Annotated in this window: 35 protein-coding genes and 4 pseudogenes; 18 read left to right on the forward strand and 21 right to left on the reverse strand. The window is 33.7% G+C overall.

What is annotated here, in order from left to right; translation table 11 throughout:
• Window positions 1-157: 157 nt before the first annotated feature.
• From LIS78_RS29960 to LIS78_RS29975, 4 genes are all read right to left on the reverse strand, one after another.
• Complete coding sequence (locus LIS78_RS29960; protein ID WP_155661069.1) at window positions 158-1,036, reverse strand: Rpn family recombination-promoting nuclease/putative transposase; 879 nt, start codon at window positions 1,034-1,036, stop codon at window positions 158-160.
• Window positions 1,037-1,576: 540 nt separating this feature from the next.
• Entirely contained in the window at window positions 1,577-1,888 is a 312-nt protein-coding gene (locus LIS78_RS29965; protein ID WP_155661068.1) for a hypothetical protein, read from the reverse strand.
• Window positions 1,889-2,186: 298 nt separating this feature from the next.
• Window positions 2,187-2,522: a YolD-like family protein gene (locus tag LIS78_RS29970; protein ID WP_155661067.1), complete on the reverse strand. Its 336-nt coding sequence runs from the start codon at window positions 2,520-2,522 to the stop codon at window positions 2,187-2,189.
• Window positions 2,523-2,541: 19 nt separating this feature from the next.
• Window positions 2,542-3,807, reverse strand: coding sequence for a Y-family DNA polymerase (locus LIS78_RS29975; protein ID WP_252285652.1), 1,266 nt, complete (start codon window positions 3,805-3,807; stop codon window positions 2,542-2,544).
• Window positions 3,808-4,239: 432 nt separating this feature from the next.
• Here LIS78_RS29975 and LIS78_RS29980 point away from each other — a divergent pair, with 432 nt between their 5' ends.
• Window positions 4,240-4,554: a hypothetical protein gene (locus LIS78_RS29980; protein ID WP_252285653.1), complete on the forward strand. Its 315-nt coding sequence runs from the start codon at window positions 4,240-4,242 to the stop codon at window positions 4,552-4,554.
• A 34-nt stretch (window positions 4,555-4,588) separates the two neighbouring features.
• Here LIS78_RS29980 and LIS78_RS29985 read toward each other — a convergent pair whose 3' ends face one another.
• Window positions 4,589-5,296, reverse strand: a complete 708-nt coding sequence (locus LIS78_RS29985; RefSeq protein WP_252285654.1) for an IS6 family transposase — start codon at window positions 5,294-5,296, stop codon at window positions 4,589-4,591.
• A gap of 408 nt (window positions 5,297-5,704) precedes the next feature.
• Between LIS78_RS29985 and LIS78_RS29990 the strand changes: the two genes are divergently transcribed.
• Entirely contained in the window at window positions 5,705-6,175 is a 471-nt protein-coding gene (locus tag LIS78_RS29990; RefSeq protein ID WP_047752079.1) for a DinB family protein, read from the forward strand.
• An 80-nt stretch (window positions 6,176-6,255) separates the two neighbouring features.
• Here LIS78_RS29990 and LIS78_RS29995 read toward each other — a convergent pair whose 3' ends face one another.
• The 8 genes and pseudogenes from LIS78_RS29995 to LIS78_RS30030 all read right to left on the reverse strand — a co-directional run bounded on the left by LIS78_RS29995 (window position 6,256) and on the right by LIS78_RS30030 (window position 13,145).
• On the reverse strand, window positions 6,256-7,167 hold the full coding sequence (locus tag LIS78_RS29995) for a DMT family transporter (protein ID WP_055991110.1): 912 nt from the start codon (window positions 7,165-7,167) through the stop codon (window positions 6,256-6,258).
• Window positions 7,157-7,555 carry a MerR family transcriptional regulator gene (locus tag LIS78_RS30000; protein ID WP_055991107.1) on the reverse strand — a complete coding sequence of 133 codons (399 nt, stop codon included), beginning with the start codon at window positions 7,553-7,555 and terminating at the stop codon, window positions 7,157-7,159. Before LIS78_RS30000 ends, LIS78_RS29995 begins: the two co-directional genes overlap by 11 nt.
• A gap of 154 nt (window positions 7,556-7,709) precedes the next feature.
• Complete coding sequence (locus tag LIS78_RS30005) at window positions 7,710-8,300, reverse strand: GNAT family N-acetyltransferase (protein WP_055991104.1); 591 nt, start codon at window positions 8,298-8,300, stop codon at window positions 7,710-7,712.
• Window positions 8,301-8,470: 170 nt separating this feature from the next.
• Window positions 8,471-9,169: an aspartate/glutamate racemase family protein gene (locus LIS78_RS30010; RefSeq protein ID WP_055991101.1), complete on the reverse strand. Its 699-nt coding sequence runs from the start codon at window positions 9,167-9,169 to the stop codon at window positions 8,471-8,473.
• 160 nt (window positions 9,170-9,329) lie between these two features.
• Window positions 9,330-9,848, reverse strand: coding sequence for a GrpB family protein (locus LIS78_RS30015; protein ID WP_055991098.1), 519 nt, complete (start codon window positions 9,846-9,848; stop codon window positions 9,330-9,332).
• 140 nt (window positions 9,849-9,988) lie between these two features.
• A complete protein-coding gene (locus LIS78_RS30020; RefSeq protein WP_252285685.1) occupies window positions 9,989-10,405 on the reverse strand; it encodes a DUF7832 domain-containing protein in 417 nt (138 codons plus the stop codon).
• Window positions 10,406-10,655: 250 nt separating this feature from the next.
• Window positions 10,656-11,133 (reverse strand): annotated as a pseudogene (locus LIS78_RS30025) (MFS transporter); the annotation flags it as partial.
• The gene (locus tag LIS78_RS30030) at window positions 11,097-13,145 is read right to left on the reverse strand and encodes a serine hydrolase domain-containing protein (protein ID WP_055991095.1); all 2,049 of its coding nucleotides are present in this window, start codon (window positions 13,143-13,145) and stop codon (window positions 11,097-11,099) included. The gene LIS78_RS30030 and the pseudogene LIS78_RS30025, both read right to left, overlap by 37 nt.
• 575 nt (window positions 13,146-13,720) lie before the next feature.
• Between LIS78_RS30030 and LIS78_RS30035 the strand changes: the two genes are divergently transcribed.
• The 7 genes and pseudogenes from LIS78_RS30035 to LIS78_RS30065 all read left to right on the forward strand — a co-directional run bounded on the left by LIS78_RS30035 (window position 13,721) and on the right by LIS78_RS30065 (window position 23,629).
• Window positions 13,721-14,878 carry a serine hydrolase domain-containing protein gene (locus tag LIS78_RS30035; protein ID WP_055991092.1) on the forward strand — a complete coding sequence of 386 codons (1,158 nt, stop codon included), beginning with the start codon at window positions 13,721-13,723 and terminating at the stop codon, window positions 14,876-14,878.
• A 244-nt stretch (window positions 14,879-15,122) separates the two neighbouring features.
• The gene (locus LIS78_RS30040; protein ID WP_055991089.1) at window positions 15,123-16,454 is read left to right on the forward strand and encodes an erythromycin esterase family protein; all 1,332 of its coding nucleotides are present in this window, start codon (window positions 15,123-15,125) and stop codon (window positions 16,452-16,454) included.
• 441 nt (window positions 16,455-16,895) lie between these two features.
• The gene (locus LIS78_RS30045; protein ID WP_055991086.1) at window positions 16,896-17,486 is read left to right on the forward strand and encodes a sensor domain-containing protein; all 591 of its coding nucleotides are present in this window, start codon (window positions 16,896-16,898) and stop codon (window positions 17,484-17,486) included.
• Window positions 17,487-17,490: 4 nt separating this feature from the next.
• Window positions 17,491-19,281: a helix-turn-helix transcriptional regulator gene (locus tag LIS78_RS30050; RefSeq protein WP_252285655.1), complete on the forward strand. Its 1,791-nt coding sequence runs from the start codon at window positions 17,491-17,493 to the stop codon at window positions 19,279-19,281.
• Between the two features lie 721 nt (window positions 19,282-20,002).
• A pseudogene (pbp4, locus tag LIS78_RS30055) lies at window positions 20,003-22,015 on the forward strand (penicillin-binding protein PBP4(5)); the annotation flags it as partial.
• A gap of 34 nt (window positions 22,016-22,049) precedes the next feature.
• On the forward strand, window positions 22,050-22,982 hold the full coding sequence (gene bla, locus LIS78_RS30060) for a class A beta-lactamase (RefSeq protein WP_055991077.1): 933 nt from the start codon (window positions 22,050-22,052) through the stop codon (window positions 22,980-22,982).
• A 293-nt stretch (window positions 22,983-23,275) separates the two neighbouring features.
• Window positions 23,276-23,629 carry a hypothetical protein gene (locus tag LIS78_RS30065; protein ID WP_055991075.1) on the forward strand — a complete coding sequence of 118 codons (354 nt, stop codon included), beginning with the start codon at window positions 23,276-23,278 and terminating at the stop codon, window positions 23,627-23,629.
• Window positions 23,630-23,853: 224 nt separating this feature from the next.
• Here the strand turns inward: LIS78_RS30065 and blaI are convergent, their stop codons facing one another.
• Complete coding sequence (blaI, locus tag LIS78_RS30070) at window positions 23,854-24,237, reverse strand: penicillinase repressor BlaI (protein ID WP_055991072.1); 384 nt, start codon at window positions 24,235-24,237, stop codon at window positions 23,854-23,856.
• Window positions 24,238-24,366: 129 nt separating this feature from the next.
• A complete protein-coding gene (locus LIS78_RS30075) occupies window positions 24,367-26,139 on the reverse strand; it encodes a BlaR1 family beta-lactam sensor/signal transducer (RefSeq protein WP_055991069.1) in 1,773 nt (590 codons plus the stop codon).
• A 1,171-nt stretch (window positions 26,140-27,310) separates the two neighbouring features.
• Here LIS78_RS30075 and LIS78_RS30080 point away from each other — a divergent pair.
• Entirely contained in the window at window positions 27,311-28,372 is a 1,062-nt protein-coding gene (locus LIS78_RS30080; RefSeq protein WP_252285656.1) for a type I restriction enzyme HsdR N-terminal domain-containing protein, read from the forward strand.
• A gap of 281 nt (window positions 28,373-28,653) precedes the next feature.
• On the opposite strand, the gene LIS78_RS30085 is transcribed toward LIS78_RS30080, so the two are convergent.
• A complete protein-coding gene (locus LIS78_RS30085) occupies window positions 28,654-30,453 on the reverse strand; it encodes a GmrSD restriction endonuclease domain-containing protein (RefSeq protein WP_252285657.1) in 1,800 nt (599 codons plus the stop codon).
• 562 nt (window positions 30,454-31,015) lie between these two features.
• Between LIS78_RS30085 and LIS78_RS30090 the strand changes: the two genes are divergently transcribed.
• Window positions 31,016-31,288: an AbrB/MazE/SpoVT family DNA-binding domain-containing protein gene (locus LIS78_RS30090; protein ID WP_252285658.1), complete on the forward strand. Its 273-nt coding sequence runs from the start codon at window positions 31,016-31,018 to the stop codon at window positions 31,286-31,288.
• 481 nt (window positions 31,289-31,769) lie between these two features.
• Here the strand turns inward: LIS78_RS30090 and LIS78_RS30095 are convergent, their stop codons facing one another.
• A complete protein-coding gene (locus LIS78_RS30095; protein ID WP_252285686.1) occupies window positions 31,770-36,413 on the reverse strand; it encodes a DEAD/DEAH box helicase in 4,644 nt (1,547 codons plus the stop codon).
• Window positions 36,414-37,148: 735 nt separating this feature from the next.
• On the opposite strand from LIS78_RS30095, the gene LIS78_RS30100 reads away from it, so the two are divergent.
• Both LIS78_RS30100 and LIS78_RS30105 read left to right on the forward strand, forming a co-directional pair.
• Window positions 37,149-37,835: a zinc-ribbon domain-containing protein gene (locus LIS78_RS30100; RefSeq protein ID WP_252285659.1), complete on the forward strand. Its 687-nt coding sequence runs from the start codon at window positions 37,149-37,151 to the stop codon at window positions 37,833-37,835.
• A 31-nt stretch (window positions 37,836-37,866) separates the two neighbouring features.
• A complete protein-coding gene (locus tag LIS78_RS30105) occupies window positions 37,867-38,574 on the forward strand; it encodes an IS6 family transposase (RefSeq protein ID WP_252285654.1) in 708 nt (235 codons plus the stop codon).
• A gap of 61 nt (window positions 38,575-38,635) precedes the next feature.
• Here the strand turns inward: LIS78_RS30105 and LIS78_RS30110 are convergent.
• From LIS78_RS30110 to LIS78_RS30125, 4 genes and pseudogenes are all read right to left on the reverse strand, one after another.
• A pseudogene (locus LIS78_RS30110) lies at window positions 38,636-38,812 on the reverse strand (Na+/H+ antiporter NhaC family protein); the annotation flags it as partial.
• An 87-nt stretch (window positions 38,813-38,899) separates the two neighbouring features.
• Window positions 38,900-40,003, reverse strand: a complete 1,104-nt coding sequence (locus LIS78_RS30115) for a spore germination protein (protein WP_252285660.1) — start codon at window positions 40,001-40,003, stop codon at window positions 38,900-38,902.
• 463 nt (window positions 40,004-40,466) lie between these two features.
• Window positions 40,467-40,733, reverse strand: a pseudogene (locus LIS78_RS30120) (multidrug resistance efflux transporter family protein); the annotation flags it as partial.
• A 62-nt stretch (window positions 40,734-40,795) separates the two neighbouring features.
• Window positions 40,796-41,503, reverse strand: a complete 708-nt coding sequence (locus tag LIS78_RS30125; RefSeq protein WP_252285654.1) for an IS6 family transposase — start codon at window positions 41,501-41,503, stop codon at window positions 40,796-40,798.
• A gap of 206 nt (window positions 41,504-41,709) precedes the next feature.
• Here LIS78_RS30125 and LIS78_RS30130 point away from each other — a divergent pair, with 206 nt between their 5' ends.
• From LIS78_RS30130 to LIS78_RS30150, 5 genes are all read left to right on the forward strand, one after another.
• Complete coding sequence (locus tag LIS78_RS30130; protein WP_252285661.1) at window positions 41,710-42,177, forward strand: hypothetical protein; 468 nt, start codon at window positions 41,710-41,712, stop codon at window positions 42,175-42,177.
• Between the two features lie 266 nt (window positions 42,178-42,443).
• A complete protein-coding gene (locus tag LIS78_RS30135; protein ID WP_053474821.1) occupies window positions 42,444-42,824 on the forward strand; it encodes a GntR family transcriptional regulator in 381 nt (126 codons plus the stop codon).
• Window positions 42,824-43,678 carry an ABC transporter ATP-binding protein gene (locus tag LIS78_RS30140; RefSeq protein ID WP_252285662.1) on the forward strand — a complete coding sequence of 285 codons (855 nt, stop codon included), beginning with the start codon at window positions 42,824-42,826 and terminating at the stop codon, window positions 43,676-43,678. Before LIS78_RS30135 ends, LIS78_RS30140 begins: the two co-directional genes overlap by 1 nt.
• 2 nt (window positions 43,679-43,680) lie before the next feature.
• Window positions 43,681-44,331, forward strand: coding sequence for an ABC-2 transporter permease (locus LIS78_RS30145; RefSeq protein ID WP_252285663.1), 651 nt, complete (start codon window positions 43,681-43,683; stop codon window positions 44,329-44,331).
• A gap of 224 nt (window positions 44,332-44,555) precedes the next feature.
• Complete coding sequence (locus tag LIS78_RS30150; RefSeq protein ID WP_252285664.1) at window positions 44,556-44,909, forward strand: YflT domain-containing protein; 354 nt, start codon at window positions 44,556-44,558, stop codon at window positions 44,907-44,909.
• Window positions 44,910-45,723 lie beyond the last annotated feature (814 nt).

A 45,723-nucleotide genomic window follows, 5' to 3' on the forward strand; every position in this document is an offset into this window, starting at 1 on the left:
AAATTCTTTTAGCTAAATCAAATATCAAATTAATAAATTTTCTTGCGAAACAATAGCTTTGTTATTTTTAAAATGACAACAAATAAGGTTCTAGATTATAATAAAAACTTCAACAAAAAGAGCAGTGTTGTAAAGATACTGCTCTTTTTGTTGAAGTTTATTGATGACGAAGCTTTTCGATTTCTTCTATAGAAAGACCTGTCAACTTACTTATTACGTTGCTAGCTATACCTTCTTGAATCATTCCAATAGCCATAGCTTTTATTGTTTCTTCTCTACCTTCTTGTTTCCCTTTTTTCTCAGCCCTCTTTAATGCCGACTTTTCATCTAAAAGGGCTTTTCTCCTCGCCTCATAAGCCAGTAAAACTTCTGGATCTTGACTCACACGTTCCCATTCATCCATCGCTTTCTTCAATATCTGATCTTCTTGCATCGCAATCTCCTCCAATACCTGAGTGATTTCTTCATCTTCCGATGCTTCAAGTAATAATAACCATCGTACAAGTTGATCTTCCCGTGGATCTACCTCTCTGTTGCGCCATTTAATTAATAGCTTAGGTAGCTCCATAAAATGAATTTCCAGCATATCGGTTAAGAGTACTTTCTTTTCGCGCTCATATAACTGAAAGGTAGAATGATAATCCATGATATGAGATAAATAACGGAAGTTAACAATGTTGATGGTAATCGTTTTACAAAGCTCTCCATAGTCCATGCCTTCTTTCATTTGACTACTATACATTTTGGACCAGTAATAGAGCGTTCGTTTTTCCATGTCATGCTTATTATTAAGTTGAATTTCAATGTTGACACGGCTTCCATCCTCTAATTGCGCATGTACATCTAAAATCGAGCGTTTATCTTCTTGGTTTTCTTTATTAAAATGAGGATCTAATAACTGAACCGTTTGAATCTTCTTCTCGTCTGGAAAGCGAAGCGCTGCATTTAAAAAGGCAGCTAGAATGGATTCATTTCCATGCGTGCCAAATAGTGATTTAAACGCAAAGTCGACACGTAAATCTAATCGTTTCGTCATAATATCCTCCATCATCTCCATGTTTGATATTAGTATACCATGACTGTATGAGTTCTTTCTATTTCACACTTTATAGCGTAATAAAGTGGTCATCAGGTATCTCCCGTTCTTTATTATTAATAGTAATAGTGAAGAAAAATTAAAAATAAAAGTTTTTCAGTAATTCTGTAAAAAAAACTTATCGAAAATAACATAAATCGCTTTTAGATAAAGCTATATAATTGATAAAAACAATAGCAACTGTAAGTAAATGATCGTTTTAGTATTTTATTTACAATATAAAAGACACTTGCTATACGCAAGTGCCTTTTGCTACGTTGATATTTTTAAAAACCTATTATAAAAATAAATGTTCTTAAAGAAGTGACGTGTTCATGTTGGAAAACACGGTCATCTCTTATTATAGATGAAATCTCTTTAGTAAGCTACTAAAGTACAATAGTAAAGATATTTTTTAGATCACCTTAAGTTAAACTATAACAAAATAGATGGCCTTCTAGATAACTCAATGTTAATCATTAGAAGCTTATAGAAAAGATTTTAGGGTTTATTCACCTTAAAAATGCTTTTTCTTTGCTCCTGTTTAACGCGCTTTAAGCGCAACTCTATTTTTTTATCTAACGTTTTATGTGCACTTTTGATGATTATACATATAAACAGTAAGACCACAGTTATGATTACAGATCGTGGTACGTGGAAGCAGAAGCAAAGTATGGCTACAAGTAGGGATATAGCACAAATAAAATTGATTATCCATTTTCTACTTCTATGAGCTTCAAGGTTTCTTTCAAGCAACTGCTTTTGTCCTTCTTCCCTTTTTATACCTTCTAAATTATTGTGTGTAAGATTCATCGTTGTTTCTCCCCAGGAAAACTAGTTTTGTATAATCTACGTATTAGTTTGTTCCCAAGATGGCGCCTTCTTGGAAAAAATAATCCGTAGTTTTTTCCTTTTTATTATAAATTAAACAATATTAAAAGTTATAACTAATTTTTCATAAAATGTCCAATGAGTGAACCTTCTGTTTGCTAAACAAGAGTAATTTTGAATTTTCTTCCTCTCTTTCAAGGCGATGGCATAGTTGGCTAGCACCTGTACAGAAAGCTTGTTACAATGGTTTATACTTACTTCCTTCATGCATTCATTCACCTTATACGAATTGAACATCAATAAGTTCGTTTAACCTCATTTTGTTTTTTAATTCAAATACTTCATCGATAAAAACAAACAAATTCCCCAGGGAATCAACAAATTGGATGAATCCCTTTTCTGTAATACATTGTCCCTTTTTGTAGTATGTAAGATAAACTTGTTTATTTGTATGTAATGCTTCAATCAATATGAAATTAATTTGTTCCATTTGCTCTTCTGTTAAAAGAGGTTGAGGTACTTCTGCTTGCTTGTTTATGACTTCCTGTAATCCTATGTATTGCTCGGGCATACTCGCAAATGGGCGCCATTTTTTCATTTTTCTATCGTGATGCATGATATATTCCTCCTTTATGCTATGATTTATGACCTCCTATAAGGCCGTTTCGATAACGAGCTGTTGAGTGATCCAGATAGCTTGAAGCCCGTAGCACACTATTTTTCCCATAACGCAGCCGAATTTCATCAATCGTTTTGGCAAGGGCATAGGCTCTTTCACGCTGATCGATATCCTCAAATAAGCTCATTTGCTCCTCTTCCTGAATGCTTATGTTTGATAAGGAAATCCCAATGGAGCGAATCGGCATTCCACTATCAAATGTATGTAAAATGCTTAAACAATAAGGAAAGATATCTTGGCTTAAGTTTGAAGCTCTCCCCATTTTCTTTTGTCTGGAGAAGCCTCCGCCTGCTTGTTTGCTGTATCCAATCGATAAATGGATAGTTTGAGCCACCACTTGATGCATGCGTAAACGAAAGCAAACATCGTCCAATAGTTCCAATAGTAATAATTCCACTTCTTTTCGGCTTGTATAATCTCGAAAGAGAATCTGACTTTTCCCAAAGGAACGGGAACTAGGGATGTACACATCAGAAATACGACTAAAATCAATCCCATTCGCATGTTGGTGAAGTTCTTGTCCCATGATGCCAAATTCTTTTTGTAACATTTCTTTAGAAGAAAGAGCGAGTTCTTTTATGGTATAGATACCTAAACGGTTTAAGCGTCTTTCTGTAGCTGACGAGATCCCCCAGAAATCCTTCATTGGATGAATCGACCATAACTTAAAGGGAATATCCTCATATCGCCAATAAGCAACCCCTGTTGGACTATTCTTGGCCTCATGATCTAAGCTTACCTTAGCCAGTAAGAGATTAGGACCGATTCCTGCGGTAGCTGTCAGTCTTGTTTTGCGATAGATCTCATTAAGTATTCGATGAGCTAGCTCCTCAGGTGTTCGAGCAAACAAATGCAAAGAAGCTGTCGCATCAATAAACAACTCATCAATGCTATACGCATGGAAATCTTCAGGAGCCACATACTGTAACACCAAACTAGAAATATAGTTTGAAGCCTTGATATATCTCTCCATGGATGGATTCACGATATGGATATCTTTCCTTTTAGGAATGTCGAAAAGACGGCTGCCGGTTTTGATCCCTTCTTTCTTTAATAAAGGTGTGGCAGCTAACACAACAGACCCCGACCGTTTGATATCTCCTACAACCGCAAGCTTTGTTTTTAACGGATCTAATCCCCGTATGACAGAAGAAACGGAAGCAAAAAAAGCTTTCATGTCTATGCAAATAATGACTCTGTTTGGTAGCTTCCCATAATCCATTGGAATAACTCCTCAATAAAGAACGTTTGTTCTTTATATTATATGCGAACAAACGTTCTTTATTCAATGGAATATCATCCCTTTTCCCGATTATTACTATTACTTAGTCCTAAACAAAAGAGAGTGATAGCAAGCTACTCACTTTTTTTATAATATATGAAAAAAGTCGTATTATTTACCTTATATTAACTGTAAAATAGAGAGTAGTAATCAAGGTTAACGAGGGTTAATGGAGGTTGTGGGCAAGCTTCTCTCCCTCATAATAGGTCATAATCGAGGCATTCTTAGAAAAGAATACATACTTGTCCAGTTAGTTTCACATAGCCAAGATTAAAGTTTTTCTACTAGTTAATTCTTTTTAATGCCTATATTTTCCTATATGTAATATTAGTACATATAGGAAAAAATAATATGAAAGTGAGGAGGGATGGTGTGCAATTTTATAAGATATTAAGACAAAGGAAAATAAATGAAGACACTTTTTGTAACTTACTTGATATACAAAATTATGATTATATTACTGGAAATAATAAGAATTCCTTTGCAATAAAATATAATCCTGACACCTATAATCAGTTGCTTGATAATAATACGATATTTAAAGAATATACAAGCAGAGCTATCCAACAGTTATTTGTTACAAATCAAAAATTCCTCGCTATGTTAAATTTAAGCGATTTTTTCAACATGAAAATGGTATCTTGCTTGTTTGTTGAAGAGGTTCTGGTGCAAAAACTACTTTCCTGAAACATAAAATGTCAGTTTCCTTTAATTTGCTAGCTTATGAAGCTAATTCAAACAGTTTATGGATGAATTCTTTTTGATTTTGGACAGACTGGTTCCGTGAAGCAAGTTGCCCTTTTTTAATGATATGCATAGCTTCTATTCCAGAAATAATGGATGTAGCTGTATGAAAGGATTTCAACCCTAACATAGGTCTAACTCGTTTTTTAATAAAACGATGATCTTGTTCTACTATGTTATTGAGATATTTTACTTGCCTTATTTGGATGCCTACAGGCATCTTCTTTTCTTTTTTCAACTCTTCAATGGCTATAGGATAAGCTGGATTTTTATCGACAGTTATGACACGAGGCTTTGAAACATGAAGAGACCGCAAAGCTTTCTTGAAGAAACACTTTGCAGCCTTGTGATCTCTTGTTTTACTTAGATAAAAATCAATCGTATTTCCTTTAGAATCAACTGCACGATACAGATACATCCATTGACCTTTTACTTTGATATACGTTTCATCGACTCTCCATGAGTCATTTGTTGGCCTAAGATGACGACGTACCCTTTTATCTAATTCCGGTCCATATTGATGAACCCAACGCATAATCGTTGTGTGAGCCATTGATAAGCCACGTTCCTCCATCATCTCCACTACGTTACGAAAACTCAAGTTGTACCGCAGGTACCATCTTACTGTTAACAAAATAATGTCGGGCTGATAATGTTTCCACTTAAATAAATTTTGCTTTTCCATACTAGTCACGTCCTTTTTTAGAATAGTAGTATCAGTATGTCCAAGATTTAGAGATTACTTGCAAGTGTTTTGAGGTTTTTGCACCAGAACCCTTTTTTATGTTTAACAGAGAAACTTAAATCCATACCTTGATCAAGGAGATATTATTATAATAGAAGAAACTTATAAAAAAACCTTTACGTGTTATGTTTAGTAAAGGTTTTTTCTTATAAAGAATTTAAAATTACTTTAATAGTTATATATATTGTAGAAAAAGCCTTCTATTAATAGATTATTAACGACAAGAGTAAATAAGTTATGTTAACTAGGTACGAATATTTTGAAGCGCTAGAGGTGCCTTAATTATATTCTTATCCCTCTATAGGTGGTATAATATGGATGATTGTATCAGTGAAAGGGGAGAAAAAGATGGACAAACTTGTATTCAAGCAATTTGAAATCGGAAGAGAGTACTTCCTCAAAATCATAGAGGCTGTTTCTAAGGGGCAAACTGATGTACAGCCAGATGGTTTTAACAACACAATTCATTGGCATACAGGTCACGTTTTGACAATTACTGAACAAACTATGTTTGGTTTTCCTCATGCAACAACCCATCTTCCAGCAAATTATATGGAATTGTTCGGAAATGGTACGAAACCAGCCGATTGGACGGGGGATGTACCTACTATGGATGAGCTTAAGATCCAACTAAAAGATCAATTGGCTCGTATTCAGCAAATTCCTGCTGAACAGCTAAACAATAACTTGGAAAAGCCATTTTTGGGATGTAAAACCTTTGGAGAGCTGGCGGGTGTTACACTGATGCATGAAGCAACTCATATGGGACAGATTCAGGCAATGAAGCGAATAATTGAACATGTGGGTGTGAAAAATTAAATTTTTAAAAAATGATATAACAAAGTTATCGGAGATAATAAAGCCTATATATTTTTTATATAGGCTTTAGCAGTTCATCGTTATATTGAAGCCGAAACTTTTTGTTTTCTTCTCAAGTTTAAGAAGCCAGAAGCTGTTAAAACACCTAAAATAACTAAACATGTACCTATTACTTGAGGTAATGTAATAAGGGATCCGGTTAAAATAGAAAGAATCATGGTGACGACTGGAACTAAATTAAAAAATAAAGATGTATTACTTGCGCCAATCGTAGCCATTCCCTTATTCCACCACAGATAGCCTAATACACTTGTAAATAGAGCCATAAAGAGAATAGCTCCCCAAGCTGACCATGTAACGTGAGACAAAGGCTGAGGGCTTGGTGAAAAAGCTGTTAAGACTAAAAGACAAAGAGAACCAACAATCATTGTATAAGTAGTTGTCTCCATTGAAGAACTACCCTTTAAATATTTTCTTCCTAATACACCATATAAAGCCCAACATAAGTTCCCTGTTAAGATTAATAAATCCCCTTTAGAAATCGATAGTGTTAGAATAATTTTTAACGAACCTTGCGTAAGGACAAGAATAACGCCTACTAAAGCAAAGGATATACCCAACATTTGCTGTTTTGTAATGGGATTCTTTAAAATAAAATAAGCAAAAAGTGCAGTTACTAGAGGGTTAGTTCCCATGATGAGAGCCCCGTTTAAAGGTGAAGTGTATTGCATTCCTAAAAAGAAAAAAGCATTGAATCCAAAGATTCCTATGATGCCAAGTAAGATATACATTTTCCAATGGTTCTTAATGGCTTTTGACTTTATTTGTTTTTGTAATCCTAATATAAGAACCATAACGAGTGCAGCAATACCAAATCGCCATGCTGCAGCACTTGCAGGGGAGAAGTAGTGAACAGCATACTTAGCCAAATTGAACGTAGCACCTGTAAATATAGCGAAGCCTATCAACATAAAGTATATTCTACTTTTCATCTTTTAAGTCTCCAATCATTGTTTTGTACGCCTCTAATTTCTCTTTTGTCACGTTCATAACAGTTTCAATCTCTTGTTTTTGCTTCTCTAAAAGAAGTAAGTGTTTGTTTAAAATATCCGCCCTCGTTTGAATCTTTTTTAATTGAATGGCTGCAGAATCAATATTTTCCAGGAGACATCCGTCTTTTAAAAATTCCTGGATATCTTCCAAAGACATCCCTGTTTGTTTTAACATTTTCATAAATTTGAGAAGGCGAATTTCACCTTCCGTATATCTTCTTTTTCCACCTTTTCTTAATGGTGAAGTTAATAACCCAATCTTTTCATAATAACGTAACGTATGAGCTGTGAACCCTGTTTTCGTAGCAACTTCAGATATACTATACATTTCCATTTCCTCCTTTCTTTACATGTTACAACTTAGAGTTAGCTCTAAGTCAACGATTAATTTGCAAACAATAAAAAAAGACTCAGATTTTTCTGAGCCTCTTTGTTTAATTAACATAATGTACGTTATAAAAAGATATCCCCCAACAAGAATATTATTTTACTTTATCGTAACGCTTTGTTAAAAGGTCTTCTAGTTTAACTTTCACTACATTCCATTCATTATTTGTAATGCTATATAGAACTGCATCACGAATACGGCCATTATGTAACATTCTCTCGTTGCGCAAAATTCCTTCCTTTACTCCTCCAATACGTTCAATAGCTCGTTGTGCACCTATATTTTGAATATCCGTTTTAATTTGAACACGTACCATATTTAAATGTTCAAAAGAGTGCTTCAATAATAGAAATTTACACTCCGTATTAATACTCGTTTTTTGAACGGATTTATCATAAAAGGTAGAGCCTACTTCAACTGTCTGGCGATCAAGAGATATATCATATAAACGGGTACTTCCAACAATGGTATTACTAACTCTGTCTATCACTACGAAAGGAAGCTCTGTTTCTTTATCAAAGTTCTTTAATGCCTCTATTACTAGATTCTCCATATCTCCTAAACTATCCATTTTTCTAACCATGTATTTCCATAGGTTTGGATTTCGTTGAACAAGGTTGTAAAGGACCTCTATATCTCCCATATTCATTAATCTCAGCTTTGCCCTCTGCCCAATTAACTCCATAAATTTTCATCTTTCCCTTCTAAATAAATACAGTATGCTCCATTTTGACAATAGTATTACTTTAAATCACTGCGTATAAGATATAGAGACCTAGCCCACTAAACATTCTTCTAGGAAGACTTTGTTCTGAAGAATATTGCACTTAGTCTCTTTTCATCTGTTTATACCTTTCAGGACATACCTAACGCCCAATCAACTGCTGTTTGTGCGTGTATTTCTGTTGTATCAAAGATAGGTATCGAGATATCATTCTGATTAATTAATAAGGAAATTTCAGTACAACCTAATATAGCTCCTTCTATTCCATCGTTAATTAAACCATTTAGAATGTTTTGATATGCACTTTTGGAATCTGGGTCAGTCCTTCCTAAACATAATTCTTTGTAAATAATATCATGTACAATTTGACGCTCTTTTTCACGAGGGATATTAACTTTAAGACTATGATTAGCTATAAGTCGCCCTTTATAAAAATCCTCTTCCATCGTAAACTTCGTTCCAAGCAACCCGACTCTATTAATCCCTTGGTCTTTGATTTTCTTAGCTGTGGCATCTGCAATATGTAAAATAGGAATACCAATGTGTTGCTGAATATCACTTGCCATTTTGTGCATAGTGTTTGTACAGATAACTAAAAAGTCGGCTCCACCTTTTTCGATATATTGAGCTCCTTTAATCATTAACTCTGTTGCATCACCCCATCTATCACTATGTTGCAATTTCTTTATTTCTTCAAAGTTTACAGAATACATGACACTTTTAGCAGAGTGATGTCCTCCTAACTTTCTATTTACTGTTTGATTGATAATTCTGTAATACTCGCTTGATGATTCCCAACTCATTCCACCTAATAAGCCTATTGTTTTCAATTTACTTCCCCCTTTTATAGAAAATATTACCACAAATTGAGATTTTATCAGCGTGAACATCATATGTAATTGGAGTTATCGTAATCAATATTCTTAGCTCAAAATAAACACAACCTTAAAAATTCACAGATTCCTAAGGTTTTATTTATATTCATCACTATTACAATTCCTTTGCCCTTTTTAATATGTCATCAACAAACTTCTTTTTTTTATTCGTATATGAAATAACATCATTCGGGTATTTATTTGCTAGTTCTTCTTTTAGTTTTATATACTCTAACTTTGCATCAGGAGCTGATCGTAAATAATCTCTAAAGGAAATTTGATCTAGCCACAGATTCTGGTTATAGATCATTACATGTAAAAAATGAGTGATTTTCTTTTCTTTATACTTTGCAAAAACATGCTTGCCATCTAAACTTACGGGTACTTCTATATACCCAAGTTCCTTCAATTTTTCTTTTAATTTTATAATTACATCCAAAGAGCTAACTCCAATTGCAATATCAATAATTGGTTTAGCAAATAGACCTTCAATAGATGTACTTCCCACATGTTCAATTTCAACAATAAGGTTCTTTAATTGAGAAGATAATAATTCTCTCTCCTTATCAAATAACTTACTCCATTTATCATTATAAGGTTCTAATTTTACTAAGCCACGTTCTACTCCTAACATTACAGTCTCTCCCTTCATTACCCCTATTTTCAACATAGACTCTTTATAGAGAATATTCATTTTTAGTTAACATAAAACGTATTTATCGGAAATAAAAAGCCCTAAGAAGTAAATTTTCTAGGGCTTTAAAATTTATATAACTACTCGCTTTTCCATTCTTTAAAACGTTCATTAAGCTTGTTTTTTACAATGTTATAGTTATCCAATGTATCATTTACTTCATAAACAGAGCTAACATCAGGAAATAAGTCTGCATAGTCCTCAAAATATATTCCTGACTCATAATAATCTTTGGTAAAATCGTTTCCTTCTTTACTTAACATGTCACTTGCTAGTACACCATCCCAATTCATATATATTTCTGTCCCTGATAGTAGACTTTCTTTAAACTTTGTTATTTCATTAGAGGAAACCTCTTCAAACTCCTTGCTATACAAGTTATTATCTATAACCCAACCTAAATACATTCCTGTATGTACAAATCCTTGATCTTCATCCAATCCTTCAGGAAAATCACCTTCATAATGCCATTCTGCTTTATCATAAGCCACCGTCATATATTCTCCTTCTCCTTTATCTTCCTCTGCTAGACTTGGTTCTTCATTCCCCTGAAAAATTAAGATAACAAATATTATTAGTAATATGCTTTTCAGTTTATGCAATCTATTTCTCCAATCTAATAAACTCTTGAAGATATTATATACCGATAAAATTCAAAAGAATATACTTAACATAATGTGCTTTATCGGAAATAAAAAAAGAATTTCCAATTCGATATTATCTACTCTTATATAGTAAACAATAAATTTATTGAAATGAATCTTTAAGTTCGGATGAATTAGAATAGAATTTAGCTTTTGATGATTGAACACTGCTGATAAATAGTACAATAGATACCAAAAACATTATAAATGCCCCTGAAACTACAACAAATCGTATAGATATAAGCTCAGAAGAAATACCAAAGATTGCAGTAACGATAATAATTAAAAAAGCCTCAATAAACCCGTAAATACTTACAACTCTCCCCATCATATCAACAGGTATTATTGTTTTGATAAAACGTGTAAAAACCAGTGTTAGCAAAAGCAGTAGCAAATGACGCAACAAAAACTCCTACAGCTGCTATAAAAAAAGTATTAGAAGATGTAAAAACCATATAACCTACTGTAGTTATTAAGGAGCCCATACCAATAAGCCATGAAGTAGGTGTTTTTTCAATAATTATTGCATTGGATAAAGAACTTGTTAATACTCCTGCTCCAGCAATACTGACTGAGACTCCGGCAGTGCATAATAGTTAAAAGCTAAATCCAGCAAGGCACTTGCTTCTTGACGCAGTAACAGATCTTTCGGACGGAATATAAAGGATCCGTCAGCATTGATGGAAGTATCAGGGTCTAGAATTCCTTGGGAGGCAAGTGCCAAAATCGATTGAATTGCCCAGTCATCCGCAGCATCAAGTAATTTAACTTTAATAACTTTGTCAGGTTGAATCGGTTTCATGTCATGAATTTGCTTTAAGTTTTGAATCATGGTTGCTGCGACCTCTCGTGTAATCGGAGTAGCACGGTCATACACTGGAATTCCTTTTTTAACTTTTTCCCTTGCCTCCTTGGAGTCGTCTGGAAAACCGTTCCATCCATAAGCAAGTAACAACGTATCCTCAAACTCTCCTTGTGTCATGATGTCCATCGGATTGAATAGATTACCTGTTTTAGCACCCATAATATTTAGAGCATGAAGATTATCAATGTGACTTCTATAGTTACTCTTTTGTGGAACGTCATCAAAAGGCGGTTTGTTGTTAATTTTCTGGGCATCTGCTACAAAATCAAGGCTTTTAGGAGAGTTGTAGTGAAAATATGCTATTTCTCCAGCTGAATTCTTTTTGAAAGCAACTTTGCTACCTTCCGAATCTTCAAATAACAACGGATGAATCATTTTGAGAACTTGTTTTCCAGTTCCACCCTCCATGACCAAATTCCCGTTTTCATAAGTAAAATGAGTGCGAAGCGCAGCGAAACGCGTATTTTGGAATAGGCCCAAGTATTTATGAGCTTCTTTTTCCTCTAACGGGAGATAACTTATTTTTCCTTCATTCTTCTTAGCAGGGAAATAGTGATCCATGAGAGTTTCATATATGTCTACACTCATCATTGAATCATTATTGTAAGACATGAAGAATGCTGTTTTTTGTTCTGGCACTAAAATCAGCAGTGATTGATGTCCAGGCATGCTTCCCCCTTTTATTACAACGTGTTGACCGTTAGCAAATTTATTAAAAGGCGTTTCAAATCCAATTGTCGCAACAGGAGTCGTCTTATCATCAAAAACTTGATAATCATGCATCATATCCATGCTTTTTTTACTTACAATTTCTTTGTCTTTAAACTTTCCTTTCTGTAGTTGCATAATCATGTATTTTGACATGTCTTCCGCAGTAGATAAAATGCCTCCTTGTGGTGTATCCCTTAAACCGCTCCCACTTGTTGGAATTGGATCGCCAGTGGGACCATAATGTGTAGCCATTCTTTCGAGAAGATCAGGCGTAAAGCTCATACTTGTAGATTTCATATCTAATGGTTTGAAAATATTCTTTTCCATATATTTTGAGAAAGGGGTGTTAGTAACATTCTCTACTGCAAACCCTGCGAGCGCAAATGAGACGTTGTCATACGTATAAACTTTACCTGGTGGGCGTACCACAGTTGGCATATGTTTAGAGAAAAATTCTTTCATTATTATACCGTCATTAATATATTCAGGTCCGGTTATATTCGTGAGATCGGGAAAATCTACCCCGCTGGTATAAGTGAGCATATCAAAGAGGGTAAGAGGTTTCCCTGTTTGATTAGGTATTTGTAATCCATCGAGATATTTTTGTACGTCTTGATCAAGTTTAAGCTTTCCTTTATCGACTTGCTGCATCACAGCCAAAGCAGTAAAAGTTTTCGTGACTGAACCGATTTGAAAGACCGTATCCTTAGTGACGGGGATTTTCTTTTCTTTATCGGCATATCCATATCCTTTATTGACAACGACCTTTCCATCATGAACGACTACAAAACTAGAACCGTTCACATTGTACTTCTTCATTTTTTCTTCAAATAACGGATCAGCAAAAGATTCTATTTCTTTTTTATTATTAGGTCCTTTCATCATTTGGATATTAGTCGTGGATGCCGATGGTTTTGATTTTCCTGCTTCTAACGATTGTTGGGAACATGCAGAAATCATGGTTGAAGAAGTAAGAAGAATTGCAACGATTCCCAGTTTGTTAATTGTTTGTTTCATTTTTGTACGCTCCTTTATTTGGTTGGAATTTTTTTGTTAGCGCAACAAGTTAGCTGCTCGTTAGCGTATGAACAGAGTGTAGCAAGCAGCGAGTCATAGTCGATAGTGAACTTTTGTCATATTTATAAAGAACAACAAAAAGTGAATGAATAAGACTGTATTGATAGTTATGTCATAAAAATCATGACATTTTGACACTACCGTATGTGACAGAAAAACACTTAGAATCAAGGAGCAGTTTTTAACGCATTAACAATAAATGAGGAAGGGAGATCTACATTGTGTATGTTAAAAATATAAAGAGGCGTGAAAGAGGAAACAGGTATGACCTATTTATGAAAAACAAACCAGTAACAAGAGTGTTTTAAGAAAAGGAAGTAATTTCCATAGTTAACACTTATATGGAAAAAGAGGGATTTACTTAGGACAGAACGGCGATTGTAAAAATAATAATTATGAATATGATTACGAATTTAATTTTGACCTTTTGTCATTGGTGGAGATAATAGCTGAGTGGTTAATACGAAACAGCAAGCAACTAACTATACAAGATAAATAGAGATGAGGAATACCTTATGAAAACACGTAGCAAAATTACATTTGCAAGTCTTGCCCTTTTAATAGCTGGAAGTTCCCTGTTATACACAACGCCAACCTCAATTGTAAAAGCAGAGCCTACTAAAAGTGTATCTAGTTCGTTACAAACAAGTACTCAACGAGATCGTACTGCCGTCAAGCAAGCAATGCGGGATACGCTACAACTTGGATACCCTGGGATACTTGCTAAAATTCATAAGGGTGGAAAAACGTGGAGTTATGCTGCTGGGATAGCAGATCTGGGAACCAAGAAACCGATGAAAACAGATTTTCGATTTCGCATTGGCAGTGTGACGAAGACATTCATTGCAACAGTTCTACTTCAATTAGCTGGAGAGAACCGCTTGAATCTAGACGACTCCATTGAAAAATGGTTACCTGGTGTCATTCAAGGAAACGGATATGATGGTAACCAGATTACTATCCGGCAGATATTGAATCATACAAGTGGTATCGCTGACTATGTAAATTCAAAAGACTTCGATATTATGGATACAAAAAAATCGTATACAGCTGATGAATTCGTAAAGATGGGGATTTCCCTTCCTCCAGACTTTCCCCCAGGAAAGGGATGGTCTTATTCAAACACAGGATACGTAGTACTGGGGATGCTTATTGAAAAAGTAACTGGAAACAGCTATGCGGAGGAGGTTGAAAATAGAATTATTGAACCACTTGATTTGTCAAATACATTCCTACCTGGCAATTCAAGCGTGATTCCAGGCACCAAGCATGCCCGTGGCTATTTCCAACTAGACGGAGCAAGTGAGCTAGAAGACGTTACTTATATTAACCCAGGTAGCTCGGATGGAGATATGATTTCTACTGCTGACGATTTAAACAAATTCTTCTCTTACTTACTCAGTGGTCAATTATTGAAGGAACAGCAACTAAAACAAATGCTTACTACAGTTCCTACAGGAAGAGAAGGAACCGAATATGGTCTTGGAATCTATGAAACTAAGCTTCCAAACGGTGTCTCAATATGGGGACATAGAGGTATCGTTCTAGGGTTTACCACCTTTGCTGGAGGCACACTTGGAGGCAAGCATACATTGGCCGTCAATTTGAACAGTTTTAAAGCTGATAGTCCTGATCCGTTTAAAAATATTTTACTTGCTGAATTTAGCAAGTAGGCAAAAAGGAAAACCGGATAAGTTTTGTCATAGTTTTTATAGTTTAAAATATGCCTTTCTGGTTCAAAAAACAACTTACTCTAAAAAAATTGAATAGAGCAAGTTCATAAGAACCTATTAAGAAATAAGTGAGTATTAGGAAATAGAATAAATTTATTTTAACAGTAATAAGAGAGCTAATGGTTTAAACGGAATTCCTTAGAGCATGTCAAAAATTAATAAAGAAGTATTTCAGGAGGTTTTCATGAAAAAGAAAATGATTATTGCAATTATTACTTCTGCTATAACACTGACTAATTTTGTAGGAAATACTTATGCAGATTCGAAAACAGAAGCTTCTGTTACAGCTCCCTACAATACAAATCAAATAGTGAAATGGTTAGAAGCAAATGCAAAGCCTTTAAAAACAACTAATCCAACCGCATCCCTTAATGATTTAAAACCACTTAAGAATATGGTAGGTTCAGCTTCAATTGTAGGTTTAGGTGAAGCTACGCATGGGGCTCATGAGGTTTTTACAATGAAACACCGTATTGTTAATTATTTAGTATCTGAAAAGGGCTTTGTCAACTTAGTTTTAGAAGAGGGATGGGACAGAGCTTTGGAACTTGATCAATATGTTCTTACCGGTAAGGGAAACCCAAGCCAACATCTATCACCTACATTTAACACGAAAGAAATGTTGGATCTATTTAGTTGGATTCGACAATATAATGCTAATCCAAAACATAAATCTAAAGTGCGTGTCATCGGGATGGATATTCAATCAGTAAATGAGAATGTTTATAATAATATAATAGAATATATAAAGAAAAATAATTCGGATCTTGTGCCTAGAGTAGAAGAGAAGATAAAAGGTCTTATTCCTGTAACAAAGGATATGAATACTTTTGAGAGCCTTACGGAAGAGGAAAAAGAAAAGTATGTTTCAGATGCTAAACAAATTAGTGCTTTATTAGAACAAAATAAAAGTTCTCTAAACGGGAAATCCAAAGAGTTCGCATGGATAAAACAAAATGCTCGTATTATTGAACAGTTTACTACAATGTTAGCATCACCCCCTGATAAACCATCGGATCTTTTTTTAAAACATGATATTGCAATGTATGAAAATGCGAAGTGGACTGAAGAACACTTAGGGAAAACCATAGTTTGGGGACATAACGGACACATTTCGAAAACAAATATGCTTCCTTTTATATACCCTAAAGTAGCTGGGCAGCATTTAGCAGAATATTATGGGAAACGGTATGTATCTATTGGAACATCAGTTTATGGAGGACAATATAATGTCTATAATAGCAATGGTGAATTTGGTCCATTTGGAACATTAAAATTAGATGATCTAAATAGTTATAACTACATTTTGGGACAGGTCAAAAAAGATCAATTTTTTATTGATTTACGTAAGGCGAACGGAGTGGCAAAAACTTGGTTAAACGAACAACATCCAATTTTCGCTGGAATAACTAAAGAAGGCCCTGATATACCAAAAACTGTTGATATACCATTAGGTAAAGCGTTTGATATACTTGTTCAAATTCAAAAAGTGAGTCCATCTCAACTACATCAATAAGAATCTCTTAAAATATAATACTATGTATTATTTAGTAAATAAAATGAGGGACTAAGGAATTTATAAGTATGATGCACGAAATCAAGGAATTGATTATGACACTTCGTTTCTTTCAGGAATCCTTATTATAAGGATTCCTTCTTTATATCAAAAAATCTACAAAGAAAAAAGATAAGATTGGGAACACAATCTCATTTTTAGCACAACGAGTTAGTGGCTCGTTAGCGTATGGATAGAGTGTAGCAAGAGGCGATTCATAGTCGATAGTGAACTTTTTGTCATATTTATAACGGATAACAAAAGTTGAATGGGCTAAGGCTGTATTGATAGTTATGTCATACAAACCATGACACTTTGACACTACCATATGTGACAGAAAAATACTTAGAATCAAAAAGTAGCTTTTAACGCATTAGCAATGAATGTGGAGGAGAAATTTTAATGACGAAAACATCAGCTCAAAAAACTTTGCAAGATTTTTATTTCTTGTTATTTACCTTTGTATCCGGATTCTTTTACTTTTGTTTCTATCTGGTCAGCATTACATTGGCATTAGTAATGACGATTATCTTTTTGGGTATTCCCTTGTTGGGATGGGTGCTACAAACAACACATACGTTTATTCAGTATGAACGTATTCAGACGAAGGTTTATACAGATATATCGATAGATTTATTCGAACCAAGAATAAAAGAGGAGGAAGATAGATGGATTAAAGCAAGAGATACAATCCTTAATAATAGCAACTGGAGGGCTGTTTTTTGGCTCATGCAGAAATTTTTTGTCGGAATAATGAGTCTTATATGCGCTGTTTTACTATATATAATGCCGCTAGTATGTATCGTTACCCCCTTACTTTTTCGATGTTTTAATATATACTTATTGGGCATTGCTGTGAATTCATGGGAGACGGCAATTTTTGTCATGATTGTTGGTTTCATTCTCATTTGGATACATAATCTTATTGGAAACTGCTTAGTTCGAATTATTGGAATGTACACGCGTTCCATGTTTAAAGCTATAAAGGAGTGATAACTTGTTTAAGACTTTGAAACTATGGTTTTGGTATGATTGGGCCTTACTTTGTATACGTTTTATCATTTGGCTATCATTGATATTTGCGACTATCCAACAACAAGATCATTTGACAGTACCACTTTGGATCATAATTCTTTGGGAAGTCGTTTCATTTTCAGTACCTTGGATTTGTTTAATGTTCAGTTATCGCTATTATTTGTTGACTGAAATAATATTATTTGGCGGAGTGTGTTTCTATTTAACTTTATTATTTCCGTCAGCGTATCTTGCTTTTTTAATGCCAACTTTTATGATTGCGGCAAATAGCGCTCATAAATCTTACCGCTGGTCGGGTCCTATCACAATTATTTTGTTTCCGTTGCTCATTGCGGTATTTTCCAAAGTAACAGATTTATGGGTAATCATCCCACACCTCAGTTTAGCTTTTGCTATGGGCTCTTTCTTTCGTTTACTGGCTATTAATTATCGTCAAAGTGAAACCATTCGGAACCAGAAACATGTATTGGAACAATACGTATCCCAGGTTGAACGGATTACTTTACTGGAGGAACGTAATAGGCTCTCAAAAGACTTACACGATACAATGGGGCATTCCTATACTTCAATTATTATGGGTATGGAAACATTACGTACGGAATTAAAGACTAAAGGAGGAGAGCAACAGCTCGATTCATTATTACAATTGGCCCGTAACAGTATGGAAGAAGTAAGACTGTATTTGCATCAAATGGATTTATCACAAGAGTCGCTTCCCTTACCTATCACATTACAACAATTGACAGAGGAATTTAAGAAACATACAAAGGTAAATGTACGTACTCGAATAATAGGGAAAGAGTATATGGTCTCCAAACAATTAAAAATGACACTATATCGGAGCTTGCAGGAATCACTAACAAATGCTGTTCGCCATGGGCATTCCACAGAAATTACTGTGTCACTCCACTTTGAACCACAACAGATAAGATTGGATGTACAGGATAATGGATGCGGGGCGGAAGAGTGGAAGGATGGTTTTGGATTAACTGCAATGAAAGAGCGCGTGAGTCAGTCGCAAGGAAGAGTTATTGTTTATTCCAAAAAAGGGGAAGGTACATTAATTTCATGTGTATTACCGAAACAAGTACAACTGTCTAGTGAACAAATCCGCCTGTGTATTGTCGATGATCAGTCATTTATTCGAGAAAGTCTGCATACAATTTTGGATGGGCAGGAGGATTTACAAGTAGTGGGAATGGCTGAAGATGGAGAACGGGCTATGGAATTGTGTGAAAGACTAAAGCCAGATGTAGTATTAATGGATTTAGAGATGCCTAATTTGGATGGAATTCATGCGACTAAAATAATTAAGGAACAATGGCCGGACATTCGTGTACTCATTCTGTCAACCTTTCAGAATACAAAAAGGGCTAAAGAAATCATACGAAATGGTGCGGATGGATATTTGTTGAAATCCATAGATTCACGTGAACTAGCTGACTCAATTCGTCTAGTCTATCGAGGAGGTACGATGATTAATCATGACTTGTTCCATAGAATGTGGGAAGAAAATGAAGAAATAGGATCATTTGAATCAAAATCAGATGGAAAAGAGTATGGATTAACGAAACGAGAATTAGAGATTTTGGAACTATTATCACAAGGAAGCCGTTATAAAACAATAGCTTCGAAACTTTACTTGTCAAACGGAACGGTAAGAAATTACGCCTCCAATCTCTATGAGAAGCTAGGAGTTAAAAATCGAGAAGAAGCCGTGCAAAAAGCAAAAGAAACAGGATTACTTTTGTAAGAGGGAGCGTAGTCAACTGCTAGGATACGTAAATAATTCTATATTTAAGAGCTATATTTTAAAAAGTGTAATTTGAATGTCTCTATTTGGGATCCACCTAATAAATATGGCTTTTTTTAGAGAAAAATGTTACTATCTATACAGGAATATAATTCCATAATGATATCCCAAAAGCTATCTCACTCCATCACTAAACTACTATTAGTAAAAAGGAGGTAGCTTTTTTGTTTTGTTAACGATAATAATTACTTTTACATCTTGTAATAGATTTAAATATCTTGTCCGTAAAAGTATACCTTTGTAGTAACATGAAAGTCGCAGTAAAAGAAAGAACTGTCAATTAATAATTCATACTCCGTCATTTAGAAGTGTAATATTTTGTAGAAAAAATGTAATTTTGTCTACACTAGGTGTAAAAGTAAAACCATAAATATATTATTTATACTTTAGTATATATATCTTATTTTAAGTAACTGTAAAATAATGATTATTATGGATGATGCCCTTTCCGGAGGTTAAACAAGTAACAGGCTAAGGCAAGCGAGCTGTCAATTTTCTTTCTAAAAGAAGATTGACACACATTGATTACATGTGTAGTATTGTATTACACGTGTAATCAATGTGTCGAGAAAGGAGAAGTTGACTATATTTATTAAAAAGAATTTTAATAGAGATTAAACTTCAAAGAGAGTGTGACGTATATGTGGAATAAAAAAAAACTAAACTTCTTACTATTATAGGTCTTACTATCATAGTACTCGTTAGCTCCATAGTGTATATATATTTTACTGGTAAAATGAGGCGAGAATATAATAATGCATCAGCTGTTGTAGAGAGTTTTACAGAAAAACTTACAACACAGAATTTTAATAGTTTATCTGAAGATATTTCTATCGATTCATTAAGAAACAATAATTTAACACCAGAAAAATACAATGAAAAGTACAGGAACATCTTTTTAGGTATTCATGCAAAAAATATAAAAGTAACTGATTTAAATATTAAAAGGCATAAGCCAACAGGAAGATACACATTTTCTTATAATCTGACCATGGATACAAGTTTAGGAAAGATGAAAAGGCAATCTTACCACGGTTTCCTAATAAAAAAAGATAAAGAATGGAAAATACAGTGGAAGCCTAACTTAATTTTCCCCACGATGCAGCAAGGGGATCGAGTTAAGTTTGTGACACAAGTCGCTACAAGAGGAAAGATTTTAGATCGAAACGGCCGCAATTTGGCTGAAAATGGATATGTTCAAGAGATGGGGATTATTCCTATACGGTTGGGATTAGGAAAAGAAAAAGAGCAGGCTATTCATCATATAAGTAAGGAATTTTCTATCTCTAAAGAGGATATTCTAAAAAAATTAAATCAGAGATGGGTAAGGGAAGACAGTTTTGTGCCATTAAAGGTACTAGAAAATAATACACTTTCTAATACTTCTACTGTAAAGGGAGTAATCTATTCTAGGAAAGAAGTACGGATATATTCACTTAATGAAGCAGCTGCTCACTTAATAGGCTACGTAGGGAAGGTAAGTGCAGAGGATATACAGAGGCATCCTTCTTACTCTGAAGGAGAATACATTGGAAAATCTGGCCTGGAATATACCTATGATAAAGAGTTGCGCGGGAAAAATGGTGGAGAAATTCGGATTGTTAACTCACAAACAGGGCGAGAAACGGTACTGCAGTCTTTAAGTAAAAAGGATGGGAAAGATATTCGTACAACCATTGATGCTGGGCTGCAACAAAAAACATATGATCAATTAAATGGTGAAATTGGAGCTTCTGCAATTATGAATCCACAGACAGGAGATTTATTAGCTTTAGTGAGTACTCCTTCATATGATCCTAATCTAATGACTAGGGGTATTTCGTCTGAACAATATGCGGAGTATAGCGAAGATCCAAGGCTCCCTTTTCTAGCTAGATATGCTACTCGCTACGCACCTGGTTCTACATTCAAAACAATTACTGCAGCAGTAGGGTTAGAAACTGGTGTTACAAAACCAGGAGAAAAACGTCAAATATCTGGACTAGAATGGAAAAAAGATACCTCATGGGGTAATTACTTTGTGAAGAGAGTACATGAAGTAGACCAAGTGAATATGATAGATGCTCTTGTGCATTCAGATAATATTTTCTTTGCACAAGAAGCACTTAAGATAGGTAAAGAGCGATTTGAAAAGGGTGTAATGAAATTTGGTTTCAATAAGGACCTTTCTTTACCTTTCAGTATGAAAGAAGCACAAGTATCTAATAAAGGAATCTCGTCAGAAGTTCTTTTAGCAGACTCAGCCTATGGCCAAGGGGAGATGCTATTATCCCCTATACAACAGGCAATGGCCTATTCACCATTTGCAAATGGAGGAAAACTAATTTATCCAAAATTAATTAATAATCAAAAAACTCTTATTCCTAAAAGAATTATAGAAAAGAATACCGCAAACACTATTAAACAAGCTCTTCATGAGGTGGTTTCACGGCCAGATGGGACAGCACACTCTTTACAAATCAAGGGGCAATCTATAGCTGCAAAAACAGGAACGGCTGAGTTGAAGAAAAAGAAAGGAACAAACGGGATAGAAAATGGTTTCTTATTTGCATTTGATGACAAACACTCTAATTATGTAGTTGTGAGTATGATCGAGAATGTAAAAGGAAGAGGCGGAAGCTCCTATGTTGTTCAAAAAATGAAACCTGTTATTGAATCCTTCTATCAAAAGTAATAAATAAGTTTTTTAAGAAAGAGGTTAGATATTAATGAAATCATGGAACACAGTCTTTAGGCCTTTAAAATTTAAAAAAATTGTACCTGCATTACTTCTCACATGTGTAACGCTTGCAGGATGTTCAGAGGGTAATGACCAATCCGTTCAAGCTAAACAAAAAAATCAAGAGTCTGTAATTAAACATCATTTTGTCAAACTTGAGGATAAATTTGATGCGAGACTAGGCGTCTTTGCTTTAGATACTAGTACAAATCAAACAGTTACCTATCGAGCAGATGAGCGTTTTATATATGCATCCACCAGTAAAGCTCTAGCTGTAGGAGCACTTTTACAACAGAAAACAATAGATGATCTTAACCAAAGGATTACCTATACCCAAGATGATCTTGTCAATTATAATCCGATTACAGAAAAGCATGTTGATACAGGAATGACTCTTAAAGAGCTTTGTGATGCTGCTCTTCGGTATAGTGACAATACTGCCATGAATCTCATACTGAAGCAAATAGGTGGACCGAATGGATTAGAGAAATCACTAAGAGACGTTGGAGACAATGTTACTATGCCTGAGCAATTTGAACCTGAGTTAAACGATGTTAAACCAGGAGAAACCCATGATACTAGTACACCAAGGGCACTTGCTACAAGCCTTCAATCCTTCACATTAGGGGACGCACTTCCAGTTGAAAAACGTGGACTTCTAATAGATTGGATGAAGAGAAATACCACTGGCGATTCATTAATTAGGGCTGGGGTGCCAAAAGGTTGGGTGGTAGCTGATAAAACTGGAGCAGGCTCATACGGAACGCGAAATGATATTGCCATTATTTGGCCACCAAAAGGAGATCCTATTATGCTTGCTATACTGTCTAGTCGAGATAAAAAAGATGCTAATTATAATGACAAACTTATTGCTGAGGCAACAAAGGAAGTAATTAATGCTTATCAAGCCAATCACAAATAGAAAATGATAATAATCTTAATTAATAATTAAAATCCCTATCTAATCTAAATAGAAAAAATACTGTTCCTCAGGGAACTGACCAAAAAAGTTAGACGATTATCTATCCAGCAAATAAGGATTGAATTCTGTATTATACAGAGCTCAATCCTTTTAATTTATTCGTTTTCGCAATAGATAATATAAGACTTATTATGATGTCGATGTTAATGTCATAAGGCTTAGTCAGAACAATACTAAATGTTTCATTTGTATTTTTATGATAAGTACTCTTTTAATAAAGTGTAGGTTTTAGTATGAAAAGGAAAAGAGAAAAGTACCAGATTCCTTATCGTGTGAATTTAATTTTCTTAGTTGTATTTGTGCTATTTTCAGTACTGATTTTACGGCTAGGACTTATTCAAATTGTATATGGTGAGAATTATAGTAGAAAAGTAGAAAAAGCACAGAATGCTCCTGCTGATAAGCCACAGATAGCAGTAGCCGTTGCTGTACCATCTGCATTTCAGCCAAATATACCAAATACTATTACAAAAGAGCTTGCTCGATCTGCGCTTGATACGTATTTTGATTTGAAGAAAAAAGGCGAACAGGGAGTGAAAAATCAAGAAGAAAAACAAAAGGAAGTTATTGCTAATGATGTAGATTAACAAGTATAAAAAAGCGCTGAATAATCAGCGCTTTTTACTAACCCCTTTTTAAAGTAAGCCTAGTTATATTAAATAAAAAGCACACCTCGGTGTGCTTTTTACGAGTTTATCTAGTAGAAAAAGTTCCGCACATTATAAATGTGTTACAAAAAGCCCACTAACATAAATGGGATAAGGAACCAATCTAATTTTCGTCTTCTACTAACTTCCTTTAATTCGCTCTTCTAAGATTTTTTAGACTTCTCATCCAAAATGGAGCGTAATTCTTTAATATCCTCTCCAGACAAGGGCTCCTCCTGGATGAACTGAACCAACATTGACTTCAGCGTCCCACCATAAATTCGCTTAATAAAAGACTGTGCCTCGGCTTGCTGACATTCATCCTGCGAATAAAGTGGAAAAAAAGTATACACTCTCTGATTTTTATTTACACCGACCACCTTTTTTTGGACCAGACGATCTAAAAGAGTGCGTACTGTTTTCGGCTTCCAATCCGTTTGCTCTTGTAAGGAGAAAGTCACTTCGTTGGCTGTTTGGGGAGCCTTTTCCCAAAGTACGTTCATGACTTCCCATTCTGCTTCTGAGATGCTGGGGACTTTTTTAGACACTCTTATCCTCCTCCTTTGATTACATACGTAATATATTCAATTAATTGATTTATAATATAGAGAAGTCAACCTCCTTTTCCAATTCGGCTAAATGAAAGTTATCCAGTTTTTCACTTCCTCAGCAAACGCTTAATATATTCCTTTATTCCTCAGAATAGATAACGTTATTTCTGCTGCCTTACTTCCGTTGCTGTTATCTTCATTTTGTATATTAGTTGCAAAGAAATAAGTGTCCTCTTTGGTCTCTACATATCCGATAAACCAACCATTCGTATCTTTATTGTTTACGGTACCTGTACCAGTTTTTCCAGATAATAATGAACCATCTTTAGATTCTAATTTAATAGCATCTTTAACAGCTTGAATGTTTTTGTCTTGAAATCCATGCTGATTTATATAAAAAGCTTTTAATAATTGTACTTGTTCTATAGGAGATATCTTTAGAGAAGACTCTAACCAATATTGACCTGGTCCACCAGACAGATTTTGATTTCCATAGCCTATACTCTTCAGATAGAATTGTATATCGCTCTGATTCGTCATTTTATCCAACCTTTGGAAGTACCAGTTTACCGAATTCTTCATTGCTGAATCTAAATTCTGATCTGCATTCCAAGAGGTATAAGGATACCGAATTCCGTTCCATTTCATTGTAGAATTGTCAACCGTTATTATATTTTTTTCTAGCCCAAATAAAGCACTATAAATCTTATAAGTAGAATCAGGCGAAACTCTTAGCGTACTGTTACTCTTATTATAGATACTATACTTATTGGCTTGCAAATCATATAACACAAAGCTTCCTTCATATTTTGAAAAATACCTACTCAAATCCTCATATACTGTCCGTTCACTTTTAAAATGGTAGCGATTATTATCATCAGCCATTACAGAAATGAGTGGAATTTGACTTGCAACAAATACTCCCATAAGCATAAAGATAGCTATACTCTTTATCTTCAACAACTTTGATTCAATCGTAAAAGATGCAATTCTTTCAATTCGTCTTTTTATTTGCTCCTTAGAACCATTCAACTCATTGGCTAAAGCGAGATTCTTCGGTAGTGATACTCTGTCCACAAAATTAATGATCGCATCCCCATATTCTGTATAACAACACTCATCTAAAGATTTTAAAACAGCACTATCACAAGCTATCTCACGATCCAATCTCATCTTCCTAAAAGCAATCCAAACAAGAGGATTGAACCAGTATAAAATTTGATAAATGACGATTAGGTAATTTGTTGCCATATCTTTATGTTTATAGTGGTTCAATTCATGTAAAAAAATGTATTCAATGTCTTTCATAGACAGCCATTCGTCAAAATGAACCGGCAATACAACATAAGTTTTAAAAAGACCGAACATCATAGGGGATTTGACAAGAGGCGATTCCCCCACCATCAATTTTTTCGATACACCTAAACGGTTCTTGCACTGTTCAAATAAAATTAGAACTTCTTTCGTTTTCAGTACAGATGTAGTGTCTTTAATTTTCTTTATCTTTAACCAAGCATTTATGAACAGAACAGACAAAACTAACACCCCTACAATCCATGTACCTGCTAAAATTATATTCAGGGATTCTAAACTGGGGTGGTTTACAGATATCGTAAAGTCCTGCATCCAATTTCCGTTTTTTAAATTATGGTCACTGACAGAGATATTAGAAGAGCTTGTTCCATTGATCTGATTAAGATCCAATAAAGTAAAGTAATTTCCAAAATTAAATAAATGATTCGGTATAAAAGGAAGAGTTAATGCAGCCAACACCAAAAACCATAGATTATATTGCCATTTCGCTGATAGTTGTTTTTGGAACACTTTTTTAATGACCATAATAACTCCAATGGTAAAAGAAGAAATTATGAAACTTATTACAAAATGAGTAAAGAACATACTATTCGTCTCCGTTTCTAAATCTTTCACTGTAATAGTTTACATTATTTTGTAGTTGTTTTCCAAAAAAATTATAACCTTATATTCTTTTACTAAGATTTATTGTTGATAATCTTCTATTTAAAGGATAAGGTAAAATGCTAAAGTTTAACACATAAATTTTAGCATTTTACCTTATCAGTTTATCAATCTACCAATTTTTTGTGAACAAGTAAATAGGAATTGAATGGAATCAAGAGTTCTAGTGTGAAAATATTTTCTGATGTATAAATTGATTTTTAATCATTATCCTCTTTATCGCTTACTAATCCATTAATGAAGAGAATAAGCAGTGTTGATATTATGCAAATAAAGATCAAACAACCATTTTTATGAGCTTTTTTAAGAGGTAAGTTTCAACACAATTTTCATTTGGCCACTTATAATAAAGATAATAAAGAATTAAAAATATCGGAAAAATTATATTATAAAAAATCTGGGTGTGTTTAACCGAATTTTTCATAACGAATAAACTTCCATATTCTAAGTAAACTACTCAAGACGTTCTGCAACGTCAGATAACCGGTGATTACCATTCATGAAACAGAAAAACCTACCTTTCCAACTCCAAGGTAGGTTTTTCTGTTTTTAAGGTGTATACGATATACATTTTTAGTTAACATAATCACTCTTTCCGGAACATACCAAAAAAAAGAACCCTTGTCGCAGAACGATTCCGCCGAGGATTCTTTTTCCGGAGTATGCATCTTTTTATACACCCTTGATTTCTCAACGTTCTATCCAAGGACACTAGCAAAATATGATGTATAAAAAGTGCACCTTTTATACATATGCTTGCAAGCAAAAATATAGTATTTATGACAAAAATATAATATTATTTACTGGCGGTTATATTTTGGTACTTTATAATTGTGATTCCTAAAACAAAGCAACCTCACTCCAATGACCTCGGAATGAGGTTGCTTTTACTTTTCGTATATTAAGAACAAAAACTAATCAGTTGAAGTAATCTCCTCTAATTCATTCAATAATTGATCAACTAATTCACTGATTAATGTCGAATAAAAAAGAACTTCCATCTAGGGGGTTCTTTTTAAAAGAAAGAATCTCAAAAATTATACGAGGGAAAATTTCCATGTTTTAGTAAATCGTAAGATTGGGGGTACAATTAATGAAGAACATGTTCTGTGAAGAGAGCGTGTTAACAAATGAGGCTTCTGTAGAACATTATTTTGTTAATAGGTTAATTTCTGAATTGGATTATAATGATGATCAAGTATTAATAAAACCAAATATTGACGAAATACAGATTTCCTTAGGAAGCAATAAGGTGTGGTATAAGCCAGACTACATTTTTAAACGTTATGATGGAACAATGTGGATAATCGAGGCAAAATCACCCAAGGAGATCAATTTAAAAAATCATATTGGTCAGGGTGCAAGCTATTGTTTAATGATTAATGGCGGGCATGAGAAAAGGAACCCTACAGAGTATTTTGTTATTACTAATGGTTTAAAAACCCTTTTATATAGATGGGATTGCCATAATGCTCCCTTGATCGAATTGAATTTTGAAGATATTTGCGAAGGGAATCCCAAATTTCAAAGGTTTAAGAAATTGCTTTCACAAAATTCTATTAAATTGGATATTGAAGTTAATCCAATTTCCTTTAAGAAGAAAATCATAGACCCTATGTGTGGTAGTGCTAGATTTTTACTAAATAGTTACACAGATAATAAAGATCTAGAGAATGTTAATGGTTACACAGATATATCTCGTGTACATTTGTTTATGGAAGAAAAGTTAGAAGAGAATTTTTTTGAGGATAACATATTTGATAATGATGTTACAGTTATCGAAGGAACAGATGGAAGTAGTATAAGTATAATACCCAAGAAAATTTTTGCAGATGTCATTATGGCCGACTTTAGAGGGGAGAAGATTTATAATCAAGAGAGAGAGAGTAAACTATCCATTTTGAACAAACAAGAATATGACCTCAAAATAAGTACAGAGTTAAAAATCATACTTTTCGAGGAACTTTGTAGTTTGCTTAAAAATGGTGGAATTTTGTCATTAATACTTAATAAGGGTTTTTTAGAAGAAGAGAATAGTAAGGAGGTAAGAGATTTTATTTATCAAAAGTTTAATCTTATCTCCCATCTACCATATATTCTAATTGATAATGACCCTAATGTTAATTTATCTATATTAGCTTTGGAGAAAAAGTAATTTAACTTGATTTTTTATCTGTCCACTTTTTTTAATCAATTTTATAGAACATATTTCCTTTCTAGTTGAACATAGATAAAAAATAACATGCTTAGAATATTATTTTGCTTTCTTTATACTTACATTTACAATCTGTTTTATCGTTCCTAATAAATAGTGCAAACTGAGGAATTAGGTTGAATTTGAGATAATAAAAATCCGTCCACACATTTAAGTTTTTATTAGTTTAAAGTGAGCTACAAGAAAGAAAAAGAGGGGATGCCCCTCTCTCATTTTCTCTTCTATAAAGATTGATAATAATATTTAATTTTGTCTGCCATAAGTTTTCGGCGTTCCTCTAGAAATTCTTCATACTGTGTTGCATCCATTTGGAAGATAGATACTGGAATACTGTTTGCTTTTAAGTTTTTCATCAACTCATCTTTCTCTACAATTTCTCCATACTTTAATATCTTAGTCTGACATTGTTCAGTGAGAGATTCCATATAATTTTCTGGAGCTCTGTCCCCAATCGCAATATTAATTTCCTGCTGAATAATAGCGTAGTTAGCAATCTGATTGTACTGATTTTTGTTTGCATATCCATTTCTTTGAAGATACTTACGTGGGAAAATGTGGTGCACATCTCCTCGTCCTTCAATCAAATACCGTACTTCAGTTTCTTTAGATAGAAATGCTTTTTCATTATTTTTTACTTGCGCCATTATATATAAGTTAAAATATGGACTGCTTGTAACCGGCGTATTGAGACGTGAAATTAAAATATTTTCCCAAAATGCAGCAGATAGTTCTCCACTTTCAGTATGTTGTAAGTAATCTATCGGGTTTTGCGCGTTTTTAAATCGTCGTGCATCAAATTCAAACATTGATTCAGGGGAACCAGAATATCGTTTGGTTAATATGGAAAGAACTAGCCAACGCCGTACAATTTTTGAGATTTCGCCCTTATTTATTCCACGTTCTTTGAGCAAAAGGTAAAGAATATAACCGAAGTTGAGCACATTTTGTGATCGAATCATCTTTTTATGGATGATACCCGTAGATTTTACAATCATGATGTAACGCTTAAAGTTTGTCTCATTTATAAATTCCAATACGCCTTCTTCCAGCTTATTAAAAGAATCTTCGGCAATTACTTCTTTATATTCACGTGTAGAAAAATCACGTCCAGATAATAAACTTACAAGATCAGCAAGTTTACCTCGAAGAAATTTATGTGTAAATGCTACACGAAGCAAATCAGAGTAATCAGGTACATACAATTTTTCTATGTAGTCTTTAATCCATTTTAACTTTGGAAAATAATGAGTTCTAGAGAAATCCGTGTCATTTTGCTCGATTAGCTGAAAATCCCCCGGACGCTTCGCCAGGTGACAGAAGTAATCAATAGTTTTACGGATATTAATACCGTTATAAGTTTCGTTTACAGCGATTTTTGACATTGCAAAGTCAGCTTGACTTAATACAACGCCTTGCGAGTTAATACGAATAAAAATTTCTGTCACCGTTTCAATGTCCAATTCATGTGATAACTCAATGATACCCAAATTACTGTAACGAATTCTCAGTAAGCGATCTATTTTATTTGCCACTTCATCGAAATCACTAATATTATTTTTTTTACAGTATTCCATCACGAATTGAAATGTTGGGTATTTTTGTGCGAAGAATGCTGAAATGTCTGGAATCCACAAAGAGTCCTTCTCAATAGCTGGATTGAGAACCTCAAATCTTTCTTCAGTTGGGTGAAATGCAATGCGGATTCGTTTCTTCTGATAGTCAGACATGACAACATGTTCTCCTAGCAAAGCAGCAGTTAGTGCTGTAATACGCTGTTGTCCATCAATTAAAATCTTTTTTCCTTCTGAACGTGTGCCGTCCTTTAAATTTGTATCAGGACTGCGCCATGTAATGATATATCCAACTGGAAATCCTTTATATAGAGAATCCATCAAATCTCGAACTTTTGATGAATCCCAGACGAACGGTCGCTGAATTTCGGGTATTGCAATTTCCCCATCTCTAATCCAACTTAAGATGCTTTCGATTGAGCTATTGTTTACTTCATATCTTGGTTTCACATGTTCCCTCCTAATGTCCTTACATTATTAATCTCGTCTAGGAAATATATATTTTAATGAGATTTTATAGGTGTATCACTCATTCATAACTCATTTTAAAATAGATTAGTTTTCTATTAGAGTGACATTATTGTAATTACCCTTAAAAGGTGAAAAAACACATCTAAATAAGCTTTGAGTTGATTGCTCTCATACATATCTGATGAGATATTGGCTGAAGTGTTTATGGATCAAGTCCTCATTTGTCGTCAGGTAGAGTAAAGAGTTAAACTAATAATTTACATAAAATACTTAACTATTTACTTATATATTTAAGTCGGTTTTATACAGGTTGTAAATAACTTGAATATGTTATATTTCTAATTAATACATCAGGTTAAAATGAAAAAACTGAATGATTTAACAATTTCCATTATAATTCTTCCATACAACCTTTATTTATAACCTTATCATATTGAAATATCTTCCCTCGCCTAAAATGCAATATATTACTAATGAAAACAATAAAAAGCATATTGTACACTTAATGGGTATGTAAGTAATATTTTATGGAGGTTTTAAATTGAAAACTACCGGCATCGTTAGGAAACTTGACAACCTGGGAAGAGTAGTCTTACCCATCGAACTAAGAAGAACATTAAATATTAAAAAGGACGAACCTGTTGAAATTTTTGTAGAGAATGAGAACATTGTGTTGAAAAAATATTTACCTAATTTAGCTTGTAAAGTGACAGGTGAAGTTTCTGAAGATAATCTCATCTTGGCAAAAGGAAAAGTAATTCTAAGCCGTGAAGGAGTAAAGCAACTGCTTAGAGAGTTAGAAGTAAAGATATAACTCAAATATGAAGAATGAGAGCAGACTCTTTTCGACTTTCATACCTTGTCTTTTAATTAAAATCTCTGTCCGACCATTTTGAGTAAGAATACTGTAAAGTATCTTCTATGATAAATATGTTTAAAAAGATGGGAAAACAATGGTTTTATTAATGAGATTGTTGTTTTCTTCTTTATATCCTTTATGAGTAATGTTTATTTATATAGAAATCTACAGCTTTTAACTTTGTTTCAAATGTGTGTTTTGACAAAAAAACACCCCAATTATTAGAGTTTTATTGTCTAACAATTGGGGTGCAGTTCAATGTCGGTAGCTTCTTTTTTCATGGTCAAGATATAGTTCTATAAATGTAAATTAAATTATAGAATCATGAAATAAATAAAAGTTGGTTCTCATTTATATTCTTTTCAAAGATAATAGCTAAATAATTTTATTTGTCTTCTATCTCTATCTTTAAATTAAATAATTCTCTTTTAATTTTTTATTCCTCAATTTCCAAGGGTGGCAAACTATTCACTAAATCAACTGTTTGAACAGATACATTAATAACTGATAACAATAAATTGAAAATATACTTTTCATCATCAGAATAATCATTCGGGTCATCTATAATACCTGATTTCTTATCTGGTTTAACCTGATATTGATCAATAATCCATTCAATTGCAGGACGACCATTTACTACATATTCATAAGCTTTTTCAGGGATATTTGTAATTGTTATATCAGCATTAAAGACAATTTTATCAAGAACCCCCCTCTTCGGATGTTTCATTTTAGTTATTCTATAGGAAGGATTTGTCTTCCCTTCAATAACTACTCCATCAAAAGGTTGGATGGATTCGTAGTTTAAATGAAGATTTGCAAGCTTCCGCCCAATTTCAACATATTTCTCCTTCTCTTTTAATATTGGAACACGGGGTAACGATTTTTTTAAATCATTAGCATATTTTTCACGATATTCAGGAGAATGTAGAACTCCATAAACATAATAAAATATCTCCAAGTCCTCCAAATTTAATTTCTCTTTAATTGGATCATAAATATTATTATTATCACTAAAAAGCGTTGAATTATTGGAATTATCATATAGAAGAAAAGCCTGTCCTGTATCCATTAGATGATAATTTGGAATATTATCAATCATAATTGCTGAGAATTCACGTTTAATACCTGTGCCTGTAACAAAAATAATTTTATTATCTTCCCCCATCTTATCTTTATATTTGGCAGGATACTCAACGACATCTGGACTGTAATATAACCATTTTTTTGTAAAAGGACGATATTCACTATATCTAATTTTCTTAGCATCAAAGCTAAACCTAATCCCCCGCTTAAATGAATTTCTCATTCCCCTAGTCCATTTAATAAAATTATCTGAAGTATTCAGGGAACTAATCTTCTCTTCAATGTCATCAATATTAGATAATCTATCGAGTTCTGAATTATAGTTTTGAATAAGTTTTGAAACATTTCGTTCAACAGAAGTTCTCGAAAATCCATAAGTCCAAAAGTCACGCGCTGTCTGAGCTCCAATTCCGTGGTCATTAAATATTCGCTCACCTTTTTCAGAATATAAGGGAATAAAAGTACTATATTTTTCATCTCGATGATTTATCCAATCAAAATTCTTATCTGGAATTATTTCTTGCCATTCAAGATTAGCTAACGACTTGGTATCAGAAATTATTTTAAGTTTCTCATTACGATTCAAATAATCTCCAATATCATGATAATATATTTTATGATTTTCTGATCCATCTTTAATTAATATTGTTATAGCAATAGGCGTTCTGCTACCAGATCCAAATATTTTTCCTCCTTCTTTTCTAGATTGTTCTCCTTGTGTCCTCTGATCACCACGCAAATTGAATACATAAATATAATTAAAATCCTCAGCTAAGCATTTCCTTAATCCATTTGTGGCATTACTGTCAATAAATGAGCCATTTGTAACAAATCCAATAACTCCTTTTTCTCCTATTCTGTTTGTAGACCAACGTATGGCTTTGATATAACTATCATAAAGCGTATTTTTAGCTGTGGAATTGGAAAATTTCGCATAAGTATTTGAAATATCTTCTTCTAATTTTGGATAACGAACATTTTCATTTCCATCATTCGCATTATTTTTCCCTATCCTATAAGGAGGATTTCCTATAATAGCAAAAATAGGATCTCTTTGCTGGCTTTTAAGGCGTGTATTATTCTCACCGAACATTTCATCCTCAAACGAATCTTTTTGTTCGGCAGATTCAAATGTATCAGTCAATACAATACCCTCAAATGGAATATAATCACCTTCCATAATCGAATGATATGTTTCCTCAATATTAATTGCTGCAATGTAATAACTTAAAAGAACAATCTCATTTGCATGAAGCTCTTGTGTATATTTACGTAACAAATCTTTTTTATCAACCAATCCACTTTGTAACAAACGTGTAATGAACGTCCCTGTTCCTGTAAATGGATCAAGCACATGCACGCCTTCATTCGCCAGTGACTTTCCAAAATGTTTCTTCAATACATCGTCAACAGAATGAATGATAAAGTCTACGATTTCAACTGGCGTAAAAACAATACCCAAACGTTCTGTAGTTTCTTTAAACCCAACCCTAAAGAACTTATCATAAAGTTGGACAATAATATCCTGTTTCGCCTTCAGATTATCAATTTCTCCTGCACGAACACGAACACTATCATAAAAACCTTGAAGCTTTTCCTGTTCCTTAACAAGTCCTTGTTCATCCAATACACTCAATATTGAATCCATTGCTTTTGAAACAGGATTGTTATGAACAAAACTATACGAATCAAACAAAGCTTCGAATACTGGTTTCGTAATTAAGTGTTGCGCCAACATTTCAATCGCTTGGCTATCCGAGATAGAGTTGTTGATATTATATCGTAAGCTCTTCAAAAACTTGCAGAATTCTTTATATGCTTCACTATTCTTATTTTCCAACATTACACGTATGCGCATCATATGTTGTTGTGCAATGTCTGCAACGTCCTTTGACCAGTCCTCCCAGTAACGTACATTACCAACTTTCTTTACGATTTTCCCATATATTGCACGTTCTAAATCAGACCAATCTTCTTCAGAAAATAACGTTAGTTGTTCGCTTTCAGGCTTATTTATTAATAATCCATCTTCAGGTGCTTCTCCAACACCAATAATCTGGATTTGGCCTGGTTTCTTCGTGTTCAGTTCTAGTTTATTAATAGTTGCATCAAAACGTTCATCCAATGAACGCAAGGCATTCAAGACTTCCCAAACCACACGATATTTTTCGTTATTATCCAAGGCTGTATTTGGATTTACTCCTGCAGGAATACCGATAGGAAGAATTACATAACCATAATCTTTTCCTTTAGATTTACGCATTACACGCCCAACTGCCTGTGCAATATCAATTTTTGATTTACGCGGTTTTAAGAACATTACCGCATCTAAATCCGGTACATCGACGCCCTCTGTTAAAAATCTTGCGTTAGACAAGATACGACATGTATGATCGGGTACATCAGCTTTTAACCATGAAATCTTTTCATTCTTTTCAAGTGCGTTCATTGAACCATCTGCATGGTCAATTTCCACTTGAAAAGCTTCTGTTTGGTCACCACTCTCATTGATATACTGGTCTACAACTGTCGAAAACATATCAGTAATAAGCTTAGATTCATTAATTGTTCCAGTAAATGCAATCGCACGTTTCATCGGTTCTCCAAGTGTTTCATCCGAATGACTCTTACGTTTTACAAGACCATTCCAACAACCAATGATTTTTGTTACATCATCAAACTCCAGTTCAGACTCACGAGCCAACATTTGTTGGAATTTCCGAGCAATAACTTCCTCATCGACGGCAAGAACCATTACTTTATAATCTGTTAAAATATCTTTACGAATAGCATCACCAAAACCAATACGATAAAGCTCATCTCCATAAATTGCAGGATCATTCATATCAGCAATAACGACTGACATATCTTCTGCTTTACGCTTAGCATCCTCTCCATACACACGGGGTGTTGCAGTTTGGTAAAGACGTTTCACAGTTTTGATATTACTATCACTGTGAACTTTCGTAAAAGCACTTGCTTCTTTTCCACTCTCAGTTGCACCAGTTGTACGATGAGCTTCATCACAGATAACTAAATCGAAATCATAGAATCCATTTTTTTGTGCTTCAATGATTACATCAATGGATTGATAAGTTGAGAAGACTGTTAAAAAATTACCAGGCGAATCGCTATTCTCAATTTGAATTTGATAGTCTAATAGCTTCTTATAATCTGTTGTTGCAGGATAACCTAAATCAGCAGCCGCAATATCCTCCAACTCATTATCTCCCTTGGTTTTAGTAACTTTTCTATCTGAACACACCGCAATTGCATCCATACTGAAATTTGTATCCGCCGTCCAACCACGTAAGGTCTGAGATAATAACTGAATACTTGGCACCAAATATAAGACACGGAAGACGCCTTTCTTCTCATCTGCCATTTTCTCAGCAATAGCCATTGATGTATAAGTTTTTCCAGTACCAGGAGCCATAATCAATTTCCCACGATCTACAGATCTAAATCCCTCTATCACTGCTTCAATAGCTGGTATTTGATGTTGACGTGGGGTCTTCTTATCTTGAAGCTTAACTTTGTCTGGGTTATTAAAAGAATATGAAGACCAATCAATTTTACTTTCTTTCAAGTCAGATAAAGCAATACGAACGATTGGCTTATTGCGGAACTTTAGCGCATCATCAGCATTATTACTCCATTTATCCGTTGATGTGACAATAATTCCTTCAGAATAATAGTGCTTTCCTAACTCATTTAGAAATGAATCAATATGTTCTTTTCGAATTGTCGTATCTTCAGAGTAGAACTTACACTGAACCGCAACTAATTCGCCAGTTTCACGTTTTCTAGCTACTAAATCAACCCCCGTGTCCTTTTTTGGAATATTATAATCCATAGGCACTTCACTTAACTTCCAGACCTTATCAAATAAGCGAGCATACATTGGTTCTCTTTCTAAGTATGCAGCAATTAATAACTCAAATAATGTTCCTCTATCACGCTGCTCATGCTTTATTGCATCAATCTCATTCATCAGCGCTACAAAACTTTTATGATTTTTCAACTCCAAATCCTTCACCTATCTTTCATTGAATAACAATTTCTCTATTTTTAATTATAGCAAACAAGACTATTATTTTATCACGAAAATAAACAGAGAAGGTTTTAGATAACAATAAAGGCTTTTGAAAATAAAGGTATTTAAAACTATAAGAAACCTTTATAAAAAATTCATTATAAAGTTAGAGGATTCAAACTATCGAATTGCTGTCATAACAAGCTTTCTTATAAGCGTTGCTCATAGCTTTTATAGAAAATAGTAGCTAACCTAAAAAAAGAGCTCTTTTTGATTAATACTTTTTTCAAAAAGAGTTCCTTTTTTCATATTAAAATTAATGTCTGAGGCCATATTCCAACTAACTCTTATTCAAAAATTATATTAGTAATAACTTGAGTGACTTTTTGCATCTAGCACATTTCTTTCTTTATTAATTATAGTGTTCAGGTATATTTTTAAAAAATTTCTATTTATTCAGCATCATACCGTCCGTAAAAGTATACTTTTACGGATGCTTTCCTGAACATTAAATTTTAAAAATAAAAGTAACCCTTCAGGGACAAAATGCTGTACCTCACTTTTATTATAGCAATAGTTTATGACGATTTTGGCAGCTTTTCCTACATAGTGAATAAACCAGAGAGATTATGCTTATACAATAAATAATTATGTGTGTTGATATTTTTTAAGGTAAAGGCGGGTTGAAGTTAAGTGGAAAAAGCACTAAAGAAATCGTTATACGATGCACACTATAAATTGAGCTTAGAATGGCATGATACTAAAAACGGTAACTTAACGCCGAATGATGTAGCACCGAGTTCAAACAGACGTGTATGGTGGAAATGTGAGAAAGGTCATGAATGGGAAGCTTCAATCTGCAATCGTATCAGAATCAAAGGAGGGAATTGTCCGTATTGTACCAATAAAAGAGTATGTGTTGATAACTGTCTTGCTATATTACGTCCTGAAATAGCGAAGGAATGGCATCCCACTAAGAACGGATTGTTAACTCCTTATGATGTAGTTATGAGAAGCTCTAAAAAAGTATGGTGGAAATGCGAGAAAAGTCATGAATGGGAAACTAAAGTTTGTAACCGTACAAGTAAAAAAGGAAGTGGTTGCCATTATTGTTGTGGCCAAAAAGTTCTCTTTGAAAACTCTATCGTGATTACACACCCTGAATTATTAAGGGACTGGCACGCTCTAAAAAACGCTAAAATAAAACCTTCTAATATCTCATACGGTTCAGACAAAAAAGTATGGTGGAAATGCGAGAAAGGCCATGAATGGGAAACTAGAGTTTCTGGCCGTACGATGAAAAATAGTGGATGTCCATATGGTTCTGGTGCAAAAACCTCAAAACACTTGCAAGTAATCTCTAAATCTTGGACATACTGATACTACTATTCTAAAAAAGGACGTGACTAGTATGGAAAAGCAAAATTTATTTAAGTGGAAACATTATCAGCCCGACATTATTTTGTTAACAGTAAGATGGTACCTGCGGTACAACTTGAGTTTTCGTAACGTAGTGGAGATGATGGAGGAACGTGGCTTATCAATGGCTCACACAACGATTATGCGTTGGGTTCATCAATATGGACCGGAATTAGATAAAAGGGTACGTCGTCATCTTAGGCCAACAAATGACTCATGGAGAGTCGATGAAACGTATATCAAAGTAAAAGGTCAATGGATGTATCTGTATCGTGCAGTTGATTCTAAAGGAAATACGATTGATTTTTATCTAAGTAAAACAAGAGATCACAAGGCTGCAAAGTGTTTCTTCAAGAAAGCTTTGCGGTCTCTTCATGTTTCAAAGCCTCGTGTCATAACTGTCGATAAAAATCCAGCTTATCCTATAGCCATTGAAGAGTTGAAAAAAGAAAAGAAGATGCCTGTAGGCATCCAAATAAGGCAAGTAAAATATCTCAATAACATAGTAGAACAAGATCATCGTTTTATTAAAAAACGAGTTAGACCTATGTTAGGGTTGAAATCCTTTCATACAGCTACATCCATTATTTCTGGAATAGAAGCTATGCATATCATTAAAAAAGGGCAACTTGCTTCACGGAACCAGTCTGTCCAAAATCAAAAAGAATTCATCCATAAACTGTTTGAATTAGCTTCATAAGCTAGCAAATTAAAGGAAACTGACATTTTATGTTTCAGGAAAGTAGTTTTTGCACCAGAACCAAATATGACATGGCACGTACGTGTGCAATTACATCCACTTTCGACATTGATGCTGCAAGCACCGTACTGTCAGACAGTGGAGATAACTTATCTCCAAAGTATGCACCAGAAAGAACAGCACCAGCTACGATTGGAAGAGGGATACCAAGGCCCTCTCCAATTGCTATCATAGCAATAGTTATCGGAAGTCGCTTTATTAGAAATCTATGGTAAGAGACAGGAGAAAAAGAAACAACAGCGAAACCAAAAGAAACCGTAAATTGTTATGACTTTTCTTCATGTTTTCTAACCTTCCATCGCGAGACCATTAGAAGCACCAGTGGCAGTAAACCGAATAAATACAACGCGACATCTCCCTGTAAATCCCCTAATTTAAACATTTCATTGATATTTTTTGGAATCATGGCAATGATGTAGATAACCGGAAGCAAGCCATACATAAATGGACGAATGCTCTTTTTGAAGAGTTGAGCCAGTCCTAAAGTAGCACCATAGTAGAAGATCGTAAAGGCAGAAAACATTTGCATAATCCATATTACGAGCAACAAAGACTCAAATCGTTCAAAGATCAAACCGGTGACTTCAAAACTTCGTATAAGATCAAGTGTCGGCCATGTTCTCGTGACCACTCCATCAACAGATAATGCTCCGATAACCATTACGACCGTTATCAAATAAAAAATCAACGGTATAGCAATTCCAATTAGAACGGCTTTTACTGCTTTCTTTGGTTCTTTCATAAATGGCAAAAGGAACAAAATGGTTTCAAAACCAGTGTATGATAAACCAGTTGTATGTACTCCTTTTAGTACCGGTTTCACTCCCGCCCCTAGTACCGGGCGTAGATTATCAATTTCAAATATTTTGAAGCTCATCAAGACAACAATTATAAAAAAGATAACGGTAATAGGCAAGATAATTTCAAACATTCGGGCGATCGGATTTATTCCGCCAATGATGAGATACAGACCTACCCACATAAATGTCATGATGATTGCCCAAGCAGGGGTGCCTTCCAACAATAAAAATGTCAATACTTCTGTTAGCGCACGGATTTGAAACCCACAAGATGCAAAATAATAACATACAATAAGCAGACTAAGTAACCCTCCAACCCATTTACCAACAATTTCTTGATTGTATTCATAAAAGGTTTTTCCGGGAAACTGTTGGCTTAATTTAACAATGATTACTCCTGCGATCATCGCGATCAGACCGCCTAAAATAACGCTGATCCATATATCTGGGGTTTTCACCTTCTCTACTGCAGTTCTGGGCAAGGTGAGGATTCCTACCCCGAATATAGCATTGGTTACAATAACAGTTACTTGGCCAGTCGTGATTCGGTCTTTAAAAATGGTAATCATTGATGGTCACTTCCTTATTCACAATTCAGGGTTGCTACTTTCAAAAAATTCATAACTTCTCATTTTTCCACGCTATTTCTTATAAACGGTACAATTTTATATTTCCAAAAAAGAACAAAAATTATGTATATATGTATACATATTAGGTCGACATAATATGTCTTAACAGAAGCTCCCTCTTAAAAACACCATGGGAACTATAAGGGTTCAATCTGACACAATTTATTGTTTATGCAGGATTTTATCAATCAAAGTTTGCGCACACTCAAGCGCACCTGGAATCCGTATAAAAAAGTGGGATTTTATGCAACTTCTTATTCAAGAAAATGGCCTAAAATGGAAATAAGCGCTTATCCTTGTTCCAGGATAGCGCCCAATTGTTGAAGATTAAAGGCTAATGAAGCCTGCTCACAATCTTGAACTTTAATACCAATTCGATTAAACGGGGTAAGAGAAAGATGATTTAAAGATTCACTGACTGTTTAAAGTACTTTTCCACTCTTTTATTTGAAACATAACTATGCAAAATCATGCCAAAAATGACGATAACGATACCGAACCAAGATAATGGAGAAGGAAGTGGTACCGACAGAAATAGTAGTTCCCCACCTAATGCAAAAAGCACTTCCATTGATTGAGTTGCTTCCACAGCAGCTAACTTTTGCATATTTCCTCTTACCATATCTGTTGCCATGAAAAACAAGATAGTCGCAACGACTCCTGAAAAAAGGGTTCTGGTGCAAAAACTACTTTCCTGAAACATAAAATGTCAGTTTCCTTTAATTTGCTAGCTTATGAAGCTAATTCAAACAGTTTATGGATGAATTCTTTTTGATTTTGGACAGACTGGTTCCGTGAAGCAAGTTGCCCTTTTTTAATGATATGCATAGCTTCTATTCCAGAAATAATGGATGTAGCTGTATGAAAGGATTTCAACCCTAACATAGGTCTAACTCGTTTTTTAATAAAACGATGATCTTGTTCTACTATGTTATTGAGATATTTTACTTGCCTTATTTGGATGCCTACAGGCATCTTCTTTTCTTTTTTCAACTCTTCAATGGCTATAGGATAAGCTGGATTTTTATCGACAGTTATGACACGAGGCTTTGAAACATGAAGAGACCGCAAAGCTTTCTTGAAGAAACACTTTGCAGCCTTGTGATCTCTTGTTTTACTTAGATAAAAATCAATCGTATTTCCTTTAGAATCAACTGCACGATACAGATACATCCATTGACCTTTTACTTTGATATACGTTTCATCGACTCTCCATGAGTCATTTGTTGGCCTAAGATGACGACGTACCCTTTTATCTAATTCCGGTCCATATTGATGAACCCAACGCATAATCGTTGTGTGAGCCATTGATAAGCCACGTTCCTCCATCATCTCCACTACGTTACGAAAACTCAAGTTGTACCGCAGGTACCATCTTACTGTTAACAAAATAATGTCGGGCTGATAATGTTTCCACTTAAATAAATTTTGCTTTTCCATACTAGTCACGTCCTTTTTTAGAATAGTAGTATCAGTATGTCCAAGATTTAGAGATTACTTGCAAGTGTTTTGAGGTTTTTGCAACAGAACCACTAAATCTGTATAGGAGATTTATAGCAATCTACGTCTCTAGATGTATAGTAATAGCAAAGAATTATTATTGAAATTTTCCATGTAAATTAATGGATATCACATGGGGGGTATTTATGAAAAAAGTTTATATTGGGGTCATAGCAGCTTTGAGTATATCTATACTCTTGTTTGGTTATAGCTCAAAGGAAAAAGAGATGAAGGAAGACGTAAACTTAGGGTTTGACCAAGCTAAAAAAGTAGAAGTATCAGCTGTAAATCATCCAGACGTAGTATTAAATACTATTGATAAGCAGCAAGATATAAATACATTTATCAATAAACTAAAAGTAGATAGATGGAATGTTGTAGAGATCCCTGCCGATGCTAAAAAAGAGAATGTCTATAAAATGTATCAGGAAGGAACTGTTAAATTGGGGGAGTCATCAAATAAGGGTAAACAAGAACTTAAACAAGTTGCTACAGTTACTACTTACAAAGGTATTCCTTATATTGACGTTGAAATTAAAAAACTTAATTTAAATCTTAAAGTTCCAAATGATGTATCTGAATATCTGTCTAGTCAAAGTCAACAGAAACAGTAGTTACATACATAACAGGTATAAGAAATAGAGCCCTAAAAGTGTTGAACAATTTTAGGGCTCTATTTCTGTCGATAACGCACATTACGTTAAGTAAATAGTAAAGTATTTTATAAAAATCATTAACTCTTAAACATGACCTTTACAATAATTGGATTAACCTTAAAAAATTATTTTTTTCTTGATAATTGAAATTAAGTTATAATAATTGTATATTATGTATATAGTGTATATCAATTGCATACACAGTTTAAAAAAAGAGGGTTTCTATGAAAATAATTATTAAAAATGGTTCCGAACAACCGTTATATCAACAAATAAAGGATCAAATTAAAGGTGGAATTCTCCGTCAGGAATTAAAGGAAGGTGAAAAACTTCCGTCCATTCGTTCATTAGCAAATGATTTACATGTTAGTGTTCTTACAACAAAAAGAGTATATGACGAATTAGAAAAGGAAGGATTTATTGTAACAACCGTTGGAAAGGGTTCATTTGTAGCATCCGACAACCTAGAGATGTTGTCGGAATCTAAAAGGCACATGATTGAAAAAAAGCTCTCAGAGGCATGGCAAATGGCTAAAACTCTAGGAATAAATAAACAAGAACTTTATTTAATGATGGATATCATTTTTGAAGAGGATGATGAGTGATGACAGCTGTTTTAGATGTGAAAAACTTAAAGAAAGAGTTGGATACTTTCAGCTTAGATAACGTGGACTTTTTATTAAAAGAAGGTTGCATAACTGGTTTTATCGGAATTAATGGTTCCGGAAAAACAACAACTATAAAAACTATACTTGGACTCTATCCAAGGGACGAAGGGAGCATTAAGTTTTTTGGCAAAGAAATAGAAAAAAATGAGTGCATAGTAAAGAATCGTATCGGGGTAGTTTTAGATGAAGGCTATTTTTATGAAGACATGACATTGAAAGAAATGAAAAGTATTATTGCTCCTGCGTATACGAACTGGGATGAATCAGTTTTTTTAAAGTATATCAATCGATTTAATTTGAAATTAAACCAAAAAATTGCAACCTTATCGAAAGGTATGCGAATGAAATTTGCCATTACTTTAGCTCTTTCTCATCATGCTGATTTATTGATAATGGATGAGCCAACAAGTGGTCTTGACCCATTAATTCGTAATGAGTTAATGGAGATACTTTTAGATTTCATGGAAGAGGATGGAAAGAGTGTATTCTTTTCTACTCATATAACTTCTGATTTAGATAAAGTAGCTGACATGCTTATATTGATTGATAAAGGCAGAATCATATTCAACGAAAGTAAAGATGAACTACTGGATAGGCACGCTTTGGTAAAAGGAGATAATAGTTTAATCAATGAACATACAAGAAGATTATTTTTAAGTTTGCGTCAAACAGCAGTTGGCTTCGAAGGAATAACCGACAAATTAGACATAGTACGTGAACAAATGAGCGATTGTCTAATAGAGAGGCCTTCCATTGAAAATATAATGTTAGCCTATGTAAAGGAAGGATAAAAATGTTATTTCATCTTGTCAAAAAGGATTTCATTCTAGCCAAAAAATATCTATTGTTTATGCTTATTTTTGCAGTTGTAGGGCCAGTATTTACTTATTCTAGGTTAGGATTTAGTAATGGAAGCTTTACAAGCTTTCTTATTACTTCCTTATTTGTGGAATATATTTTATTTAATATGGTTTCGATGCAAGAGGATAAATGTAGGGGATCAGCACTTCTTTGTACAACCCCACATACTCGTAATGGTGTCATTAAAGCAAAATATCTATTTGTCCTTGTGATTTTTATTGGGTGTTTCCTTTTATTTAACCTTGCTGCAGCAATTGGTTCTTCTACAGGGCTAGCAAGATTAAATATTTATAATATAGGAATAGCTCTTTTAATCATTTCTGTTTTTTTCGGAATATTAATACCTATTCAAACTAAATTTGGCTATGAAAAAACAAAGTATATCTTTTTTATTTTGATATTTTTAACTCCATTTATACTACCTACTATTATTGAATGGTATCAATCGATGAATTTTAATATCAAATTTCACTTGCCACTACCTCAAACACTAATGGTTTGGATGCCTTTGGTAATATCTATTTTTATTCTCTTAATTTCAATGATTATATCAATCAAAATCTTTTCAAAGAAAAACTTATAGCTTCTTATTTTGAGGTGAATATAAATGAAAATAATAATATTTGTAATACTGTTTGCATTTTTAGTATTTGTAATTAAAAAAATTAGGGGTAAATAGAAAGGTTCTGGTGCAAAAACTTCAGGAAAATTGCAAGTCATCTCTAAAACTTAGACATACTGATACTAGTACTCTAAAAAAAGGTCGTGGTCAGTATGGAAAAGGAAAAGGAATAGGAGGAGATGAAAATGGAACGAACTGCAAAGAGAGTTGTAGGGATATACAAATCTGAGCAAGAAGCCATTGTAGCTATAGAAGATCTTAAAAAACAAGGGTATGCTACACGTGACATCTCCATAATTGGGAGAGATAGTAGAGAGGTAGATATAGTAATGGAAGAAACAGATACCGAAGTTGTTGATGGAATTACAACAGGTGCCCTAACTGGTGGAGCTCTTGTTGAAATAGGTCTTTCTAAAGAGGAAGCTGAATACTATGGTAACTCGGTCAAAGAAGGCAATATCTTAGTGCTTGTTGATGAAAAGGAGCAGTTTGGTAAAAATAGAGAGCAAGAACCACCTCTATCCGGAAGAATTCTTTAAATTTGAATAAAAAAGTTTATAAAAAGAGTTCTCTAATAGATGATAGGACTGCCCCAGAGAGTAAAACAAATAAAAAAACTACTGGCATATTATGTCAGTAGTTTTTTTAGGTTAAATAGTACGTAGATAAGAGCCTTGCATTTTAGAATTTAAACACTTCATGAGTAGTTTGCTCCAGATGTGAAAACTTATTACTCTTATTAGAGGAAAATACATATTTTTGCTTATCATTATGTACCAACCTATCTTCTTCTTTCCTTTTAAGAAATTTTAATATTAATAATAACTACATAGAAAACTTCTAAATATTTAATGTCATTATGTTCTTGATAACATATATTTAATCTAAAATACAAAATTGCTGTATTTTATATATAGAAGTAAATTGATAAACTAACTTATAAAAATAATAGTTTTACCATTTACTCTACCTGACGACAAATATGGGCTTTTTCTACAACATAAGTAATAGTTAACGCTATTTTTAATAAAATGTTTTATTATTTACTCTTATGAGTAATGTAACAATAAATATTATCTGAATTTAAGAGTAAAAAGTATTAATGATTTGTTCAACAATATATTTTAAAATTATCTAACGTTTATTATTTTTATTTTGATGTTCGTTTTGATAGGAATGTGTACCTTAAAACACACAAGTAGAATTTATCTTTAACTCTTTTACTCAATAATTCCTTTGTAATTTAATTTTCTCAAAGTTTAAAACAAGTTAACTAAAAAAGGTTAAATTATCCATATTTATCTTGTATACTAAAAATTAACCAATACACAATAAGAAGGAGGAAGAAATCCT

The sequence above is a fragment of the Priestia megaterium genome, from assembly GCF_023824195.1.
Lineage (GTDB): Bacteria > Bacillota > Bacilli > Bacillales > Bacillaceae_H > Priestia > Priestia megaterium_D.

What these genes read in the sequence shown, in the direction of transcription:
- LIS78_RS30065 (WP_055991075.1), top strand. Translation starts at nt 23,276, where the DNA reads ATGAAAAGGAAAAGAGAAAAGTACCAGATTCCTTATCGTGTGAATTTA.
- LIS78_RS30095 (WP_252285686.1), bottom strand. Translation starts at nt 36,413, where the DNA reads ATGAATGAGATTGATGCAATAAAGCATGAGCAGCGTGATAGAGGAACA.
- LIS78_RS30135 (WP_053474821.1), top strand. Translation starts at nt 42,444, where the DNA reads ATGAAAATAATTATTAAAAATGGTTCCGAACAACCGTTATATCAACAA.
- LIS78_RS30030 (WP_055991095.1), bottom strand. Translation starts at nt 13,145, where the DNA reads ATGAAACAAACAATTAACAAACTGGGAATCGTTGCAATTCTTCTTACT.
- LIS78_RS30145 (WP_252285663.1), top strand. Translation starts at nt 43,681, where the DNA reads ATGTTATTTCATCTTGTCAAAAAGGATTTCATTCTAGCCAAAAAATAT.
- LIS78_RS30140 (WP_252285662.1), top strand. Translation starts at nt 42,824, where the DNA reads ATGACAGCTGTTTTAGATGTGAAAAACTTAAAGAAAGAGTTGGATACT.
- LIS78_RS29985 (WP_252285654.1), bottom strand. Translation starts at nt 5,296, where the DNA reads ATGGAAAAGCAAAATTTATTTAAGTGGAAACATTATCAGCCCGACATT.
- LIS78_RS29965 (WP_155661068.1), bottom strand. Translation starts at nt 1,888, where the DNA reads ATGAATCTTACACACAATAATTTAGAAGGTATAAAAAGGGAAGAAGGA.
- LIS78_RS30075 (WP_055991069.1), bottom strand. Translation starts at nt 26,139, where the DNA reads ATGTTCTTTACTCATTTTGTAATAAGTTTCATAATTTCTTCTTTTACC.
- LIS78_RS29995 (WP_055991110.1), bottom strand. Translation starts at nt 7,167, where the DNA reads ATGAAAAGTAGAATATACTTTATGTTGATAGGCTTCGCTATATTTACA.
- LIS78_RS30130 (WP_252285661.1), top strand. Translation starts at nt 41,710, where the DNA reads ATGAAAAAAGTTTATATTGGGGTCATAGCAGCTTTGAGTATATCTATA.
- LIS78_RS29975 (WP_252285652.1), bottom strand. Translation starts at nt 3,807, where the DNA reads ATGGATTATGGGAAGCTACCAAACAGAGTCATTATTTGCATAGACATG.
- LIS78_RS30020 (WP_252285685.1), bottom strand. Translation starts at nt 10,405, where the DNA reads ATGACGGTGGCTTATGATAAAGCAGAATGGCATTATGAAGGTGATTTT.
- bla (WP_055991077.1), top strand. Translation starts at nt 22,050, where the DNA reads ATGAAATCATGGAACACAGTCTTTAGGCCTTTAAAATTTAAAAAAATT.
- LIS78_RS30005 (WP_055991104.1), bottom strand. Translation starts at nt 8,300, where the DNA reads ATGGAGTTAATTGGGCAGAGGGCAAAGCTGAGATTAATGAATATGGGA.
- LIS78_RS30080 (WP_252285656.1), top strand. Translation starts at nt 27,311, where the DNA reads ATGAAGAACATGTTCTGTGAAGAGAGCGTGTTAACAAATGAGGCTTCT.
- LIS78_RS30125 (WP_252285654.1), bottom strand. Translation starts at nt 41,503, where the DNA reads ATGGAAAAGCAAAATTTATTTAAGTGGAAACATTATCAGCCCGACATT.
- LIS78_RS30045 (WP_055991086.1), top strand. Translation starts at nt 16,896, where the DNA reads ATGACGAAAACATCAGCTCAAAAAACTTTGCAAGATTTTTATTTCTTG.
- LIS78_RS29970 (WP_155661067.1), bottom strand. Translation starts at nt 2,522, where the DNA reads ATGCATCACGATAGAAAAATGAAAAAATGGCGCCCATTTGCGAGTATG.
- LIS78_RS30015 (WP_055991098.1), bottom strand. Translation starts at nt 9,848, where the DNA reads ATGTTAGGAGTAGAACGTGGCTTAGTAAAATTAGAACCTTATAATGAT.
- LIS78_RS30115 (WP_252285660.1), bottom strand. Translation starts at nt 40,003, where the DNA reads ATGATTACCATTTTTAAAGACCGAATCACGACTGGCCAAGTAACTGTT.
- LIS78_RS30040 (WP_055991089.1), top strand. Translation starts at nt 15,123, where the DNA reads ATGAAAAAGAAAATGATTATTGCAATTATTACTTCTGCTATAACACTG.
- LIS78_RS30000 (WP_055991107.1), bottom strand. Translation starts at nt 7,555, where the DNA reads ATGTATAGTATATCTGAAGTTGCTACGAAAACAGGGTTCACAGCTCAT.
- LIS78_RS30105 (WP_252285654.1), top strand. Translation starts at nt 37,867, where the DNA reads ATGGAAAAGCAAAATTTATTTAAGTGGAAACATTATCAGCCCGACATT.
- LIS78_RS30035 (WP_055991092.1), top strand. Translation starts at nt 13,721, where the DNA reads ATGAAAACACGTAGCAAAATTACATTTGCAAGTCTTGCCCTTTTAATA.
- LIS78_RS29990 (WP_047752079.1), top strand. Translation starts at nt 5,705, where the DNA reads ATGGACAAACTTGTATTCAAGCAATTTGAAATCGGAAGAGAGTACTTC.
- LIS78_RS29960 (WP_155661069.1), bottom strand. Translation starts at nt 1,036, where the DNA reads ATGACGAAACGATTAGATTTACGTGTCGACTTTGCGTTTAAATCACTA.
- LIS78_RS30150 (WP_252285664.1), top strand. Translation starts at nt 44,556, where the DNA reads ATGGAACGAACTGCAAAGAGAGTTGTAGGGATATACAAATCTGAGCAA.